Origin of the sequence: Paenibacillus sp. FSL W7-1332 (assembly GCF_037969785.1) — a bacterium.
Taxonomy (GTDB): domain Bacteria; phylum Bacillota; class Bacilli; order Paenibacillales; family Paenibacillaceae; genus Paenibacillus_AQ.
Map to the genome: position 1 here is coordinate 5,448,708 of NZ_CP150209.1, position 57,671 is coordinate 5,506,378.

Sequence of the window (57,671 nt, forward strand, 5' to 3'; positions counted from 1 at the left end):
CAAGACCATTGCCAGACTTGAGGAGGATCTTGGCGCTCCGTTATTCGAACGCCAAGGCCGCCAGATCCGCCTAAATCCGTATGGCAAAGCATTTTTGGCAAAAGCCAAAGCAGCCCTGCAGCTGCTGGAGGAGGGACGGCGTGAAGTCGAGGATCTGGCGGGGCTGGAGCATGGGCGTATTCATTTGGCTTTATCCAACATGGAGCAGCTCCGCGAGCCCTTAAGATTGTTTCTAAGCAAACATCCGAAGGTCAACTTTCATATCATCCAGTCTTCGATGGAGGATATGGTTCAGACGATTGAACATAACGAGGTTGATTTCTTTCTCACCTCCATGCCCATCCGGCACCCGGATATACGCAGCTTTCCTTTGCTCGTCGAAGAGGTGTTCTTAGCCGTTCCCCCCACCCACCGCTTAGCTGGAAAAAATAAAATTCACTTAAGCGAGGCTGCAGGTGAATCGTTTGTCGGATATAAAGAAGGTCATCCGTATCAGAAGATGAATAATGAGTTTTGCAAACAAGCCGGTTTTCTGCCGAAGGTTGTCTGCGAGGTGGAGGACCCCGGAACCATAGCCGATCTGGTACGTTCCGGATTTGGCGTGGCTTTAATCGGGGAATGCAGAAGCGGCGAGGAATTAAAGCTGATCAAGCTGAGCATTCGCGAGCCTCAGGCCCGCCGCATATTCCAAATAGCATGGCTGGAATCCAGGTACTTGTCCAAGGCCGCGATTTCTTTCCGTGATTTCCTGGTGGAATACTACGCGGAATCACGGTAAGACAACCGCAAGGGGCTGTCCCAAAAGATCTAAGATCTTGCCGGAGGCCCTCTTCTTGCTGTTAGAAGACGCTCCGTGTACCAATCGTTCCTCCCATCGCGCTGACGCTTGTCCGGAATCGATTTGTCCTCTCCGCTACTTGCCCAGGAGGATTACGTCAAAGACGGAAATGGCGGTACAGGGCTGACCTCCCTGTAACCGCCATTCTTTTATTTTTTGCTGTTTTTTCATCCATTAAGCCGTCTCATCAAGTAAGCAGACTATTTTATGGGACGGCCCCTAAAGTACCGGAAACAACGTAAACTCTTGGATGTTTACGTTATATCCGAATGCCAAAGCAACCGGATTGGCAGTCAAATCCTACACTCGAATTCCTTCATCCCCGTCTCTGGCCGTCATCTTATTCAAGCCAACTTGCTACCGCATTTTAACGTCATCGCCATATTGCGCACTGTCCGCTCCATATTGGCGGCGGCTTGACTTATTGCATCGTCCAGGCTGCATACGCCGGGCACGATCGTGAACACCATATCGATGCCATGCTCAAGCACCGCTTCATGCCCATCAGCAAGCGAGCCTGCGATGCCGATGACCGGCACTCCGTACCGCTTAGCCGTCTTGGCCACGCCCATCGGCGTTTTGCCGTAAATCGTCTGGCCGTCGATGCGGCCTTCTCCCGTAATGACGAGATCCGCATCCTTCACATGCGAAGCCAGCCCCGTCGCTTCGATAACAATATCCACGCCCCGCTTCAACTCAGCGGCCAAAAATGCGAGCATACCGGCGCCAAGCCCTCCGGCTGCGCCAGCGCCGGGAATCCGGGCCACGTCGCGGCCCAAGCATGCCTGAATCATCGCCGCATAATGGGCGAGATTGCCGTCAAGCTGCTGTACCATGGCCGGATCGGCGCCTTTTTGGGGGCCAAAAACGGCCGAGGCGCCGCGCTCTCCGGTCAGCGGATTGTCCACATCGCACGCGGCCACGAAGGCAACCTGCTTCAGCCGTGGATCGGCTCCCCCCGTATCGATGCGGGCAATGCGATGCAACTCTCCGCCGCCATGGCCAATCTCCGAGCCATCGGCGTCAAGCAGCCGCACCCCGATCGCCTGCGCCATGCCAGCGCCGCCGTCGTTCGTGGCGCTGCCGCCCAAGCCTAGAATAATCGTGCTGACACCTTCGTTCAGCGCCGACGTAATAAGCTCGCCGGTCCCGCGCGTCGTCGTCGCGAGCGGATTGCGCTGCTCCAGCGGCACAAGCGCTAGTCCCGAGGCGGCCGCCATTTCGATAATCGCGGTCTTCCCGTCACCAAGTATGCCGTAGAACGCGGTCACGGGGGTGCCAAGCGGTCCCGTCACTTCGGTGTGAACCAATCGTCCACCTGTCGCATCCACCAAAGACTGCACCGTGCCCTCCCCGCCGTCAGCCATCGGCACCTTGACGATATCCGCTTCGGGATACACGGCGCGCATTCCTTTCTCTATGGCATGACATGCCTCTAATGCGGATAAACTCTCTTTAAATGAGTCTGGAGCAATTACAACCTTCATTCTCTCCACTCCCTCTCCATCAGTCTTAACCAACTGCCTGAACAATCATTTTGCCGGAGATTACAAGAACCAGCCGAACACGCCGAACACCAATGTCGATACGACGGCCAGGACGAGACCGATTGCGGTCTCATACGGAATAAGACGCAGCCGCTCCTTCATCGCCATATTGACGCTTCCGCCCGTTGCGTGGAAGAAGCTGCCGTGCGGCATATGGTCGAAGACAGTCGCCCCGGCGTGAATCATCGCCGCAGCACCCAGGGAGGCAACGCCAAGCCCCATAATCGTCGAGCCGAACACCGAGCTGGCGACCGCGGTACCTGCTGTCGTCGAAGCGGTGGCCAAGGACATGAACGCGCCGCTTATCGGCGCAAGCAAGTAAGCCGGCAAGCCGGAGGAGGCCAGACTGTCGATGATGACATCCTTCAATTGCGAATTCGATATAATGCCGGCCAACGTCCCCGTGCCGAGCAGCATGACAGCCACGCCCGACATTTTGCCCAAGCCCGATACCGCAAATTGATTGATCTGCTTGATGCGGCCCATGCACAAGGCCCCAACGAGGCCGCCGACCGGCAGCGCGATCACCGGATCGATGACGATGTCGGCCAGCGGGCGCAGTGCCAACAGCACAATCGCCGTGATCGGAGCCATCATCGCCGCCAGGAAGCTCGGAAGCTGCTCAGCGCCGTCGTCTACGCTTTCCTGGCCCGTGATCTTCGTTCCCTTTTTGGACAGGCGCTTCGCGATCAGATAAGTGGCAAAAAGCCCAAAGAAAGCAGGTATGATTCCTGCCATCATCATCGATGTCAGTGGAACATGGAATGCGTCCGCTGCCGAGATGGCGTTCGGATTCGGCGACATAATGTTGCCGGCCTTCCCACCGCCGATCATGGCAAGCAATATCGCCATGCGGGACAAGTCGGCGCGCTGCGCAATCGCGATCGCAATCGGCGCCACCGTAATGACCGCGACGTCGATAAATACCCCGACGGCCGTCAGTACCATCGTCGCGAACGCCAGCGCAAACAACGCACGCGTCTCGCCGACCTTGCGGACCAACGTTTCGGCAATCGTCTTTGCGCCGCCCGATTCAATCAGGACGCCGGCAAGCACGCCGGCTGCCAGGATGCGCAGCACGGCCGGAATCATGCCCTTTGCGCCATCCATCATCAAATTCACCGAATCAACCAGCCCGATTCCGCCGACGATTCCCCCGGCAAGTGCCCCAATCATCATGCCATAGGCCGGAGGGACTTTACGCAATATAAGCACAATCGCCACAACCAATGCCGTCAAAGCACCAAGTACAGTTACAGATACGTCCATAGTCAAGACCCCCTAATGTGTTGTCTCAATTCGTTATACTGTTACTGTACCTGTAATCTGAAAGCGCTTCATCATGCATAAAAATGAAATAAAGCGCTTTATAGAACATGTTTTTTGTTCAAATGCACAAATCATGCATGTTCTTTCCAGACGCCCTCACTCTCCGGCTTCCTCTCTTCCAGCGCGCTTAGCCAGCGGGCCGTCATCAGCGTATATAAATCGCGAAAATGCTTCGGATCTTTGCCTGTCGCCTCATGAATGCGCTGCAGCCGGTAGCGAAGCGTATTCCGGTGAATCGACAGCCGCTCGGCGATGCGCTGCTGCTCGCCGTTCTCATCGTAATAGGCCTCCAGTGTCTGCTGCAGTTCCCCGCTCTTATCCTCCTGCGCGAATCGCCACCATAGCCGCTTCAGCTCTTCCGCCACCCACGAGGGCATAACGTTGGCTGCCACGGTCTCATTCGGCATATCTTCGCCGTAGTATACCGTCTGCTCCGGGAATATCGCCTGGCCTGCCCGCATCGTATCTTGCGCGGAACGGTAAGACGCGATTAAACCTTCGATGCCGGAATACGCCTTGCCAACAGCAATGCGGAGCGGCGCAATCCGCTTCTCTTCCAGCAGTCTACGAATGTGACGGATGCCTTCGCATATATCGGCGTTCGGCTCCCGCGGATGGAGATGGGGCTTATACAACACGATTTGGCGCGTATTGTGAATGGCGATCAGGTCGATGGCGGGCCGACCCTCCAATATTTCGACCACCTGCTTGAGCGTAGACAATGAATTCGCGTCCTGCGCACCGGTCAGCTCCATAATGCATGCAACCCGCGCCTTATCCGGATGGAAGCCAATTCGTTCCGCCTGGAGGCGCAGCATGGCATTATCCTTGCCGTCCGCATGAATGACGGACAGAAGGAAATCCTCCTTCATCCGCTTGTCCCATTGGGCTTTTTCCAGCAGATCTGCTTGCTCCAAGTACATTTCCGCCGTCATTTTCACCAGCTCCCCGTACTTGGTCACTTCGTTCGGATCGCCGGTAATGCCGATGACCCCAACAACTTCGCCCTGGAAGTGAATGGCCAGATTCGTTCCGGGCAGCACCCCTTGCAGCTTGCGCGCGCTTTCCTCGTCAATCTCGAAGCGCCCCTTCCTCTCAATCGCAATGAGCGCCCCTTCATGCTTCTGATATAAGCGCGAGCGGTCGCCAGAACCGATAATCCGCCCCCGTTCATCCATGACGTTCACATTATAATGAATCACTTGCATCGTCCGTGTTACAATTTCTTGCGCCAATTCCTTTGTCAATCTGCTCATCTTGTCTATCCCCTGTCTATGTTCGCCACGATATGAAAAAACGCCCTCCATCCGATAAGCGCGATTAATCGCATTCTTGCCGGGATCGGGGCATTCAGCTTGGATTAACGTTATATACGCCCTAAATGTGAGTGTTAACACGAGGAAGGGTATTTCCTTACGAAGTAGCGGTTATTCGGTGAGGTACTATAATTAACGGTTATTTTGTCTGAGTATACGCTTTCGCGTTTCTTTTGTAAACTCAAACACCATCAGTATGGCCTCAAGAGAACGCAGGTAATCATGATTCCGTCGCTTGCGGTGTTGAGGTGGATTTCTTTCTAAGAATGTATCGCTTAGGCGAAACTGCCGGTGAATCGTTTGTTGGCTGAGCATTTCATACTGCGAACCAACAATCCGATCCTGATGGATCGGATTGTTACTCCCTGTCTATCCTGAGTTTGAGGTTCCCCATCTATGCTATTTCACAGTACGGTTATAATCCTGGATTTTGGTCGTAATTTCTTTTGCTGCGTCATCCAGTGCCTGCTGCGGTTGACTTTTTGTTGTTCAGCACTTCTTCAATCGCACCTTCCACAATCTGCCTTGCCTCGGGAAATACGCCCATCACAGCACCTTGGGTCGCTTTAACCAGCTTCGTCTGGTGCAGCTGATCAATGGCCGTCTGGAATGATTCGGTTGATGGTAGCAGTATAAACATTGTAATATTGAGTAAACACTCAGTTTTCTGAGATTCGTCATTAATGATAAAGGAAGCCATCTGTCTATGACTACAACCAATCGAAATACCAAGAAGGAACGGATATTGAATGCTGCTCTGAAGCTGTTCTCCCATCAGGGATATCATGCGACGACAACCAAAGAAATTGCCGCCGAAAGCGGCGTTGCCGAAGGGCTGATCTTCTACCACTTCGGAGATAAGCGGAAGCTGCTGCTCTACCTTGTAAACAATTTTTCCTTTGTTACACAGCTTCAAGCGGAGGCGGGGGAACTGTCGAAACTGCCTGCGGAGGAGGCCCTGTTTCAATTCGGCTTGGCATATCTTGGGTTCCTCAGGACAAACATGGATTATCTAATGCTCATTTGGTCACCGGAACTCATAAAGGATGCCGAGGTATCGAATGAGGTTTCACAGCTGATCGGAGGTATGGGGACAGCAGGCAGCAGCATACTCAAACAGGCGGCGGGATCTAAGCATCAACCAGAACATACGATTCAGACCGCGATGATGATGATGACCTCCTCCATCCTGGTCTATTGCATGCTCCATACCCGCTTCGGACAGGAAACGCTCCCGCTTGGGGACGAATCGTATATTCGTGAGCTCGTCCGGCTGCTGATGCATGGTATGACTGAAGAATCCTAAGCCGCCGGTGTTCATCACAGGAAGGATTGAGTAGAAAAGCTGATCGCAGAACAGAAACAGCATCTCTGCATCAGCTTCTTTTATCCTTTGAATTTGAGTGTACACTCAGTTTATATAGATATCGAAAACATTGTTACATTGAAGGGAGAAATGAAGATCATGCTGTCATTCATGTCAGATTGGAGTATCGTCATGATATTGTGGCTGCTGCCGGTTGTATTTTTCATTCACGATGGAGAAGAGATTGCCACGATGGAATGGTGGCTCAGGAAGAACAAGAATAACCCTGTGCTATCCAAAATCACGCCTGTCTCCACACCGTGGGATAAAAATATCACCCTGCAATTCACCTTTGCCGTTCTGCTGATTGGCTTTATTCTCACCGGCGTAACGCTCCTTACGTCTCTTAACTTCGAAATCGGCAGTCCATTCAATGCGCTGTTCGCGGGATTTGTCACGGTGTTCCTGCTGGATGGCGTGAAACATGCGGGCGCGTCGATCGCCCTGTGGGCATACACCCCGGGTGTCATTTCAGCCGCCCTCCTTGAAATTCCTTACGGGATTTATGCGCTCTATCGCCTCCTCCATGCAAACATCGTAGATATGACTTCCCTCACTCTCGGAACCATCATCGCCCTGCCGATCACCCTGCTGCTGGTATGGACGGGTCTGACGCTTGGAAAACGTATTGCACCACCTCGCATAAATAATATGTAGGCTCCGACAAGCGATATGTAGAAGAAAAGCGACTACTCAACGTTGGCGCATCATATTGAATCTCAAAAAAGAATGCTTCCGGATCATCCGGAAGCATTCTTCTCAACTCTTTCGCAAATCCTACAAACTCCAATTGCGTCTAGGCTTATAACCCGCCTTCTCCAGAAATTCCCGCTCCGTCTCCGGTCCAAGACCCTGAATCCCCACCTTAGCGCTCATCGAAGTAATCAGCATGCGGCTGGCCATCTCCAGCGTTTGTAAGGCCATTCGCGCTTCGCGAATGGACGTGTCATAAATAACCACACCGTGGTTCTCGAGGAGCAGCACATTGGCGAGTTTTGCCTTTTCCCGGACGCCCTGGCCCAGCGCGTCACTGCCCGGGTGATAGTAAGGCACACGTTCGATTCGCTCAAGATAATACATCGTCTCGACGAACATATTGGACGGAAGCTCCAGGTCGGAGCAGGCAATCAGCGTAGTATAGAACGGAGAAGCATGGAGCACCGCACCGATCTCCGGACGGCTCTCGTAAATCGCCCGATGCATGGGTGTTTCTTTGGACGGTTTGCGCCCTTCTGCCCCATACACGTTCCCGGACAGATCACATTCGATCAAGTCTGCTTCCTCCAGTTCGCCAAGGAAAGTCCCGCTGGCCGTCACCACATAACGGTCCCCTTCCGTTCTGGCGGAGATATTCCCCGCATTGCCCCACGCGAGGTCGTATTGCATCATATATTTACCGGTGTGCTGCAGTTCTTTTCTAATCGTTTCTACACTAGCCATGACATCTACCTCCTGTAATATAGTCTGGATACTTCTCCATAAATCGCTTGCTAGATGAACATCAACTAACGAACTTCCTATTTACCGCCTAACAGATTCGGCAGGAACATCGACAAATGCGGAATATACGTGATCAGCATCAGGTCAATGATCAACACAATATAGAACGGCACCATGCCTTTTGCGATCTGATCCAGCCGGATCTTTGCGATCTGGGCCGATATGAACAGATTGATCCCGAGCGGCGGCGTGCACATCCCGATCGCCAGGTTGACGATCATAATAATCCCGAAATGCGTCGGATCGATCCCGAATTCGGCCGCTACCGGCGCCAGCAGCGGTGCCAGAATAATGATCGATGCATTGGATTCCATAAACATGCCCACGATCAGCAGGAACACGTTGACCAGTAACAGGAACACGATCGGGTTATCGGATATGTTCACGAAGAAACCTGCAACCGCCTGGGGAATTCCTTCACGCGTCATGATCCAGCTAAACAACCCCGCGCTTGCAATGATGAACATAATCACGGATGTCGTAATCGTGGATTGCGTTAGAATATTTATCAGCTTGGAGAATTTAATCTCCTTATACACAAATACACCAACAATGAATGCATACGCAACGGCAACGCCCGCGGCTTCGGTCGGCGTAAAGATTCCGCCGTAAATTCCGCCAAGAATGATGATCGGCATAAGGACGGCCCAGAAGGATTCCTTGAAGGCCTGCCATACTTCTGCCGGCGTCTTTCTCTTCTCGCGCGCATAACCTTTTCGTTTCGCAATAATATAAACGGCAATCATCAGCGATAAACCAATCATGATTCCCGGAATGAGACCCGCCATAAACAGATCGCCGATGGAAGTTTCGGCAGCTACTCCGTATAGAATCAACGGAATGCTTGGCGGAATGATAACCCCCAACTCACCGGACGTCGCTTGAAGAGCCCCCGTAAAGTTCTTATGATAACCCCGGGAGATCATGGCCGGAATCAGGATGCTGCCCAGCGCCGCGGTTGCCGCCGCGGAGGAACCGGATATGGCGGCAAAGAACATCGAGGTTACAATTGTAACGAGTCCAAGTCCGCCCGGCAAATGGCCTGTAAGTGCATTCGCCAGATTCACCAATCGTCTGGAAATCCCGCCAAACTCCATCAAGGTACCCGCGAACACGAAGAAGGGAATCGCCATCAGCGGGAATGAATCCGTAGACGTGAACGAACGCTGGACCAGTACAAGCAGCGGCGTACCGCCTTCCCACCAGATTGCTACAGCCGACGCCATCCCCATCGAAACGGCAATCGGAACACTGATGGCGAAGAACAGGATCAGACATCCAAACAGTACGATAGGCATTATAATCCTTCCTCCTTCGCTTGCGGTACGGTATCGGACACGATCGTTTCCAGAATGACCGCTACCGCATTCATGATGAGCAGCACCGCTCCAATCGGAATGGCTGCATAAGGAATCGACATGCTAAGCCCCATCGCTGCCGACGATTGCACGGAGACCCGGCCCAGAATGTCGATGCCCTGGACCAGCAATAGAATGAAAAACACGATGCATATCGCCATGACCGTGATTCGAATCACCTTTCGGTTGACTTCACTCACCAGCTCCGGCAGCAGCTCGATCGCTACCAGCCGATGATGACGCAGCGCCAGCGAGGAACCCAGAAATACAAGATAAACCATCAAGTATCTGGCAAGCTCCTCGGACCAGTGAAGCGGATACCCGACAATCCGGTAAATAATCTGCATGATAATCAGGATGGACATGACACCCAGGATCATGGCCACTGCGATGCCCACGAGTTTGTTGAGCGTATCGATTGCTTTTAATGTCTGCCGCATGGCTTATCCCCCCTCTTGAAGAAAAAATGGTTATGGCGTATTGATGATTTTGTCATACAGCTCTCTTCCGTACATGTTGGCAAAGCGTTCATGCACCGATTTAGCTGCCGCCTCGAACGGCCCCTTATCCACTTCCACGAACTCCGTACCGAATTCTTTAAGCTCATTGATAATCTGCTCTTCTTGTTCAAAGACCAGCTGATTCTCGTATTCCGTCGCTTCTTTGGCCGCTTCTTCAATAGCTTGACGCTGAAACTCATTCAAGCGTTGATACGTCACTTCACTCATCGCGAGCATCACGTAACCGTATACATGATCGGTCATCATCATATACTTCTGGACTTCTTGAATCTTGGAGCTGGCTGTAAAAGCAACCGGATTCTCCTGTGCGTCAATAACCCCGGTTTGCAGCGATGAATAGACTTCGCCAAAGGCCATTGGCGTCGGCGTCGCCCCCATTGCTTCCCAAGCCGCAATGGAAGCCGGAATCTCCGGCACGCGGATTTTCAAGCCGCGCAGATCGTTTGGCGTTTCAATCTTTTTGTTGGCAGTCAACTCGCGTGGGGTTCTCATCCAGAACTCCAGACCGCGGACCTCGGCATTATCCAGCAAGCTCTGCTTCAGTTCGTTACCGACATCCCCATAGAGCACGTTCTCCAAATGCTGCTTGTCCCGGAACAAATACGGCAGCTCCAAAATGGCATAAGGGCTGTAGAAATTCGATAATACGCCCGCCGGCAGGGCAAAATCCACCGATCCGATCTGCATCCCTTCGATCAGGTCTCGATCATTCCCGAGCATCGAGCTGGCATACACCTCTACCTCGATCTCACCGCCCGTTTTCTCCTTCACCAATTCCGCAAATTTAAGCGCGCCCAGATGCCACGGATCGGATTCGCCCGTTATGTGACCGAGCCTCAGCTTGATCGGGCCCTCATCCGTATTCGGCTTCGTTATAAATAAAGCGCTTACAATGAGTAGTGCAGCCACCATGACAACTGCGAGTCTTTTCCACATTTGTCGTTCCCCCAATCTGATATGAAGTTCCTGCAGCCTCCGCCACTAGAAGCAGAAGCTGCGGGGAAATGTTGATAATTAAAAGGTGACGATGACCTTCAAGGAAGCGTCTTCCTTCTTGTCTACCAGGCGGAATCCTTCCGCGGCATCTTCATAAGACAGTCGATGGGATATGACGGCTTTGACGTCCACCGCTCCGCTTGCTAACAAATCGATGGCGGAAATGGTATCCTCACGCGTGTACGTCATGCAGCCGACAATTTCCTTCTCGGTCTGCTGCAGATTCACGATATCGAAGGTTTGCGTGCCATGGAACATGGCTATCGTTACGCAGCGGCCGCCTTTGCGAAGCAAGGCAAGGGCATCATCCACGATCCCGGGGACCCCGGCTGCAATCAGTACCTTATCGAATTCGCCGGCAATTTCCACCTTCGCTTCCTCGGTCCAGCCTCCCTTGCCGCGAATGTTCAAAGTGTGGGTAGCCCCCATCTCTTTGGCGGATTCAAGCGCATAATCCATGACGTCGGTCACCATGAGCGTTGTAGCACCGGCAGCCTTCGCAGCCGTCATGGCGAGCAGCCCGATCGGTCCGGCACCGAGAATAGCGACCTTGTCTCCTACTTCGATCCCGGCCTTGCGTACCGCATGGACCCCTACCGCGAAGGGCTCAACCAGCACACCCAGCTCATGATCCAGCTGATCCGGCAGTTTGAATACGCATGCTTCCGGCGCAGCAAAGTACTCGGCCATCGAGCCATACCAGCCCTTCAAGCCCGGCGCTCCCCGCTCGGCGCAATAATTCGTTCTGCCCGTCAAGCAGTAATCGCATTTGCCGCAGCCGACCTGAGGCTCCACGGTTACCCGATCACCAATCTGAAAGGATATGACGTCCTTACCCACCTTCACGATTTCGCCGGACACTTCGTGGCCGATAATGACGGGCGGCTTCCGAAACAAGTGCAGTCCCTTGTAGGTATGAATATCCGATCCGCAAATGCCGGCGGCTTTGACCCGGATCAGAACCTCCCCTGCCCCGATCTCCGGTACGTCCACGTCTTTAACGACAACTTTGTACGCATCCTCCACATATACAGCCTTCATTGTCTCTCCCCCTTGTAGTCATTCAAGATGGCGGTCTGCTCCCGTATCTCTCTGTTATATAAAAAGCGCTTGCTTCGATTCCTGCAAATGCTTGCGCATCACCTCGGCGCTGCTCTCCTTGCCGGTCTTGAGCGCCTCATAGATCTTCCAGTGATCCTCCAGGAACTTCTCCATCCGGTGCGGATCCTTCCGCAAATGCCGGCGGGTGATTCGCTGCAGATGATCATGGTAGTTCAGCAGCACCCGGTGTATTTCCTGGTTGCCCGTACATTCGCAAATGATCAAGTGGAAATCATGGTCGGCTTGAGCGAAATTTTTGACATCAAGCCGGCTGACGATGTCGGCAGTTTCGGCAAGATTGCCCTCCAGCTCCTTCTCCTGCTCAGGCGTGAGTCTGGATTCGATCTGCTGGCAGTTGAACGTCTCCAGCGCAATCCGCAGATCGTATATGTCTACAATCCGGTTTACGGATAGATCATTGATGATGATGCCCTGCTTCGAGGAAACGGTGACAAAGCCCTCTGTCTCCAGCCGCGTCAACGCCGCTTTGATCGGCGTCTTGCTCATTCCCAGCAGCTCAATCAATTCTCGCTCGGACAAGAATCGACCCGGCTCGAATTTCTCGTTCAGAATGCTTTCCTTAATCTCGTTATAGGCCACATCTTTTAACAGAAGAGAAGAAGCTGCCCCTTTGCTTTTATCCATCGTCATTCGTGTATTCTCCTATCTTGGCTATTGATCCGGTTCAGGAAAACCGGCATCCCGCACTTTGATAAAATAATCCGGCGATCCCAGCTGTCCGCCCTTAAGAGCCAATTCCAGACCGTCCATGCTTGCGTCGTCCGAATATACCTTGCACAGCGGAGCCCCCGGGGATACGTCCCATATCATCTCCAACCCGTAAGCACCCATCTCGCTGGTGACAAAACCGGAGGTGTCTCCCCCAGCAATGACAATTCGGCGCAGCCCGGCTTGATCCATGACATGCTTGGTTAATTTCCCGAGGCTTCTGCCGATGTACTCGCCCGCTTCCGCTCCGGATAGTCCCATGGTCTTCAACCGCGTTCGTGTCTCACCGATCGCTTCATCCTCTGGGCCCAGCGCCGTATAAAGCACCACGCTTTGTCCTTCTTGGAGCTTATCCACCGCTTGCTGGACAAGCCCCAGCCGGGCAGCATCATCTGTACCCCCGATCATGGCCGGCGTAATACGCATGCCGTGATACCCTTCGGCTATCGCACGCTCAATCTGAAGCTGACTGACCGGTGAAGCACTCCCGGACACTACCAGAATGGCATCGGTTGGCCGAATGGTCGCATCAGATTTGTTATTCTCCGACGAAGGAGAAGCAAGTCCGAGCTCATCCCAATGGGCAGCCAAAGCGTATTCGACGCCGGACGACCCGACAACAAATGTCCCCGCCCCTTCGGGTTTGTCCTGAATCAGCTGGCCGCACCGCTTAAGCCTGTCCTCATCCAAGGCATCAAACAGCAGAATTCCCGGCTTCTCCCCCAGTTTATCACGATATCGGCGAAGAACCGTATCCTTGTCTCCATCCAGTTCTACAATATCCATTAAAGTTATGGAATCCGCCGTCTGCTGTGCAAGATGAAGACGCAAATCCGCCTCATGCATCGGCGTGGAAGGGTGCTGCGACATGACGGGATGCCGATCCAGACGGTACACCGTATCATGCATTTTCGCAAAATGCTGGCCGAACAGCGTATAACGTCCAAGGCGGGGCGCGCCGACCAGCAGCGGAACCGTCACCTGATCTGGAAAATAGTCTCTTGCCACCCCAATCGCGTGGCCGACACTGCCAACCTCAGGCGAAGAGTCGAAGGTGGAGCATGTCTTATAGTGGACGAGCGGCGCGCCGCTCATGGACAGCTTCTCAAATACCGGCCGGAGCTCGGCCTCCATATCCTCCGGAGATTTGGCTCGGCTTGTACCTGCCACCCCGATGCAACGGATGCCTTCAAACTTCTTCAGCCGATCAAGCGAAGGAGCTTCCAGAAACAACACCGTGCGGTAACCGCTTCGGGCCAGCGCCTCCATCGCATCCGTTGAACCTGTAAAGTCATCGCCATAAAAAGCAAGCAGCAGATCATTGTGGTTCATGCTTGTCCCTCCTGAATCTATGATAGATCTATCATAGATCTATTTGAGACCTATTGTATTTGCAGCGCTTTCAAATGTCAACCACCTTTTCGTTTTGACGTGAGAAATATCATTGCGAAAACCGTCTTTGACTGACCTCGCATTCCTCAACATATTAGCCAAGCAATGGCTCATAACCATTATGGATAGCCGTTTAACCGGATAAGTTACGCAAAAAAACTTGAGAGGGAGATATCGATTCATGGGAGATCAGAACCGGAACAAAGGAAATGACAACCGCGTACCCCAACCGATACGCAGCGACGGAGCAGGCGGGCCGGACTATGGCCCGCGGGATGTGATGAGGGATATCGAGAATCCCGACATGCTTGTGCCCCCGGCCACGGATGCGGGCTTGATGCCCAATCTGAAAATGTCGTTCTCCGACACGCATATGCAGCTAAATCATGGCGGCTGGTCGCGGGAAATTACGGTACGGGACCTCCCGATTGCAACCACGCTGGCTGGCGTGAATATGAGCCTTACGCCCGGCGGCGTCCGGGAGCTTCATTGGCATCAGCAGGCGGAGTGGGCCTATATGATCTGGGGCAGCGCCAGAATTACGGCCATGGATGCAAGCGGCCGAAATTTCATCGCGGATGTGGGGCCTGGCGATCTGTGGTATTTTCCGGCCGGTCTCCCCCACTCGATCCAGGGACTCGAGGAAGGCTGTGAATTCCTGCTGGTGTTCGATGACGGCCACTTCTCAGACCTGAATACCCTATCGATCTCCGACTGGTTTGCCCACACGCCAAAGGATGTGCTGTCCGCCAACTTCGGCGTTCCGGAGAACGCGTTTAGCCGTATCCCGAAGGAACAGGTTTATATTTTTCAGGATCAGGTGCCAGGTTCGCTCGAGAGCCAAGAGGTCCAGTCTCCTTACGGGAAGGTGCCGCTGAGTTTCAAGCATCGGCTGCTGGCGCAAGAGCCGATCATAACTCCCGGCGGAAGCGTAAGAATCGTGGATTCCAGCAATTTTCCGATCTCCAAAACCGTAGCGGCCGCGCTTGTCGAGATCAAACCGGGCGCCATGCGGGAGCTTCACTGGCATCCGAATCAGGATGAGTGGCAGTATTACTTGACCGGACAAGGACGAATGACCGTATTCGCCGGCAATGGAGCGGCACGGACCTTCGATTACAGAGCCGGCGATGTCGGTTATGTCCCATTTGCCTTCGGCCACTACATACAGAACACGGGTACGGAAACTCTGTGGTTTCTGGAGATGTTCAGAAGCGACCGGTTCGAGGATATCTCCTTGAATCAGTGGATGGCCTTGACCCCTCGGGATCTGGTCCAGGATAACCTGAAAGTCGGAAACGAAGTCACCGATGCTTTGCGCAAAGAAAAGTGGCCCGTCGTGAAATACCCGGGATATTCGTATTACCCGAGATAAGTTCCCGCCTCCCCGCTTGGTCGAGGACATTGATCTGTAGAATTAACGTCATACAGACCTGCCCAGAGAATTTTATTCCAAGGCGGTCTGAATGTGCCGTCATGCGGATATTGACTTTTCTTTCCTTCTGCCATATAGTTCATTAATGAAACTATTTTACACGTGAACTATTTGAGAGGAGAACTATCATTGAACGACAAGGCAAAGCAGTGGATCGACCGGTATGTCGATGTCTATCTGCTTGTATCGAGGCGGATCAACGCCCAGATTCGAGAGCAGCTCGGCGAGGATCTGACCAGTGACCAGTTTCAAGTGGTACGCTTGATCAACGGCACGGATCACTGTACTTCATCCTATCTGGCGGAAGCTCTCGCGGTTGGCAAAAGCTCGGTTACGGCTATCGTCAACCGTCTCGTGGATGCCGGCATTATCGACAGAACCCGGGACGAAGCAGATCGCAGGCTGGTGTATCTGACTTTGACGGAATACGGACATACGATTTTTGAATCTGCCCAGGAACAGATGAGGGAGATCGTCTCCCCTTACCTGCAGCATTTTGAAGAAAAAGATATCGAAATGTTTATCTCGATGTTCGAGAAGCTGGGACAATTGATGCAAGAATCAGGGGGGAGAAAGAATTGAAAGCCATACTGAAAGCAAGATGGGCCATTATCGTTCTGTGGCTGGCTGCCGCAGTTGTGCTGTTTTTGTTCGCGCCGTCCATGTCGGATCTGGTGCGGGAGAAAGGGCAATTATCCGTACCGGACGGTTATACCTCTTCGCGTGCGGCGGAATTTCTCAAGGAGGCCTCCGGCGGCGAGGAAGGGGAAACCCTGCATCAGGTTGCGCTCGTCTTCAATAAACCCGATGGGTTAAGCGAATCGGATAAGGAGAGCATCCGGGAGGGTGTTCAAGCTTTAAACGATAATAAAGAAAGCCTCCATATCGATTCCATAAATGAACCGTTCACACAGACGGAGCTGGAAGATACGCTCATCGCCAAAGACGGCAAGACCATCATGGTCGCGCTTCAGGTCAGCGGCGGCCAGGAAGCCGTCAAAGAGCTGCCACAGAAGGTTAATCAGGTGCTGGAAGGCGTTCAAGCCGATCATTACCTGACAAGCGAAGGCCTCATTAATGAAGACACCATCGTCAGCTCCGAGGAAGGCCTGAAGAAAACGGAATACATTACAGTTGTCTTTATTCTCCTCATTCTGTTCGTTGTATTCCGTTCCTTCGTGGCACCGTTCGTCCCGTTGTTGACCGTAGGGCTCAGTTATATCGTGTCGCAGTCGGTCGTTTCTTTTCTTGTGGACCAGTTCAACTTCCCGATATCGACCTTCACTCAGATCTTTATGGTAGCCGTCATGTTCGGGATCGGGACCGACTACTGTATCCTGCTGATCAGCCGGTTTAAGGAAGAACTCACCACGTCGGAGGATACCAAGACGGCGATCATCGAGACTTACCGAAAAGCAGGCGGCACCGTGATCTATTCCGGGCTTGCCGTATTTGTCGGCTTTGCAGCCATCGGGTTATCCAAATTCATTCTGTACAAATCCGCGGTTGCGGTTGCAATCGGCATCGCCGTTATGCTCCTGGCATTGGTTACCGTCGTTCCATTCTTCATGGCGGTGCTGGGCAAGAAGCTTTTCTGGCCGTCACGCGGCAAGCTGGAGCATAGCGAAAACAAGCTTTGGGGGGCGGCAGGTTCCTTCTCGCTTAAGCGCCCTTGGGCTGCATTGCTTGTCGTAGCCGTTATCGTTGCCCCTTTCCTGGCTACATACAGCGGCAAGCTGTCGTTTAACAGCCTGGAGGAAATCGGGCCAAGTTACGCTTCGGTCAAGGGCTTTAACATTATTTCGGACAGCTTCGGCCCCGGACAATCGCTGCCATCCACCATCGTGATCAAGAACGATGACCGCATGGATACGGCGGAATACATGGGACTCGCGGAAAAAATCAGCCGGGAAGTGGAAAAGGTTGATGGCGTGTCCAGCGTACGCGGGCTCTCCCGGCCAACCGGCGAGCAAATCAACGATTTCCTCATTCCGACTCAAGTGAAAACGTTAAATGAAGGATTGGGAGAGTCCAAAGACGGACTGACCCAGATTCAGAATGGACTATCCGAAGCAGGCAAGCAGCTCAGCGAGAATACGCCGAAGCTGAATGAAGCCGCAGCGGGAGCCAAGGAGCTGACCAAGGGAACCGCCGACCTCAAGGACGGCATCACGGAGCTTGGCCAAGGCCTCAGCGCCATCCAAAAAGGAATCCAGAGCGGCAGCGCAGGCGCAGGCGAACTCAAAGCAGGGCTTGCCCAGGCTGCGAAAAGCGCGAAAGAGTTAGCTGCAGCTCATGCCCAGCTACTCCAAGGTTATAAACAGCTTGATACCGGATTAGCAGCTCTTGAAGGCGGCGTTGCCGGACTTAAAGAACAGCTGGGCAGCGTTGCGGCTGCACTGAGCGGACTTGAAGGCTCCTTCACGGGACTGGAGAGCAACCACCCGGAACTCATTCAGGATGCCGACTATCAAACCATCAAAGGTACCGTTACACAAACAGCCGCAGGCACAGCCGAGCTGGCAGCAGGGTTAGGACAAATCTCCGAGCAGCTTAAAGGCGCGTCAGCCGGCTTATCGGAAGCCAACGCCGGCTACGCCAAGGCAGCCGCCGGTCAAACGGCGCTTGCCAACGGTCTTCAGCAGCTTGTGTCCGGTATCGCCGAGCTTCAATCCGGCCTTTCACAGGCAGCTAACGGGCAAGGACAGATCGTGAGCCAAATCCCTTCCATTACAGGCGGTCTGGACCAGCTGCAAGGCGGACAGAAGCAGCTTGCCGACGGCTTTGGCGATCTAACCGGCCAGATCGGAGAACTAACGGAAGGCCTGAACGCCAGCGCGGACGGATTGAAGCAAATTTCGGACGGACTGCATTCCGCACAGGATTATCTGCAGCAGATCCAGGACGTTCAGGATGAAGAGCTCAGCGGGTTCTTCATTCCGCAGGAAGCCCTTGAGAATGAAGAGTTCCAGACGGTATTCGATACCTATCTCAGCGATGATCGCAAAGTAATGACGCTGGATGTGGTTCTGGCAACCAATCCGTACAGCGAAGAGGCGCTGGGCAGCGTCGAACAGATTCAATCCGCTGTAGATCGCGCAGTAAAAGATACGAAATTGGAGAATGCCGAGGTTGCCATCAGCGGCATTACCAGCACGAACAACGATTTGCAGAACATATCGAATGAAGACTACACGCGAACCGTGATTCTCATGCTGAGCGGAATCTTCATTATCCTGGTCGTGCTGCTGCGCTCCATCGTGATGCCGATCTATCTGATTGTTTCACTGGTCATCACATACTTTACCGCTGTCGGCGTTACGGAGATGATATTCGTTCACGGCTTCGGGTATTCCGGCATTACCTGGGCCACGCCGTTCTTCAGCTTTGTCATGCTGATTGCGCTTGGGGTGGATTACAGCATCTTCCTAATGGCGCGTTTCAACGAGAACAAGTCCTGGAATGTTCAGGATGCCATTCTGCATGCCATGCGCAACATGGGTACTGTGATCCTGTCCGCAGTAGTCATTCTTGGCGGTACCTTTGCGGCGATGTATCCGTCCGGCGTACTGTCCATGATGCAGATCGCAACGGTTGTCCTGGTTGGACTTGTGCTATACGCACTCCTGTTCCTTCCATTCTTCGTACCGGTGATGGTCCGTATCTTCGGCCGGGCTAACTGGTGGCCGTTCACCCCGAAGGAGCAGGATGCAAAGAGCCCTTCCGGACATGACGTAGGAATGTAGCCATTACAAGGGTGACCCCAATCTAACAATGATCACCATAACCGTCTTTTTCCTGATTCATGACAGGTAAAAAGGCGGTTATTTTCTATGCCATTTCAATAAAAGTGAACGGAAACCTTAACCGTGAGTACTTGGGACTACTACCAAAGAACCGAACGAATGCTTTTTGTTGGAGAATAGCTATACGATCGTCACATTTTCTCGTATATTAAGAAGAAGAATTCTCGGATTTCAAACCATACCAAAACTAAAAGGGAACGTGAACAGTGCCAACACGATCTGCAAACCATACCTATCGCATTCAAACTAAAAAGATTCTACAGTATATATTGGCCGTTGCTGTTTTTCTGTCCGTGCTCCTCAGCCTTCGGTGGTATTGGATCGAGGCCTTCGTTCCTCCCCACCATCCGAAAGCTTCCCAAGGGGTGCTCGACTTACGCAGCTGGGACCTCACTCATTCCAAATCCATTACATTGGATGGAGAATGGGAGTTCTACCCTGACATGCTTGCCACAAAACAAGAACTGGAGCAAACCAATCCGCAGCATCGCTATGTGCAGGTACCGGGAAATTGGCGGGGGAGCCAAACGGAGGAATCCGGATCTGCCTATGGTACCGGAACCTATCGGCTTCGTATTCTGGTCGATCCATCCTTAACCGCTCCCCTTTCGTTCTGGATCCAGCAGATCCAGGCTTCGGCGAGTGTCGAGATAAACGGCCTTAAGATGGGAGAGATGGGCAACACCGGAGAGGACGGCAAAGACAACTATTCACCGGCTCGAAGTCCCTTCGTTGTCGATTACGCTCCCGCCAAACACACGCAAGACATCGATTTGATTATACGCGTGGCCAACCATGAGCATCCACGCCAAGGCGGAATTGTAAATTCCATCAAGCTGGGATCCAGCCAAGCCATCCATGGTGAACGCGGACTTTCCATCGATCTTCAGCTCATTACATTCGTTGTGCTCATCCTTCACAGTCTGTATTCCTGCATCCTGTTCTTATTCAATCCGCGGGAATGGACGCTTCTTGATTTTTTTCTGCTGCTTCTCACCGCATCTGTGACGATTGGAGTGTCAGATGACGATTTACTGCTGAAATGGCTGTCCATCAATTACGATTGGGATCTTAAAATCTCCATATTGTCTTATTCCTGGCTATCTTTTTTCATATTGAAGATGACCAGAAGTTTCACCATAAAGACCCGCAGCCGATGGTTTACCGCATATTGCGTTTCCCTGCTTCTATATTCCGGATTTATTGCAATCGCGCCTGCTTCGCTTGTTTTCTGGACGGTGGAGTATAAAGTTTTTACCGTTTTTTATATATTGCCGATCATCATCACGATCTATATGTTCGGGCGAATGGTGGCTGCAAGCCGGGATGACGCAATCTTTCTGCTCTTGGCAGCCAGCGGCGTTTTCTCCAGTGTTATTTGGGGAGCACTCATCAAATATCAGGAACTTCCAAAAGTGTATTACCCCGTTGATGTCATCGCGGCCATCATCGGTTTCTCTGCCTATTGGTTTAAGCGTTATTTCCGCAACGTCGATAAAATCAGCAAGCTTAACCGCGAATTGCAGAAAGCGGACAAAATGAAAGACCGGTTTCTGGCCCAGACCTCACACGAGCTGCGAACGCCGCTGCACGGGATCATGAATATCGCCCAGAGCGTCTCAGACAGGGAACAGCATAATATGGACAATCGAAGCGCGGAGGATATGAAGCTCCTTGTTAAGGTTGGACGCCAGATGTCTCATTTGCTGAATGATCTACTGGACGCCGTAAGGCTGAGGGAAAAGCGAATCGTACTGCATGCCGAGCCGCTATCCCTTCCCTCTATCGTAAATGGCGTTATCGATATCCTGAAGTATTTGCTCGAAGGAAAAGCCGTGCAGTTAAAAATGGATATAGACACATCCGAAGCCCTCCCTCTCGTTATGGCTGATGAAAAGAGGCTGGTGCAAATCCTTATGAATTTACTGCATAATGCCATCAAACATACCGAGGAAGGAATCATTGCCGTAACGGCCAACGCCAAGAACGGGCAAATGTTCATCAAGGTAACGGATACGGGAACGGGAATGGATCAGGAAACCCAGCAGCGGGTATTTCTGCCATACGAACAAGGGGATCCCGGATACGGCGACACCAACGGCATAGGTTTGGGTCTTAGTATCAGCAGAGAATTGGTGGAGCTTCATGGCGGCTGGATGACGGTTCACTCCGAAATCGGAAAGGGTTCGACGTTTACATTCACGCTGCCTTTGGCGGATTCGACTGACGTAGAGATGGCCCCGAACCTATCGGCCGTTCGGCTCGAGGCCTATGAAGAAATAGCGGCAAGCCGGAACGACCTGAATGACCAGCCGCTTCTAACCGCAGAAGTCCCGTTTGTGGAAGAGCAGATGAACATTTTAGCCGTTGACGATAATTTTGTGAATTTGAGAGTGCTTGCAAATATATTGATGACTGAACCTTACCACCTGCAATTAGCAGCATCGGCCGGGGAAGCGCTGGAATTGCTCGGAACGAAAGCATGGGATTTAGTAATTGCAGACGTGATGATGCCGCAGATTTCTGGTTACGAGCTGACACGGAAGATAAGAGAACGTTATTCCCCTTCCGAACTCCCTGTGCTTCTGTTGACGGCGCGAAGCGAGCCCTCCGACATGTATGCGGGGTTTCGGGCGGGTGCCAACGATTATGTCACGAAACCAGTGGATCCGATGGAGCTTAAATACCGTATCCAGTCATTGATTACGTTAAAGCAGTCCGTGAACGAGCGTCTGCGTATGGAAGCTGCCTATCTGCAAGCTCAAATCCACCCGCATTTTTTGTTCAACACCTTGAATTCAATCCACGCATTGAGTGAAATTGATGTGGAAAGAATGCGAAAACTTAACGAGGCCTTTAGTTCATACCTGCAAATCAGTTTTCAATATCAAAACTCCGGCAAATTTGTCTCGCTATCGGAAGAACTCGAACTTGTACGCGCATATTTGTACGTTGAGAAGGAACGACATGGCAACAGGCTCCATGTCATATGGAACGTGGATCAGGACATTCACCTCCTGCTCCCTCCATTAACGATTCAGCCTCTGGTTGAGAATGCCGTACAGCACGGTATTATGCCAATCGCTAAGGGCGGAACCGTACACATTCGTATTGAACGTCAGGAGCTTTCCACGCTGATTCAGGTCAAGGATAACGGCATGGGAATGAGCACAGAAAAGGTACAGGGGTTGCTGGATGCTCCGCGAGAGGACAAGAGAGGAATTGGCCTGTACAATACGAATCGCAGATTGATTCAGACGTATGGGAGCGGTCTTTCCATTCAAAGCGAGGTCCGTGAAGGGACAAGCGTATCTTTTGTCATTCCCGATTCGGAGCATTAGCGTTTCTTAACCGGTAATAGGAGGGTATCCCGCCAGATCTAAGATCTTGGGACACCCTCTTTTTTTTCAAATACAGACGGATCCGATTGCTGCGTGTTCTTATTCCTTCTGCCATTAACCGATACAGATCGCCGTAAATGGAACGATGCTCCATCCTAGCAGCTCACGATACAACTCCGATATAAAAGCCGTCATACCCCTTACTTCCCACCGTTTGAATTGCCGTGCCGGAAATCGCGGAGTGGGCGGACAGCATATCCATAAATTTGCGGATACCGTGCACCCGAGGGTCTGTGCTGTGATGATCGATCACTTCTCCATTCCGGATCACATTATCGCTAATAATGATCGTGCCCGGCCGTGAGAACTGTAACGCCCACTTCAAATAATTCGGATTGTTGGGTTTATCGGCATCAATGAAGATCAGATCGAACGGCTCCACCTTCTCCTTGGCCAGCTGCTCCAGCTGCAGCACAGCATCGCCTACCCGGATTTCCACCCTATCCTCCAGTCCGGCCAACGCAATATTGGATGTGGCAATCTCGGCATGATGCGGATCGAGCTCCAGTGAAATCAGCCGCCCCCCATCCCCAAGCGCTCTAGCCATCCAGATCGTACTGTAACCTCCCAGCGTACCAATCTCCAAAATTCGTTTCGCACCCTTGATCTGAACGATGAGGTTCAGCAGCTTCCCTTGAGCCTTGGATACATCAATCTCCGGCAATCCGGCCTCCCGATTTGCAGCTAAGACCCTCTCCAAAACCTCATCATAAGGAATCAAATGTTCTGTGATGTAATCGTCTACTTTATCCCAAGTCGCAGCTGTATCATCCTTCTTGTTCATGCCCGCTTCCTCCCTTATTCTCCATATGGATCTTACAAAATCATTGTATGTGATTTATTGTTATAGATATAATATATATTTAAAGGACTTATATAACTTAAATATATGAATGAATGGGAGTGCGGCACTCATGAATTTACACGCATTACGGCTCTTTCACGTTATCGCCACAACGGGCAGTGTTACCCGTGCTGCTGAATTGTTGAATATAAGCCAACCCGCCATAACAGCCCAGATTAAAAAATTCGAGAAGGAACTCTCCCTTACTCTGTTCAAGCCGCAGGGCCGGGGCATCGGATTGACGGCGGCCGGAGCCGAGCTCGTTCCGCTTGCCAAAAGACTCTTCTCCGTCGAGCAGCAGATTGAACAATTCTGCCTGGATTACCGCAGCGGTTCGAGGGGACAGATCCGCATGGCGGCTACCTATCTTCCTTCCCATTTTCTGCTGCCGGCCTGGCTTGCGAAATACAAGCAGCGGTACGAAGAAGTTGAAATGAGCATAACCACCACGAATTCAAGCGATGCACTTAAGCAACTGTTACATATGAATGTCGACCTTGCGATCTACGGCGGTCTGCCAGAGGAATCTCCGAATACGATACAGATCGAGGAGCTGTTCCGGGATGAGTTATGGTTTGTCGTATCCCCCGATCACCGCTATGCCAATCAGCGTATCTCCCTGGAAGAGATGATGAGAGAGCCATTTGTTATGCGGGAGGAAGGCAGTTCAACGCGAGAACGTTTATTTGCCTTATGCCGTACCCATAGCGCGCCTTCCCCGCGGATCACGCTGCAATTCAACGGTCTGCACGAAGCGATTATGGCCGTCATTGCCGGATACGGTGCAAACTTTGTGTCCTCACTCGTTGTACGAGAGTATGTCGAGCGCGGCGAACTGAGCCGGGTCTATGTCGATGGAATCGAGCTTCAAAATATTATAGCGGTCTGCACCCGCAAGCATGAGCCGTTATCTGCTGCCGCCATGAATTTCGTGGATATGATCCGGAATCAGTCATAAGTAACCGTTACATTTCATTCCCATTATTAATGTGACGGATAACCAAAAAAATTCCAATCATGACGTTAACAATCTGTTTAGTACCGACCTCATGGCAGCCTCACTGCCGTCATGTTCCACGACTTGCGCAAACGCGGCACGCAGTGCCTCCGCCAGAATGATGCCCAATTCTTCGCCAGCCTCTTCTCCTGATGCTGCGGCCAGTTGACCGAGATAACGGGCAACGGGATTGTCTCCTTTACGGGGATCGGGCTCAGACAGCAATCGCCCCGTTTTAAGGCGAATCATGCTGTCGTAAGCGGTCAATAGAGCCGATTTCAGGCGCTGATCGGGAGGGGCTGCATCGGCAACAGCTTCCATGCGATCCAATATTCGAAGTGTTACATCATCCCGAAGCAAGCCGTAAAATTTCTTTTTGGATTTGTAATGATGATAAAGAGCTCCCACGGTCACTCCGGCATCGGCAGCAATGTCGTCAACTTCCGCTTTGTGGTATCCCATCTCGGCAAAACGCTTCAATCCTGCCTGTATGAGTTTGTGCTGCGTGGTACCCGGTATTGGTATATGACTCATGTAACTCCCTCCGAAACGTTCATGCAAAGATATCTAAATTCTAACATAGCAGCACTTTAAGAGATATAATCTTGATAGCTGTGAACAGCCATTTCTAAAAAAACAGCTTGATTATACAACATAACTCGGTTATGTTAACTATAACCCAATTATCTTACATCACGAAACTATACTTTATTTCGAGGTGAGAACATGGAAGGTAACGTTATTTTTTATTTTGTTCCGGTCAAAGATATCAAGACAGGCAAGAGCCTCTATCGCGACACGCTCGGTTTGGAAGAATCATGGCGCGAAGGAGATTACACGGTCGCCTTCAAGCTTCCCGGTACCGACGTTGAATTGATGGTTGAACAAGTCTCGGAAGGAGGCCCGGATGCAGCCGGACCTGTTTTTCTCGTGCCATCTGTTCGGGAAATATACGAGAACAATCCCGGCAACCTGCAATTTATCGGCGAACCGGGTGAAACACCGGACGGCCTCTGGTTGAGTGCCAAGGATGATTCCGGCAACGGAATCTACTTCACGGATGAAAGCCTCCATGAATCCTGATCCCATTTGCGCCCATGGCCCCCTGCCCTCTAGGGAGCGACGGCGGCAAACGCCAATATCCATCGGCTTCAAATGCTGCAGTAACAACAAGAACAAACAAATAGGGACGTCCCGCCAGATCCTGGATCTTTCGGGACCGTCCCTTTTTTCGTCTACTCCTCTGAAGCTTGATTAGTAAATTTACCGAACGTGTTAACCTTTAATGGAGCCGATCATGACGCCTTTCTCGAAATATTTTTGCATAAACGGATAAATGAGCAGAATCGGAAGCGTCGATACAATAATGACCCCGTACTTGATCTGGTCGGCATAACGCTGCGCATACCCCCCTGCATCCCCTCCTGTTCCGGCACCGCTAGAGAACACCTGGTTTGACAGCAGAATATCCCGCAGAACGATTTGCAGCGGCTGAAGCTTCGTGTCCCGGATATAGATCAGCGCGGTGAAGAAGTCATTCCAGTGCCCCACCAAATAATAGAGTCCGATGACGGATACCAACGCTTTGGACAGCGGCAAGGCCACTTTAAAGAAAAAGGTAAAATGGGAGCAGCCGTCCATGACAGCCGCCTCATGCAGCTCCTGCGGCAGCGAGTTCTCAAAAAAGGTCCGAGCAATGATCAAATAAAACACATTCACGGAGAAGGGGAGAATAAACACCCAGATGGTGTTCGTCAGACTAAGCCCCTTCATCAACAAATAGGTGGGAATCAGCCCGCCGTTGAAAAACATCGTGATCACGAAAACAAACATAATGAGCCGTCTGGCGCGGAATTCCTTTCTGGATAGCACATAAGCTGCCGGAAGCGTGAACAGCATGTTAACCAAGGTGCCGAACACCGTATAAAACAGCGTATTCCGATATCCGGTCCAAATCCGCATATCTTTAAAAATCTCCTGGTAACCGAAAAAACTGATATTTTTGGGGATAAACAGGACCTTCCCCGTCGATACGAGCGTTGAGTCGCTGAACGATGCAATGATGATAAAGTACAGCGGATAGGCGATCAGCAAAAAAATCATACTGCACAGAAAACCCAATGTGATCTTAAACGCTAACTCCTTGCCGTTTAAACGCGTTCTCGTATGTTCATGTTCCACAACCGTTTCTCCTTCCCCGATCATTAGAATAGGCTCGTTTCCGACATTCTCTTCGAGATCGTGTTCATCGCATACAAGAATACGAAATTGATGAGCGTGTTAAACAAACCGATGGCCGAAGCCAAGCTGAATTGATTGGAGATGATGCCGATTTTATAGACGTAGGTGGCAATGACCTCCGAGACGGGAAGGTTCAGCGAATTCTGCATCAGAAATATTTTCTCGAAGCCGGTCCCAAGGATATTCCCCATGCTGAGGATAAACAGGATGATGATGGTCGGGATGAGGGCGGGAATATCTACATACCGGATCGTCTGCCATCGGCTGGCCCCATCGATTTTGGCGGCATCATACAGCTGGGGATCCACGGTGGACAAGGCTGCAAGATAGATAATGCTGTTCCAGCCGCAGTGCTGCCATATGTCGGAAAGCACATACACCGGGATAAAAGTCGAGGTGGATGCCAACAGATTGATATGTCCCAGCCCCACCGCCTTCATGAAGTGACCGACAACTCCGGTTTCGGAGGACAGCAGCACGTTCAGCATCCCGACCAGCACGATAATGGATATGAAATGGGGCAGGTATACGGTAGTCTGCATCAGCTGCTTCATTCTTTTTCTGCGGATCTGGTTAAGGATGAGGGCCAATATAATTGGAGCCGGAAAGCCAAGCACGATCGTGGCCAGACTGATCAGAAACGTGTTTCGCATTAGATCCGTGAACAGGTAACTGTCGATGAATTGCTGAAAGTAAGCAAGCCCTCGCCACTCGCCGCCGGTCAAGCCTTTGCTGAAATCGTAATCCCGAAAAGCAAGCTGGATGCCGTACATCGGGATATAGTTAAACAACAGGATGACGATAATAGCCGGAAAAATCATAATCCACAGCTGGTAGTCTCGTCTGAAGGTGTTCTGTCTTTTACGGGATTCCATATCCTCCCTCCTAGTTTTGATTCATGTACTCGTCGTAATATTTTTGCATAATCTCTAGATTCTGCTTCAGGCCTGCCTTCTCGCTTTCCTTGATGTACGTGTCCCATTCGGCTTCCACGCCGCCCTTGGTCACCCATTTGGCAAAGCTGGATTCCGCCAGATTCATCACGTTCGTGTTGTTCAGGCTCATGGCGTTGTTGTCCATGGTGGAATACTTGATGAACATGCCGGGGAACACGTCTTTATCGGGATCCACGTCCAAGGCCGCCTCCAGCGGCTCCGATTGTCCCAGCACCTCCTGCATATCCGTGCCAAGCGTCAACTCTAAGGTATCGGGGATATAAAATGCGCCGTTGTCCGCCATCGTCGAGGTCCATTTCCATGTGCCCGGATCCATCTTGGCATCGGCCGGAGGCAGAACGGCATATGTACCGTCTCCGTTATCTTTAATATTCGGTCCGAGGGATCCGAACAGCACCTGCATGCCCACCTCGGGCGCATAGAGCTCGTTGATGAATTTCATGGCCGCTTCCTTGTTCTTGGTCTTGGCGGACATCACGATATGGTTGGGTCCATAGTTCAGAGAGTAATGATCGTAGCTCCAGGACAGCTTCCCTGCATAATCTGCCGACACCTTCATCGGCGGCATGGAAGCATACTGCGGTGCCAGCTGCTCGCCGAACCGGTCGGACGCCACCCATCCCCAGGTAAAGCCGACCTTGGCCGTATCCCCTTCCCCGCGGGCGATGGATTGAAATTTCGTATAATCATGCGTGAACACTTCCGGGTTAATCAGACCCGCCTTGTACAATTTATTCAGAAACGCGACCATCGTTTTGTACCGTTCATCCGTCAGGAAGTTCTTCACTTGACCGTCTTCCACGAAATAGCCCTGTCCGCTGCCGTCCGTCAGCGTAATGCCCATGCTGCCCAGGAGCACCGCCGGATTAAAATATCCGCCGATGCCTCCCGGCCAATCCATCGGAATCTCGTCATTCGGGTCGCCGTTGCCGTTGGCATCCTTCTCTTTGAAGGCCACCAGGACTTCATACAGCTCATCCCATGTGGTCGGCATGCTCAGGCCAAGTTCATCCAACCACTGCTGGTTAATGAACTGCCTGCTGGCGGTAGCGGGCCAGAACCGCTGATATTTCGGGAGACCGTAGATTTTGCCGTCCGACTGCGTGGCAATCACTTTCGTATCCGGTTTTTCATTAAACATGTTCTGTACGTTGGGTGCCTGATCCAGCATGCCGGACAGATCCTGGAATAAGCCCTGGAATTGCGCAAAGTCCGCATCCGTAATGACGTTCGGCCCGATGAACAGATCCGGAATATCGCCGCTGGCCAGCATCGTCCCTTTCTTCTGTCCCCAATCCGCGGTAATCTCCTGCCATTCGATGTCCACGCCCGCCGTCTCCTCAACCTTTTGCAGCCATTCCATTTCAGCCAGCGGCTTCGTGAGCGGATGCTTGGTAATGATGGCGGTGAGCTTTACTTTTTTGCCTGTTTGATCCCCGGGTGTTTCGGCTGACTCGTTCGTGTCACCTCCGGACCCGCTGCATCCTGTTAACAACATGGCTGTGATGGCGACGAGCGAGATGAAAACGTTTACCCTTTTCTTCATTCCATTACCTCCTGGTTTCGTTTGTTGGTCTGGTCCATGAGGGTATGCGGCCATATATTGGCCTTGCCTTGGGACACATTTCACTCTAAACGGAGGGGAAGAGCCCCGTAAACGGACAATTTTTTAAGCATCTTCATTTTTTGAAAGCGCTTATAATAAAATGAATGAAAGCGCAACCAATCCGGATCGCTACAGGGAATTCAAATATTGTATACGTTCAAAAAATGAAGCTGCTCAGCTTCACGAAAGCGCCCGCACAAGAAGCTTATAACCAAAAGGTTCGTCAAAAGACCGCTGTAAGCTGCCTTATCCAGCATCAGCGGTCTTCGTTTATGCTTTATGTGTATTTCGATATTGTCCGGGTGTCGTACCCACCATCTTTTTGAAGGAACGGATAAAACTCGAGGTGTTGGTGTATCCGACCTGTTGGGAAATGGATTCAAGGGTCTCCTCGCTATCCCGTAAAAGCTGAATGGATTTCTGGATGCGAAGCTGATCGATATACTCTTTGAAATTTTGCCCCATCGTTTTCTTGAAGTGATGACTGAAGTTGGAGACCGACATATCAAAATAATCGGCCATCATCTGCAGCGAGCAGTTTGGATCCATTCCTTTCTCCGCTATGAGGGACAGAATCTCCTCCTGCGTTGCCGTACGGGACACGGGGAGCGTTTCGCTGATCATCTCGCATAGCTTGGCATAACTCTCCCTGATAATCCCGATCATCTGCTCCAGCGTATAACGGTGGTTAAATGCCGCCTCGGTGAGCCGAAGCAGGCTCTGGTCGTCATGACGGAACCGTTGGAGGCCGTTGAAGATGACGGTAACCGTATTGAGATACACGCTCCGTATCATATGCGGCGGCAGGCTGTCACTGCTTAAGTAACCGATCATTCGCTCCGCCAAAGAGGCCAGCATGGCCGCATCGTTCTTAAGGATCGCAAGTTCGAGGGATTGCAGGATTTCGGCAAAATAGGAGACGGCTCCGGTTTGGGGGATCTCGAGGTTATCAAAGGTCAGCACGGTCCCGATCTTCCGGATGCGCAGAAACTCCGCTGTGCGGAGCGCCTGCAGGTAGGAGAGATGGAGGTCCACCGGCGATTGGGCAGCGCTAGACTTGCCGATGCCAATCGCCGTCTGTTGGCCCGTACGCTCCAATATTTCATCCTGAAGCCGCTCTACGCAAGATTTGATAGGGAAATCGGCTGTATGGGAGCACACCAGAATCAATTCCTGCTGATAGATGCTCTTGAAGAAGTAGCCTTGGGCATCATCAGGCAGCAGTCCCTCGTAATCCCGGCAGCAAGCCAATATCTTGTCCAGCCCTGCTCCATCCGCTTCGCAGCACAACACGGCAACCGTGTAGTTATCATGATGAAACCGGATGCCGACCCTGCGGGCTTCCTGTTCAAAGTTCTCCCAGTCAGGAATATGCCCACTCACCAGCTCAAACAGCAGGTTGTCCCGCATAATCGGCAACGATCCCCTCACATGCTCGTCCAGCTTGCTGTTAGCCTGCGAAAGCTCCTCCAACGTATACTTAATCGTATCAATCTCGTTCATCGGTTTTCGCTCCAGTGGTTCAAACACATGTACGGCGAGATCAACCAGACGGCGAATCGGCTGGTAGTTCTTCCGGATGGATACATAGATGATGAACACTTCAAGCAGCAGAATCAGCCCGACCAGGATAGCCGTATTCAGCTGAATCGTCCGAATGCCCTGCAGGGACTTAGATACCGGCAGCAAACTCACATATTTCCAGCCATTCTTATCCGATACCGAGGACGATACCAGATAGTCCGATCCGCTGATGGTATGAATACCCGAAGAGGAAACTGACTCTTCCCCTAAACGATGCACAAGCTTCTTGAAATCATCGGAAGATTGGTAAGACGTATCATTGGAGGATACCAATCGCCTTCCCTGGCCGTCTAGCACAAAAAAATCGCCGCTGTAGGTTTCCGAAACGGATTTCATCATCCGGACAATCGTATCCTCCCTAACCATGATCATAACGGCCCCGGGGGAATTCGAGCCCCCTACCGGCAGCGGCTGCACGAAGGTCAGCATTCTGACCCGGTTATTGCCGGGCACGACCACATTCTCCACAGGCCTCACGACAGGAGAATGAAGATCATTCAGAGTCTGGATCATATCTTCGTGGGCCCAGTTTTCATAATAGTAACCAACACCCGGAATGGATAGGTCGTCCAGGCTGTATGCGCTTCCAGTTTTGGAAAACAAATAACCGATGTTCTTCACATACAGCAAGGTGTTGTAAATAAACGCATCGGTTGCATTGTATTTTTTCATCTCATTGGCAATAAGCACCCGCTGGTAGTCGCTTTCCTCCGCCTTATACATCTTGAATTCCCGGTTCTGCACCAGCTCAAACGGTAAATTGTACACATATCTTGTAAACGTATCCATCGATGTCATGAACTGCTCCGTAATATGCGCATTCCAGTCCATTTCCTTCTCTTTCACCACTTCTGCCGAATAAGGATAGTAATAGCACAGGATGACGATCACGGGAAACATCAGCACAAGCAAATAGGAAATCAACAATTTTGTCAGCAGGTTAACCTTATGGATTCGCAAGCGGTGACCACCTCCCTATCCTTCGAACCAAATCTGAAAATGTTATCTATAAGAATACGTAATTTTCAAAAAAAAGAAAACTCATTTCCTGTTATACACTTTCGGAAATGAGTTTTTGATATGTGTACTATAGTTGTTGCAGCAGTCATGAGGGTTGTTCCACTCCCCATTTTTCGGCCCACTTCTCCATCTCCTTCAAAGAATCCAGGAAGTCCAATCCCTTGTCGGTCAATGAATATTCCACGGAAACCGGAACGGTAGGAAATACCTCGCGTCTTACGATCCCGCTGCCTTCCAAATGCCGCAGCACATCCGTTAAGGACTGCGTCTTGATGATGGCTGCATCCCGGTGAAGCTGATTAAACCGTTTCGGTCCTTGGGCTAATTGCGCAATGACTAGAAACGCCCATTTGGCTCCGAGAATTTGCAGCACTGAACAGATATGATTGAACGCCGGCGTTTCCTGCAGCTCTTCTCTAACAGGTTCCACGATCTCACCCCATCGCTAACTAATCGTAAGTTAGTCAAAATGATTGGATAATATCCAAATACTTTGCCTTCTTACATAATATATGCGCCTTACTTATAATACAAACACAAAGAGATTTCAAGTTATACCAACCCGCTTGCGGCATGTGCTAGCCATGATTGCAGAGGGTATTGATCATCTAACGAAGGGATGAATTGGATATGAATCGATTTACGATATATTTATTGGCGCTTGGGGTTTTTCTTACTGCCACCTCGGAACTGGTCGTCTCGGGTATTCTGTATGCGATCGCAGACGATCTTCATATTTCTTTGGCCTTTGCGGGCCAGCTGATTACCGCGTATTCGCTTGCTTTTGCGATCGGGACACCGTTTCTGGTCTCGCTCACCGCTCGGTTCAACCGTAAAAAAGTGCTGCTCGGCTCTCTTCTGCTGTTCATTGCCGGCAGTCTCGTTTCCTATTTCAGCACCGAAGTCTGGATGCTCATGGGCTCCCGCGTCATCCTGGGGGTAAGCTCAGGGGTGTATCTCGTGGCCGCAATGGGTACAGCAGCCAAGCTGGTACCTCCGGATAAGTTAGGCCGTGCCATCGGTACCATCGTGCTGGGTTTTAGCAGCGCCATGGTGCTGGGCGTTCCGATCGGTATATGGATCACGAATCTACTGAACTGGCAATCGATCTTTCTGCTGCTGGCTCTGCTCAGTCTGCTGGTCGCCTTTGTCCTGACCAGACTCCTGCCGGATGTTGAAGGGGACGCTCCTGTTCCCTTTTACCAACAATTCAAAGTGCTGGGGAGTGTCTTAATCGTGAGCGCGCTGCTGCTTACGTTCTTCCGGGAATCCGGCAACTCGGTACTGTTTACGTATGTTACGCCATTTATCCAGGATATTTTCCATATCGCTCCATCTGGAATCAGTATCATAATGCTTGGCTTTGGACTTTTTGGAGCGATCGGCTCGAGGCTCGGCGGGTATGGGGTCGACCGGTTTGGCCCAGCGAAAGTGATTACGCTCAGCACGCTCATTCATATCGCGGTATTCGCGCTTCTTCCGCTGCTCGCCGGTCAATCGTTCATAGGACTCGTGCTGATGGGAATCATGGTGCTGTCCATGTTTGCGGCGGGTCCGGCCGTTCAGAGTTATTTTATCCAGCAAGCACCGGGCTCTTCCAATCTGATCCTCAGCTTAAACACCTCCATTGTCCATCTCGGGTTAGCCGCAGGCGCGGGCGCAGGAGGCTTCATGGTCAATACGACATCCACGCTTCAATATCATCCATGGCTCGGTGGATTCGTGCTCGCGCTTGGCCTGGCCGCAGGACTGGTCAGCTTCTCTGCCGGACGGAAGTCGCCGGTTACCATCCCGAAATCGGCCTGACCTCGCCTGCTCCATCATATGAAATTTGCCCAAGCCACCCTGCCAAGGGTGGCTTCCATGCTACTGGTTCCAAAAATGGGCTCACGCATGCTTGCCTATGGGAATACCGTATTTTATGGGTCAAACGCCTATTACATTATGAAGGGCAGGAATCACAGTGGCAGTCTCTTATATAGATTTCACCTCTCCATCTGTTCGTTATACTTATGATCTGAGAAACAATCAAACATTCAAGAAAGACAATCAGAATTTCATCTATTCTCTCTCCGTAAAAGAATTGAACACGCTCGGAAACGCCTCCCTGCTGGATATTCACCTCAGCACAGGCAATGTGGTGGAGCCGCATATCCACCAGAATGCATCCGAGCTGGTGTATGTCATTACCGGCGCAGCCATCGTCTCCATGGTCAATCCGTTCACGAAGGAGCTGCTGAACTTCAAGGTAACGCCCGGTCAAGTAGCCCTCGTCCCCCAGGGCTGGTGGCATTATGAAATGGCGACGGTTGACAACACGCACCTGATCGCGGTCTTTGACGCACCGGTGCCTGAATTCATTGCAGGCTCCGATCTCTTGCGATTGACGCCAGCCAGCGTGTTCGCGCACACGTACTGCCTGGATGAAGACAAAGTCAAAGACACCCTGGCCCCGATTACCGATACGGTTGTCATCGGTCCGCCAAAAAACTGCCCGCAGCAGGGGCAAGTGCAAGGGCAGATGAAGCATCAACAGCCTGCGTCACATCATAATCAGCACTATTACCATCAAGAAACCTCTGGTAATCGGGACTATGAGCTTCTTCAACAGCAGCAACAGCAATTCCAGCAACAGCAGCTGCAATTTCAGCAGCAACAACAGCAACAGCTGTTCCAGCAGCAATTTCAAGCCCCGGATCAACCCCAGCATGGAGCATATGCTGCTGAACCGCCGCTGACACCACCTCAATTACAAGAGCAATTCCGTTCGCAACAGCAAATACAAGAACAGCAGCGTCAGCAGTTCATTCAACAGCAGCGTCAGCTGCCATTTTTGCAGCGCCAGTTAATCGGAAACGGTTGGGATCAATTCTGATTAACCCTCTGGTGGTTATAAACTTCGAGTGGAATACACAGCATCACTATTAGGCCAGTGATGCTGCGTATTTCTTTTTATATGGAAATATAATATTTAGGAAGACCGGATCCTTCCGTTATTCTCAGCTTTCGTCTGGGTATGGCATGATCGTGGAAGCGGCCATACAAGAAGAACTGGCAGAGGGGAAACTCCAAGCACGGCTATTCCGTCCTGCTGCCCGAACGTCAGATTTATGTCGTTCGTCACTGCAATAAGCTGATTAGTCCGGCGCTGCGGATGTTCTGGAGAAACTTTTTGGACCATTTTGCATGACAGCGGCGGATGGGATTCCAAACAAGTTTCCGATTTGATCCGGCTAATATTTCGTATTCTCCGAAAAACGGTTAGAATAGTAAGATACGGCATCTTTTCGAATGCCAATGTAAATCGAAGGAGGAACCATATTCATGAGCGTTGATTATAAAGCGTATTTCGCTGAACACCGTGAAACCCATCTAAATGAGTTGAAGGAATGGTTGTCCATTCCGAGCATTTCGGCTCTGTCCGAGCACAAAGGCGATGTGGCAAAGGCTGCCGAGTGGCTCGCAGGCAAGCTGACCGAAGCAGGCCTTGAGCATGTGGAAGTTCATCAAACGGCTGGACATCCTATTATTACGGCAGACTATCTGCATGCCGAAGGCAAACCGACCGTGCTCGTCTACGGTCACTATGACGTACAGCCCGTAGACCCGCTTCATCTGTGGGAAACGCCGCCATTCGAGCCGGCTGTCCGCAACGGCAAATTGTACGCACGCGGAGCAACGGACGACAAAGGCCAGCTCTTCCTGCATGTCAAAGCCGTCGAAGCTATTTTGAAGCAGGAGAAGGAGCTTCCGGTCAACATCAAGTTCTGCATCGAAGGCGAAGAAGAGGTGTCCAGTCCGAACCTCCCGCTCTATCTTGACAACAATAAGGACAAGCTGGCCGCGGACGCGATCGTGATCTCGGATACGTCCCTGCTCGCACCTGGCAAACCGGCCATCTCCACGGGCCTTCGCGGATTGTGCTCCCTGGAGTTGTCTCTGGAAACAGCCAATACCGACCTTCATTCCGGTACATATGGCGGCGGCGTACCGAACGCCCTGCATTCGATGGTGTCCTTACTCTCTTCGCTTCATGACGAGCAGGGCCGTGTCGCCGTAAAAGGCTTCTATGACGGGGTGCTGGAGCTGTCCCCGGAAATGCGCGAGGAATTTGCCAAGCAGGAATTCGACGAGGATAAGCTGAAGCAGGATCTCGGCCTCGATTCCCTGTATGGTGAGGAAGGCTTCTCCTTCGTTGAACGCGTGGGAGCGCGTCCGACCCTTGAGCTGAACGGCGTATACGGCGGATTCCAGGGTGAAGGCAGCAAGACGGTCATTCCGAAGGAAGCCCATGCCAAAATTACGTGCCGTCTGGTAGCAGACCAAGATCCCCAAGCGGTCCTTGACGCGATCGAAGCCCACTTGCATGCCCACACTCCAGTCGGTTCGAAGATTACGTTTAAACCGAAGGAAAAAGCATTCGCCTTCAATATCGATCCGTCCCATCCGATGCTGCAAAAAGCCGCGGACGCATTCGAGCATGTCTACGGCACGCGTGCCCTCTTTACGAAGGATGGCGGGTCCATCCCGATCGTGGAGAAGCTGTCCAGCACGCTGAACGCTCCTGCCGTCATGATGGGCTTTGGCTTGCCGGACGAGAATCTGCATGCCCCGAACGAGCATTTTAATTTGGAAAATTTCGATAAAGGCTTGCTGACGATCGTTGAGTATTTGAAGCTCGTGTAAACTTTTGACGCCAACAGTCCGAAGAGTAAAATAACAATCTTAAAAAAGAACGCGTATGGCGGGATAACCGAATCCCTGCCAATACGCGTTCTTTTGCTTTATGAAAAGCCCTTATGTCATCTGTATACCGATCATTGACCTGCGGCTTCGTTTTATCGAAGAAATCGACCATGGGACGTCTTACAATACTGTTGGGATGCCGGAGCAAGCGGCTGCTAACCACAAATAGGCGGATTTCATCACCAACAGACGGCGGCTATCCCAAAACATGCGGATCCAAATACCAATTTACTGCTTCTATCACCAACACGAGCTGCTATCCCAAACAAGTGATCCATCACACAACTTGCAGCTACCATCACCAAACAAGCTAATCCATCCCTAACAGTCGGCGACTATCACCAACAGCGGCTACGATCACGAAAACATGCAGATCCAATTACCAATTTACTGCTTCTATCACCAACACGAACTGCTATCCCAAACAAGTGAATTCCATCACACAACTTGCAGCTGCCATCACCAAACAAGCTAAGCCATCCCTAACAGTCAGCTGCTATCTCCAAACAAGCAGGTTTCATCAGCTGCGTACGGCTGCTCTCCCCAAAACATGATGATCCATCACTAACAGTCGGCTGCCATCACCAAACAAGCGGCTTCCAACGGACTACAGATCCGTTATTCGCCATATTTCAGGCGATTCTCTTATCCTAACGGACACCAAGTCCGTTATTTAACCTTTTTGCTGCGGAAAAACGGACTTTTTATGCAAATAACGGAACTCATGTCCGCAAGTATCAAAGTTTAGCTCTTATCAGAGCAAATAACGTATCCTGTGTCCGGTAAATCCCATTTGACTCATTTGGCACGTTTGCTACATTTATCCCCTTTGCCAAGTTTGTCATCAGTTTGTGCAGCCTGTTCACTTTACACGTTTGTCATCAGTTTGCGCAGCCGATTCACTTTTACACTTTTGTCATCGAGGTTCGCGCAGCCGGTTCACTTATACGCGTGCCCCTAGCGACCATCAGAAGTAATTAGCACTGGTCTTTCTTCCACAAACTATGTTTTTGCGCGTATCAGCGCATAGGCATGAATAGCGGTGGGGATGTTAATACAATTGGATATCGGGTATTAAAAAAGAGAACTTCTGTACAACGCATAAGGAGGGAACGTATGAGAGCAGTCACATTTCAAGGCGCAAAAGACATTCAGGTCAAACATGTAGAGGATCCATCCATTCGGACCCAGGATGATATTATTGTCCGCATCACCTCTACAGCCATTTGCGGTTCCGATCTTCATATATACCTAGGAGCTATGCCCGCGGCTAAAGATTTCGTGATCGGCCATGAGCCCATGGGGATCGTAGAAGAGGTCGGTGCCAACGTAACCCGCGTGAAAAAAGGCGACCGCGTCGTTCTTCCGTTCAATGTTTCTTGCGGTCACTGCTACTATTGCAATCATGATATGGAGAGTCAATGCGACAATTCCAATCGCAACCCGGATGTCCATGCCGGAGGGTTCTTGGGTTACACCGAACGCTACGGCAACTACCCTGGCGGACAAGCTGAATATTTGCGCGTGCCGTACGGGAACTTTATGCCGTTTGTCATCCCCGAGTCATGCGAATTGGAGGATGAGGCGCTTCTCTTCTTGTCCGACGTTCTGCCTACGGCCTATTGGAGCGTGGAGAATGCCGGCGTGAAGCCGGGCGATACCGTCACGGTGCTCGGCTGTGGACCGGTCGGTCTGATGACCCAGAAATTCGCCTGGATGAAGGGGGCTAAACGGGTAATCGCCGTGGACCGCCTTCCTTACCGGCTGCAAAAAGCAAAGCGAATGAACAACGTTGAGATCTACAATTTTGAAGACTATGATGATATGGGCTCGTACATCCACGAGATCACCAAGGGCGGCACGGATATTGTGATCGACTGCGTTGGCATGGACGGGAAGAAGTCAACCATGGAAGCCATCGGTCAAAAGCTGAAGCTCCAGGGCGGAACGTTAAGCGCAATTGATATTGCCATCGATGCCGTTCGCAAATTCGGCACCGTTCAGCTGACCGGCGTATACGGCTCATTGTACAACATGTTCCCGCTGGGCCATATTTTTGAACGGAACATTACCCTTACCATGGGACAAGCCCCCGTCATCCATTATATGCCGGAGCTGTTCAAGAAGATCACCGCCGGGGAATTTGATCCAACCGAGATTGTATCCCATCGGCTTCCACTGGAACAAGCAAGCGATGCCTATCGGATATTTAGCGATCATGAAGAAGACTGCACCAAGGTGGTTCTGAAGCCGTAGCGTCAATTCACAGCGACAAGAATAAACCAAGCATCTCCTCTCACAACCTTTGGATTGGATAGGAAGTGCTTGGTTTTTTGTGTCCCGTTTCATGAAAATTAGTGATTTTGTGTCCCGTTTCATGAAAATTAGTGATTTTGTGTCCCGGTTCATGAAACTTAGTGAGTGAGCTAAAATCTTCCGGATGAGTGTTGGAGGTTTCGACATAACCTCAAGTCTCAAGGGATGCGTGTCTTCAACGGCAAACACATACGCCGGGTCGCACGCCTATTCACTCGCTTTTCTAGGATTCACCCGAATGATCGTCCCGCATGGATCGGATATCCAGTAGCCCTGCGAGTTCTCGTAAACCTCCACCTCATCCCTGCGATCCACCTGGTGCTCTCTCAAATACGAAGCGGCCGTCTCGGGATGATCCGTAGTGACCTCTAACCAGACATCCTGCTGAGCATAGTGAGTCATGCAATCCAGCCATAGATTGTTCGGACCGTGCTGAAAGAGGTGTGAACCATCCTTGAAGCCCAAATAAGGCAGCTGCAACACCTCTTTGTAAAAATGCACGGTTTCCTCATACTTGTACTTCGGAATTTTAAGGGCAATATTGTTTCCGCCGACAAACCGAATATCCGTTGATGACATGAGTACAAACCTCCATCTGTTTTTTTATATCGTATCATGCTGTTGCATCAATAAATTCTTCTAGATTGCTATCCTGTCAATGATAGGCTAAGATGACCCCGGCATCGGTTTATACCAATTGGGTATATGCGTCTGGAATCCCTCATACCAGTTCAGTACCTCCTGAGCCTGATTCAGCATAACCTCCACTTCTTGCTCACCGAATGGAATTGCCCCGTCCCGCGAGCAGGAAACCCCCGATTCGGCCGCCGAGATTCAGGACCGCTACCGCCGGATTCGGCATGCCCTTCTGGATGCGGTTCAGTCCCAGTGGAGCGAGGAGGATCTTCGCGCTACCCGCGAATTCGACGGAGAGCCATGGACAAATGCGGCATTCCTGCATTTTACCCTGGTTCATCAAGCGCATCACCGCGGACAGATGACGGTGCTGATGAGACAAGCCGGCCTGCGGATTCCCGAACTCTACGGCCCGACCTACGATTCCTGGATCGACAAGGGCATGGACCCGCTCGTGTAGAAAAGATACAATCTACTTAAACGTAAAACAATCGGGATCATCCCACCCTGGAAGGAGCGAATCTAGATGTCCAAAGCGGATAATATGCTGTCGATCTTGTGGATGCTCCGCTCGGGCAAGAAGATGACCGCACAGCAAATTGCCGATGAGCTGGAAATCCATGTCCGAACGGTGTACCGCTGCATCGATTCGTTATGCGTCAGCGGCGCGCCCATCATTGCCGATTCCGGGCCGAACGGCGGCTTTCGGATCCTCGGGCAGTTCGCGGAATCCCCGCTGATGTTTGACGCCGAAGAGCAGAAAGCATTAGTGCACGCTTCGATCTTTGCCAAAGAAACCGGCTATCCGTATACGGACGCACTGGAGCGGGCGATCGACAAGCTGAAGCTTTATACAAATGAGGAGCAGCTTCATCAGATCGAACGGCACAGCAGCGGCATCTCGGTTTTGCAGCCCCCTGTCCATACCGGGCTTCAGCCGTTGCTGCAGACGCTGGAGAATGCCGCGGCGCAAGGACAAACCTTGAAGATGTCGTATTCGAAGGGCAGGGAAGGCGAGCGCGTCGTCCGAAACTTCGACCCCTACGGCATCATCCATTGGAAGGGTCAGTGGTATGCTGCCGGCTTCTGCCATCTGCGCCAAGAGATTCGCAATTTCCGCGTGGATCGGATCATCGGGCTGGAGCTGACAGAACATGTATTTGAACGGCCCGCTGACTTTTCGGCCAAGGATGTACTGCTTGGCAGTCTTCTGCCCGATTCAGGCAGCCGTGAACCACTGATCCATGTCGTCGTCCAAGGCCATGAGCATGTACTGAATGAATTAAGCCAGCATTGGTTATTTGGACATACTCTCGTGAAACGTCGTGATGGAGAAGCTCATTTCCAACTGGATACGTCTTCGCTGATGTCCTATGTTCCCTATTTTCTACTCCCTTACGGCAAAGCTTTAACCATTCTGGAGCCCGCATCTCTCGTGCTCAAACTGTCAGAGATCACGACAAGCATGGCGCTCCATTACGAACGCATGTTAAGCGACATGACCAAAAAGGAAGGGTGAACCCGATGGAGAAGTTCGCGATGTACGGAAAGCTGATTGCCCATCCCGGTAAACGGGATGAACTTGCGGAGATCCTGCTCGAAGCGGCAGCGATGCTTCGCGATAACGTAGACTGTGAGCTCTATATCGTCAACATTTCGGACAGCGATCCGAATGCCGTATGGGTCACCGAATTGTGGCGCAGCCAAGACGCGCATGCCGCTTCGTTGCAGGGAGCCGATACGTCCGAGCTGCTGCAGCGCGGGCGTCCGCTGATCGCCGGTGCGGAGCCGCTCAAGCTTAAGCCGCTTGGAGGAAAAGGTTTTTAGGCAAACCTGACCAGAAGAATAGAGGCTATCCCCGAATCGAATTTCAGGGACAGCCTCTTTTTTGCTATATATTGTTCCGATATTCCGAGGGGCTGTAACCAACCTCTTTACGAAACGTTTTCGAGAAATAGTTCGCTGATTCAAAGCCGGTTGCGTCCGCAATTTCTTTGATGCTTAGAGAGGTGGTTCTTAGCATGAGTTTGGCCTGCTCCATCCGCTTGAGGCTTAGATATTTTTGCGGCGTGATCCCAAAATGCCGTTTGAAGTACTTAATAAAATAATTCGGATGCAAATGCAGCGTTCCCGCCATCTGCTCCAGCGTAATCTCCTCATGCAGGTGATTCTTAATGTACTGCTGCACTTTGTGGAGCCTGCCCATATCTTCCATTTTGTCCGTATGAATCTGCGGCTGCTGGTGCTCGAACACGCGGGACAGGATGTCCAGCATCACCGACTTTTCCTTTAACCGCGCAGCTATCGTACCGGTACGATGCGCTTCCACCAACTGCTGGAATAATGACGGAATCTCCGCATTACCCGATAAATCATAACAATAAGGAACGTTCAACCAGGAAAACACGTCGGAATCGCCTACGGTCGCCGAGAAGTGCGACCAGTATTTAAGATAGGGACGGCCGCTGATGACGGAGTAGGATTGCCTGGTGCGTGCCGGCATCAGAACCAATTGACCCGGAACGGGATACAGCTCCTCATCGCCGATCTTCACCCATCCTTCCCCATCCAGGATAAAATAGAGCTTGTTGTAAGACACGGTGTAGTCGAATTCCTTCCACTCCGGCCAGCACTGCGTTCTTTCGGCCTCCCAGATCTGAACCTGCATGTTCAGGAGCATCTGCTGAATGGCTTCATGTTCATTTCGTTCATTCTTCATCTTCGATTATCCTCTAAAGTTATTATAATACCCGTCAGAGTTAAGTAATTATCTATTCATACTAACACATTCTTGTTAAAATCAAACTCGACAATTCCAAGAATCGGAGGTTTGAATCCATGACAACGACTACCACTCCAACCAATCAAGTCATCCACGATCGAAACCAGCGCGTGCAATGGTTCCAGAACGACCGTTTCGGCATGTTCATCCACTGGGGGCTCTACTCCATTCCGGCTAGAGGCGAATGGCTCCGAAGCACGGAACAGATGAGCATCGAAGACTACCAGACCTATTTCGATGAATTTGATCCCGTTGACTATAATCCTCGGGAGTGGGCCAGAGCGGCCAAGAAAGCTGGCATGAAATATGCGGTGCTGACGGCCAAGCACCACGACGGATTCTGTTTGTTCGACAGCAAGCTGACCGAATATAAATCAACGAATACCAAAGCCGGGCGGGACCTCGTGCAGGAGTTTCTGGAAGCATTCCGTGAAGAAGGCCTTAAAGTCGGACTCTACTTTTCGCTGATTGACTGGTACCATGAGGACTATCCGGCCTATGGAGACCGCATTCACCCGATGCGGGCGAACGAAGCCTTTAAGCGCGATCCGAAAAACTTCGACCGATACCTGGATTACATGCATGGGCAGGTGCGGGAGTTGCTGACAGGCTACGGCAAACTCGATATCATGTGGTTTGACTTCTCTTATGATAACATGCGCGGCGAGGTGTGGCGCGCTACCGAGCTGATGAAGATGATCCGCGAACTCCAGCCGCATATTCTTATCGATAACCGGCTTGAAGGCAGCGGCGAGAGCGGGGGCAGCATCTACACTACCGATCCTTCCGTTTACAGCGGAGATTTCGCTTCGCCTGAACAGATCATTCCGCCGAACGGCGTCGTGGATCAGACAGGTGCCCCGATCCCATGGGAAGCCTGCATCACGTTGAATAACAACTGGGGCTATGCAGCCGCTGACCGCAATTACAAATCGGCAACCACGATCATCCGCAAGCTGGTGGAATGCGTCAGCAAGAACGGCAACATGCTGCTGAACGTCGGACCAGACGCGAGAGGCGTCATTCCTAAGGAGAGCCTCGACGTGCTGGAGGAAATCGGTGACTGGATGAGCAAGAACGGCGACAGTATCTATGGCTGCGCGGCCGCCGATTATCCGAAACCGGATTGGGGGCGGTATACCCAAAAAGGCAATAAGCTGTATGCCCACGTTTTTGAGGAGTCCATCGGACCGATCAATCTCATAGGTATGGCCGACAAGGTGAAGAAGGCCCGTCTGCTGGCTGACGGATACGAATTGTTCCTCAGCCGCCCATGGAGCGCAGCGGAATTCACCGAGGACGCATTTGTGAATTTCGCGCGACCTGAACACTTCACGTATCCGCTTCCCGACAAGCGCAATACCGTCATTGAACTCGAGCTTCATGACGAATCGGATCGTTCATAGCGCCAAGCCGGCCTATACCCTGGCTTACATTCCTGAATAGAGCCTGACACGATGTTTTGTTACATCGTGCCAGGTTCTTTTTTTATACCCAGAAGCTCCATCATCCCTGTAATCTCACGCAGCGTCTATACTTAAAAAAACATATTGCAAGTCAACTGTTTATACAATATACTAATTATCAATTAAACTGTTTATTATATATACAATTTATAATTTAAGGAGATGAACCTAACATGAGTAACTATGCTGTTGAGATTCGTCAATTGCGTAAAAGCTTTGGACATCAAACCGTCCTGGACGGGATCAACCTGAACGTGCCGGCAGGAAGCGTATTTGCCCTTCTCGGTCCCAATGGCGCCGGCAAAACCACCTTAATCAACATTCTATCGACCTTGGTGACACCCGATGCAGGCAGTGTGCGGATCAACGGATATGATCTCGAAGAGGGCAAGCAGGATGTCCAGAAGTCCATTAGTCTGACCGGCCAGTTTGCTGCCGTCGACGAAGTATTGACCGCGGAAGAGAATCTGCGGATGATATGCAGGCTGTCGGGTTTATCCGCAGCGGAAGCACGCCTGCGAACCGCCGAACTGCTCGAACAATTCGATCTCGCAGCTGCTGCAGCCAAGCGCGTGAAGACGTATTCGGGCGGAATGAAAAGACGGCTTGATCTTGCGATCAGCCTTGCCGTGCCGCGTCCCGTTCTGTTTCTGGATGAACCGACCACGGGACTGGATACACGCAGCCGCCGTACCCTGTGGGATATCATCCTGCAATTGAAGAGTCAGGGCATCACCATACTGCTGACCACGCAGTATTTGGAAGAAGCCGATCAGCTTGCGGACCGGATTGCGGTCCTGGATAGTGGACGAATCGTTGCTGAGGGGAGCCCGGCTGAGCTGAAGACCCAGGTCGGAGGTGAAATGCTGGAGCTCCGCAACGTACACGACGAGGTGATTCACAGGATTCCGACAAACGGCAGCATTAGGGATGTCGCGCAGACGCTTCAAGAGTTGACTTGCCTGCTTCCTAGCGAGACGCGTGTAAGTCTTCACAGACCAAATATGGATGATGTATTCCTGTCGCTAACCGACAAGAAATTGGAGGAAATCGTATAATGAGAGCAACAGCTTCGAACTCAAAAACAGCGTCTTTAGCGGTCACCCAAACCATCTTTATCGGTCGCAGCTTACGTCACAGCATCCGAAACGCGGAAGCGATGATAACGGCGATGGTGCTGCCGATCATGTTGATGCTGCTGTTCACCTATGTGTTTGGCGGCGCCCTCGATCCCAGCGGACAGTATGTTAACTACGTGGTTCCAGGGATCATCCTGCTATGCGCCGGCTTCGGATCGTCCAGCACGGCCGTCGATATCTCCCAGGATATGACCAATGGCATCATTGACCGCTTCCGCACCATGCCCATTCAAAGCATCAGTGTCATTACAGGACATGTGGTAGCCAGCCTTGCCCGAAACATGCTGGCGACATTCGTCGTTATCGCTGTAGCTCTGCTCGTCGGATTCAGACCTTCGGCCGGACTTCTGGACTGGATTCTCGCCATCGGCTTGATCGCGCTGTTCATCTTTGCCTTCACTTGGCTCTATGCCGCCATCGGCCTCGTTGCAGGCAGTCCGGCAGCGGCCGGCAGCTATGGATTCGCCCTACTATTCCTCCCCTACCTCTCCAGTGCCTTCGTTCCTACCGAGACGATGCCGACTTGGCTGCAAGGCATCGCAAGTTACCAGCCGATCACCCCGGTCATCGAGTCCATTCGCGGGTTGCTGACGGGTGGATCTGTCCAGGATCACATCGGCTGGGCAATAGGATGGTGTCTGTTCATCCTTGTCGCCTCTATGGTATGGGGCATGTGGACCTTTAAGCGAAAAGCTGGTCGACGTTAAATATGCTTTAAGCGCGGTAACCATTCAAGCATGCCCCGGACCACACACCGCATAGAGGGAGCAGTACTCACAATATAGTATTGCGTTTTTAAGAGCCACATACGGGACTTCGTCCTCCTTCCAGCGGCGGTCATGTCCGTCCGGAAACGATATTTACCAAACTAGATCATGGTCCCCCGGATCAGGCTTTATGAATTAGCAAAAAACCGATCCTCATACGAGGATCGGTTTTTTTACTCAGCTGCGGCACACTTTTTCTGCATGCTCTTACAGCATACTCATACAGCGTACTCTTATTGTGTATACTCTTACAGCATACTCTTACTGTGTACTTTCTTAATGCACTTTCTTTCTGTCTGTACTCTCTTACTCCACAATCTTACAACCACGACCTGTAACTTTGACGAATATCATGACTTGTCCGACTGTCCAGGCTGTGTCTTGGCCCGAAGATAATGATCAATGCCGTCCAAGATGCGTTCCAACCCGAAATCAATGTCGTTGCCAATCGGGTTCTCTTCCTGATTCTCTTCCGTGTAGACTCCCGACATCACAACCGGATGCAGGAATGGAAACCGATCCGGCGTTACAAGTTGTTTCAGCGCGGCCGTATAATCGAGTCCGCTAAATTGTTCCGGGGTGGATCCTGCCTGCAGGGCGCGGTCCATGTCCCGCTGCATCATGCCGCTTGATCTTGAATAATTGCTTAACAGGAGAATCAAAGACATCCGCTCATAATCATTCAACGGCATGTCCTTCATGAAGCGCAGGCCCCAGTCGATAAATCGCAGATTGTTTGGCGTAAGGGGGATACCCGCAATCGGTATGTCGCCGAACCAGGGATGGTCACGGAATACCTGCATCGTCGATTTGACGTAGATTCGCATATTCTCGCGCCAATCTGCGGAATCTTCCGGTGGAATGGGAATATCGCACACGGCGTCCTGCATCAGAAGCAGCAGGTCATCCTTGCTGGTAATATACCGGTACAGGGACATGGCAGTAAAACCCAAAGCGGATGCGATCCGATTCATGGAGACCGCCTGAAGCCCTTCTTTATCAGCGATGTCGATGGCCGTCTGCACAATCTGCGTCAGGCTCATCTCCCGTTTCGGTCCCCGCTGCGGCGGCTTTACCAATCCCCAGCTCAGAGCCGCCCCTCCGGGAAGCCTGGATCCAATATCCGGATCTATATTCTCATCTTTTGACATGATTTGTGTATCCTTTCTGCATCCTGGCTTCTGATATCGATAATTGTTTATATTATAAACAGTATATCATATGCGTTGATTCTTATGTACAGAGTAGAATATGAGCATACTTGCTAGGATACCAAACTTGACGCACCGTGCACTCATACATGTGACAATATGTTGACCAGCTTGCCGAATGGATCGCGGACAAAAAAGCGCCGTACTCCCCAAGGCTCATCAACGGGTCCATATTCAATGGAAAAGCCTGCTCGCCTCATCTCTTCCAGCACAGCCTCTATCTCATCCACTTCGATTGACAGATCCGGGACGGGCGTGCCGCCGCCTCCCTCGGAAGCAAAGCTGATCTGTATGCTCATCCTCTCCTGCGAGCCATAAGTGGCAATCCAGCCATGATCCATTAACATATCCAGACCCAGCACATCTTGATAAAACGTCTTGGCTGCGGCGACATCCTTCGTTACGACATTCGCGACAATGCGTTTAACTCCCAACTTGTCTCCTCCATTCATTCATTCATTCATTCATTCATTCATTCATGCTAAAGAAAGTCATTGCATCCATGCTGTACGCGCCCTTATGTAAAATACATAACTAAAGTATAACAAATCCTTCCAACAAAAAAAGCTGTTGAGGTTTACTCAACAGCTGATTTCCTTAGCCCTTTGATGCAGTGGTCCCTCCATGCAGAAGCCCAAGGCCTGCGCTCAAACTTATGCTTACTCGATACTATGAACCAAGCGCTCCCAAAGAGGGTTGCTATCGTCATGGATGTATCCTTAAGTTAAGCGGAACTTGCGGTCGGCCTGATGATGATTTCATTCACATCGACTTCAGGCGGCTGCTCGATAGCATATACAATCGCTTGCGCAATCGAAGTCGCCGGAATGGATATTCTTCGATATTCCTTCATGACCTGTCTGGCCGTATCATCGGAGATACTGTCGGCCAGCTCCGACTCCGTTACCCCCGGCGATATTTGCGTGACCCGTATACCGCTTCCGACCTCCTGCCGCAGGCCCTCCGAGATTGCCCGAACCGCATGCTTGGTCGCACAATAAACGGCTGCGGTTGGCGATACTTCGTATGCCCCGATGGAAGCAATATTAATAAATTGACCAAAGCCCTGCTTCTGCATCACCGGCAGCCCTGCCGCAATGCCATGGAGGACGCCGCGGATGTTCACATCGATCATCCGGTTCCATTCGTCCACCTTCAAGGCCTCCAAGGGTGACAGAGGCATGACGCCAGCATTGTTGAGCATGACATCCAGCCTACCGAATCGGCTCACCGCCAAGTCAATGAAAGATTCCATTTGATCGAGATGAGCCACATTCAGCGATTGGTAAACAGCTGATCCGCCTTCCCGATTCAATGCGGAAGCAAGCTTCTCCAGCCTGTCCGTCCTTCTCGCCCCAAGAACCACATGAGCACCGTGATGTGCCAGCAGCCGGGCTGCCGCTTCACCGATCCCGCTGCTTGCGCCTGTAATGGCCACGACTTTTCCTTTAACGTTAGACATACAATTCTCCTCCTGATACCTGTTCTGTACTTCTAAGCCAAACCGTTCTCTTCTATCTCGCACGTTTAGTTTTCCCGAACCAATACCATCCCTGCATGATAGAGAACGCCGTCCCGAAAATCGCCGTCAGCCGTGAATCCGGTATCATCCACATATTCGATGTGATCGCCTTGAATGAAATAGCGTCCTTGATAAGCGCTTTTCCGCCGGCCCCGTGCTTCATCATAACGACCGTTTGGCAGCAATTCGTGGCGAATGTATCCGTCCTTGGTCACCCACATGCCTATATAGGGATGCTGAACCTCATTCCCATTAAGAGCTGGATCCATTCCAATTCCTCCTCATTACTCTTATCTGATCCTCTTGAGTTTCATGCATAACCGTCCTGCCTTCAACCATCGAGGATACTCTAATTATGCCTTCATGGAGTATTTATCCGGTAGCCGAATCCACCACGATTCTTGCCTATTCCTGCAAACCTGATTAAGATTAAATCAAATACCATCGGAGGAGGCTCGCCGAACCGGGATGTTAGATCATGGAGGAAGCAATCTGCAGAATGAACTTGCAGGATACATCGAAAAATATACGGGTACGGACGGTACCCATACTACGCCTATACCCAATCTATCTTTAATACGGGCAACCGACGGGACGGAATTGATCCACACCATTCACGAGCCCGCACTTTGCATCGTAGCTCAAGGCAGAAAACTAATCATGCTGGCACAAGAAAGCTATTTTTATGACTCGAACAGTTATCTTGTCGTCTCGCTGCAATTGCCCATATCCGGCCAAGTGATTCAGGCATCACCGGAGCGGCCCTACCTGTGCCTTAGACTGGATTTGGACCGACATCTGATCTTCGACCTCATTCCATCCTGCCAAGAGGCTCTTCCTAAGAAAACCGACTCCACAAAAGCCCTCTTTGTCAGCTCGATGAATCAGGCACTCCTGGATGCTGTCGTCCGCCTCGTGCGCCTTCTGGATACGCCGGAGGATATTTCCGTCCTTGCTCCCCTGGTCACGAAGGAAATTGTTTATCGAATCCTTCAAGAGGAACAAGGCCAATCCCTGAAACAATTTGCCGTCAGCGGCAGTCATGCGCAGCGAATCGCGGCAGCGGCCCAGTTGATTGAGCGGGATTATAATCAGCCCCTTCACATCGCTGATCTGTCCGCTGCCGTCAATATGAGTCCTTCTTCGCTTCATCATCACTTTAAGGAAATCACCGCCATGAGCCCGCTGCAATATCAAAAACAAATCCGATTGCAAGAGGCGCGCCGACTTATGCTCTCGGAAACATCCGCAGCTGCGGATGCCGCCTTTCAGGTCGGCTATGAAAGTCCCACTCAGTTCAACAGGGAATATGCCCGCATGTTCGGTTTGCCTCCGATCCGGGATATCAAGCGTCTGCGCGAGTCATTGGACCTCGGCCCTAGGCAGGGCCATGCTTAATTTGACCAGACAGCTCAAGGGAACGATTTCGCCAAACACAAAAAAAACGGCATGGCTGCCGTTTTTCTATTTTGAGCATCCCATGCCCTTCATTCTGTTTTTTCCCTATCCCTTCGTTCCGCCTTGCAGCCCGAAGCCCTTGGACATGAACTGCTGGGAGAGAATATACATGATGATCGCCGGAATGGCGTACAGCACCGAGAAAGCGGCCAGGCTGCCGTAATCGACCATGCCATACTGCCCGAAGAACTGATAGAGCTTCAAGGAAGCCGGGAACTTCTCCGGCGACTGCAGCAGGATATATGGAACGAAGAAATTGCCCCAGCTGCCCGAGAAGGTAAATATCGCGACCGTACAAATACCCGGAACCATCAGCGGCGCCACCACCTTGCGCATTCCCGTAAACACCGAAGCGCCGTCCACCCAGGCGGCTTCCTCCAGATCGCTCGGCACGGAATCCATGAAATTCTTCATCATCCATATCCCGTACGGCATGGACGATGCTACATAAAACAAGATGACGCCAAAAATATTGTCATACAGCTTGAGCCCCAGGAACAGCTGGTACACAGGCACCATTACGGCCGTAATCGGGAGCGATGTCATAAACAGAATGGTCAGCATAAAGGGCTTTTTATATTTCATCTGATATCGGGATAGCGGATAAGCTGCGAGCAGCGCCAGAAGAACAACCAATACGGCTTGGCCAAGCGACATCACAAGACCAATCAGATATGCGCGCTGGTTCTCGCTGCTGGTCATCACCTCTACGTAGTTTGCACCGGTAACCCTGCTGGGCATCTTCAGCGATTGCATCGCATTCGGATCGACGGAAGCCACGAGCACCCAGAGCAGCGGCAGCACAAAGCAAATACCGATCCCCGTTAGGATCGCGTACGGCAGAATTCGATAGATTAATTTACGTTGTTTGGCATTCATATGATCTCACCTCTGGTTACTCTTTCATCGACCTGATATACAGCAGGCTTAACACAATCCCGATCAGCAGCAGCAGCAGCGAAATGGCGGTTCCATAGCCTAATTGATAGTTCACAAATGCCTGATTGTACATGAAGATCGGCAGGGTCGTCGTCGAATTGCCCGGACCGCCCCCGGTCATCGCATAGATGAGTCCGAACACCCCAAGCGTCTGCAGCGTAACCAGCATCATGTTGGTTGTAATGGTGCTTTTAATGTAGGGAATAATGATGTGCGTGAAGATTTTCCACTTGGAGGCTCCATCCACCACCGCCGCTTCCTCAATTTCGTTAGGCACATCATCCAGCGCTGCTTGAAATACCAGCATCGAGAAGGCGGTGCCGTGCCAGATGTTCGCAAGAATGATGGTCAGCATCGGGACGGTAAACAGCCAGGTCACTTCCGAAAATCCAAAAAAAGTGATGATCGCATTCAGCGTGCCTTCATCCCCGAAGAAACTGTACAAGCAAAGAGCACATACAATCTCGGGCGTCACCCATCCTGCAAGCACAATCGTTCCAATCACTCGCCGAAACGTTTTGTTTCTCTGCTTCATCAGCAGCGCGATCAAAAATCCCAGCACCTGCTGCCCGATCACAGCCGAGCCGATGAGGAAAACCAGCGTGTTCCATATACTGATCCGAACCGTGGGGTCCTGGAACATCCGGGTATAGTTGTCAAGGCCGATAAACTTAAGCTCCCTCGCCGCTTCGCCGGTTAACGCCAGGTTGGTGAAGGAATAGAAGAACGTTAACAGAATGGGATATATAAAAAACACGAGCATAATCGCGATTGAAGGAAGCAAAAAAAAGAGCCAGGTATACGTTTTTCTTCGTTTCGGGTAAACGTCTACGGACAGACTGCTCATGGTTCGTTCTCCTTTTCGTGCAGATGATCTGAAACACCGCTTGCCCAAGCCTCCGCGATACATGGAGCGCTTGAGCAAGCCGGTTCTGTACGTATAGCCGATTATTTCTCCAAGATATGATCCGCTCCGACAATGCGGGTGACGTCCTGCGCATATTTATTCATGGCATCTGCAGGCGATGTTCCCGTTGCTACGGATTCCACCATGGTCTGAATCTGCGTCGACACTTCCGGATACTTCTCCTGGGCCGGTCTAAACTCTGCGTTCTGCAGGTATTCGGTCGCGATTTCGTTAAACGGCATTTTCGTATATTCCGGATCCTTGGCAACATCGGCACGGACCGTGATATTCCCTGAGGACATGACAAGCTTCTGCGTATTTTCCTTGTTTAGCGCATACTTGATAAATTCCCAAGCCTCGTCTTTGTTCTTGGAGTTGCTTGGAATCGACAGCGCCCACCCTCCGGCTAGCGTAATCGATCCAGGGTCCTGCCCTTGGCTGGTCGGCATCGGCGCGAAGCCGAGAACATCTTTGTATTCAGGCCATGGCGCCGCGCCTGATTCCATATAGTTACCTGTGATCCAGGATCCATCCAGGGAAATCGCCAGCTTGCCTTGCGGCAGGTATTCGCGGGAAGCCGTGTTGCCTGCCTGACCATTCAATACTTTGGAGAGCGGGGGGCCAAGCTTCTCTTTATTGACCGTCTCCACAAAAGTCAGCGCGTCCAGAATGCCCTGGCTTTTCGTAATCCATTTGCCGCTGGCATCGTCATACAGCCTTTCTCCAGTTCCGTAGAGCAGCATTTCATAGGTTTGCATGGAGGTAGCTTCGCCTGTAGCCTTGCCCATGTTCATCCAGATCGGCACAACGTCAGGCGCCTTCTCCTTGATCGTACGCGCAGCGCTTAAGACCTCCTCCCAGTTCTTAGGCTGCCAATCCTCCGGAAGACCTGCCTGTTTGAAAATGTCCTTGTTGTACCAGAGGCCCCTGGAATCCGTATTGTACGGTACGCCATAAACCTTGCCATCGCTGGCAGTAACCCCCTTCTTCATCGCTTCGATGAAGGAACCGTTGCCCCAGTCTTCCCATCCCGCCAATTTATCGTCAAGCGGTTCGAGATAACCTGCGCTTGCATCAGAATTCAGGATAAAGGTATCCTCTGTCACGATATCCGGCGCCGTATCTTTTGACTTGAGCGCCAAGGCCACCTTGGCAAAATAATCGCCTTCCGAGGCCTGAATCGGTGTCGGCTTAATCTCTACGCTTTTGTCAGGGTAGCTGGCCGAAACTTCCTTGAGCCATTTATAGAACGCTCCGTTCTCGCCGATCCCGTCATCCCGAAACGTTACAGTAATGATTTTCTTGGCCGTCTCTCCATCCTTTCCTTGCTCCGGATCGCCGGTATCGGCCGGCGCTCCCTTCCCCCCGGTACAACCGAATAACAAAGAAACGCTTAATAAAGCCGTCGTTACTAGCCAAAAACCCCTCTTGCCTGACTTCATACTACTCCCTCCTTTTGGCTGCAGCACATTTGATATATTATCCAAATTCTGTATACGCTTACGAGAGCGTATATATAACTCTATTTTGAAAATAGTGGGGATATTCTGAACTTTTTTTCTCATAACGCGCGGCGTAATGAACTAATTACCAAAAATAGAAAATATTAATAGATCATTCAGAGTCTATTGATTGATTATAATGTTCTGCATATTTAAGTCTTTACTTTTGCTGGAAATCCAATTATATTTGTATGTACAAACAATTATATGAATATACTGGAACCATACCAGTAATAACCTATGACATTGGAGGTTTACTATCCATGAGTGACCGCTTAATTTTTTTGTTGGCTTTATTCTCGGTAACCGGATCGGGACTCATAGCCGGGCTGTTCTTCGCTTTCTCGTCTTTTATAATGACAGCGCTAGCCCGAATTCCCAATGAACAGGGGATGCATGCCATGCAGTCCATCAATGCAACCATTCTCAATCCTTTGTTCGGCACATTGTTTACAGGCACTGCGTTAACCAGTATCGTGCTTGCGGTCGTATCCATCATGCGCTGGGGGGAACCCGGCTCGTTGTATTTGCTTGCCGCCAGCCTGCTCTATTTAGCGGGATTCATCGTAACGATGGCGTTCAACGTCCCGCTAAACGACGCACTGGCCGCTGTTGACCCAGGAAGCAGTGCCGGAGGCGAGGTATGGAACAACTACCTGAGACGCTGGCTGCCCTGGAATCATGTGCGAACCATCACTTCTTTAGGGGCGATGATCCTGTTTGTTTTTGCCTTACGGCATCTCCCTTAAGACGGGATCACGGGAATGGGGCGGCTATAATCCATCGCTCTTAAATGCCCGCATATCCCTGCGCTGCTCTCTTCATTGGTGAACCACATCTTATCTAAACTTTCTAACAGAAAACCCATACCAACTCTACCAATTCTTCATTAGATATACTATCAATCTAGTAAAGGCGGTGGAGATATGGGGATTCTCACGATAGATAAGTGGAATCACACTTGCCAACTTGACACTTCAGCCAAGCCGCGTCGTAACATCGGATGGATTTCAAGCAATTGGAGCGGATACAGCCTCAAAGGAAAAAAAGGTGCTTACAAACAGATCTCCGCCAAATGGAATGTGCCGTTTGTTCGTCCAAGCCGTGCGGCGACCTATTCCTCAGCATGGATTGGAATTGACGGCTTCGGCAATAGCAATCTGATACAGACCGGAACAGGTCATGAATTCATAGACGGCAAGGCTTACTATTATGCATGGTGGGAGATCCTCCCGGCCTCGGTTACGATCATTCCGCTGCCGATTCTGCCGGGTGACCGGATGCATGCCAGCATCAGCAAGCGCAGCGGTTCGAACTGGTTGATCTGCCTTCGAAACGTAACCCGAAATTGGGCATTTCGGACATTACAACGATACAATGGTCCGCAGACCTCGGCGGAATGGATCGTTGAAGCGCCACAGGTCAATGGGGCTCTTGCAACAATGGCACGATTATCTCCTGTCGTCTTCTCCTGCTGCCGGGTCAATGGGAAAAGTCCAAAGCTGACTGCCGATAACGGGGGCATCATGCTCCAGAATTTAAAGGTTACCTCCATTCCTTCTAATCCGAACCATGCAGGGGACGGTTTCATTGTCAAAAGCGTTCGTCAATAAGGGGCTTGACCTTCACGCAGCGCAAAGGATTATCCTCAACATTATACGAAGCAGCTATTGCTTCGATAAGAGGAGGATATCAGTATGCAATTGATCGCCATCGATACACTAAACCATCAACAACAAGCTCTGGAATCTGAGCCTGAGCTGCGGATCACCGCATTTGAGCAGCTCGTGAATAAGCCGCTTCAGCCGTTTATGGACACGATACGCAAGCGTATGCCTCAAGGACAGGACGATTACGATATGACGCAGCTGCTGGGATTATTTCGCCCGGCCGATCATCCGGAGGAGGCGCTCCAAGCTTTGTCTCGCTTAGAACAAGCGAGTTCCTGGAGCCGATGCAAGGAAGCCGTGATGAAGGCACATGCCGCATTAAAGCCGCAAGCTCACGGCATTGAGCTGGGAGATTTGCTCTTCACTCTCGCGCTGGGTGACCGTGAACGCTTCACTCCCCATCCCGGATACACAGGCTCAGGGGGAACACCGGGACAAATCATGGTGGTTGTGTGGCCGAACGATTATAACCTGCCAAGGCTGGCCGCCATTACGGCACATGAATTCCATCATAACGTGAGGCTCTCTTATGAGCCATGGAGTGCCGAGACAACGGTCGCTCAATACCTAGTGCTGGAAGGACTCGCTGAAGCTTTTGCCGCCGAAATGTACGGCGAGGATCACTTGGGACCCTGGGTTCATGCCCTGAACGAAGATCAGCACAGCGAGCTTCTGCCACGTTATAGGGAAGCTCTGCAGGTAACCGGATTCAATGAGATACGAGGTTACATGTTCGGGGATTTGGAAGGGGATCTTTACGGCTTTACGAAAATGGGCATTCCACCCTATGCGGGGTATTCCATCGGCTACCGGATCGTAACCGATTATTTAAGACAGAGCGGTAAATCCGCGGTCGAGGCGACTTATATTCCCTGGAGGGAAATCATTGCGAATTCCCTTATTTTTAGGGAATAACAACCCAAAGCCCATAACCAATAACAGCCGCTGCACGCCGGAAAACTCCGGCAAGCAGCGGCTGTTTTTTTATCATGATTCGTAAACCGGTTTTCCCTTGAACAGGACGGCCCGGCGGCGTGACCGCCTGGCAACGGCTTCGGCGGAACAGCTGGCTTCTACGATCACCGCGTCCGCCGCATCCCCGACGTTGGGCCAGGCATAACGGCCGTCCTGGTCTAACGGCGTCACCCCTCCCGTAATAAACCCGAGAGCCTGTCCGAGCGAACGCTCATCGTACATATGGAAGCGTTCGGCCAGCGTGCCCGCTTTGTCCAGATTATCCCCTTTGCCGAACGGGGACCAATGGTCCATAATGCTGTCTTGCCCAAGCGAGATGTCTACGCCGCGGCGGTGCAGCTGCGGAATCGGAATGGTTCGGCCAAGCGGTACGGAAGAAGTGAGCGAAATGCCCAGATCCGCCAACCGAATCGCCACCTCATCCACTTCGCTTGGTGAGACGTCCGCGAAAGCCAGCGCATGGCTGAGCGTAACCCTCCCGTTCCAACCCGCCTCTTCCGTAAGGTCAGCTACCCGCTTAAAGGTATTCAGCCCTACATGCGACGACTCATGCAGGTGCAGGTCAATGCCGGCGTTGGCTTCAACGGCGAGCTCCATCACGGTGTTCAGTGATTTTTCCATATTTTCATCCACCGTTGTGGGATCCAAACCACCAACAAGCGCTGCTCCGTTCCGGAGCGCATCCCTGACCAGAGAGACGGACTGGCTGCGAAGCAAGCCGTGCTGAGGAAATGCTACAATCTCGACAAAAGCTTTTTCCCTGTATCCTTCAACCGCCTGCAAGGTGGCCTCTAAATTTCTCAAGCCGACAACAGGATCCACATTGCAATGGGAGCGGATATGGGTAGACCCGTAGCGCAGCAGCAGATCCAGCAGTCCCTCCGCTCTTTCCTTGGCAGTAGGCAGCAGCTCCGGAAGCAGCCTCTCCTCCTCCTCGATTCGGCTGAAGATTCCGTGAGCCGGACGGCTCGGTGCCTTCCATGGGCCCCCATAATAGGTTTTGTCCAGGTGGATATGCATATCTCTAAATGATGGGAGCATTAGATCCCCCTGCATATCCCGTGTCGGCAGTAACGTATCCGGCAAAGCATCCGCAGGGCGGATCTCTGAGAAAGCCCCATTTTCTATTTTCACATGAAAGAGTCCCGTTTCGGTTCCGATCATAACATCATCCTCGTAGCGGTAACCTGTTTCCAGACGGACATTCAGCAGCCAATATGCAGTGCTCTGTTCGTTCATAGCGTTCATCCCCTTCTCGCTTATACCTGCCTCTATTTGCCTTGCCCTTCGTTTACAGCGTCCAATAAGATGCGCTCGATCTCTAGATATCCCCGTTCCCTGGCATGCTGCAGAGGAGTTACGCCATTCCCGTCGGGAATCCGGGCATCCGCCCCATGATCCAGCAGCAGCTTCACGATGCGCTGATATTTCTCACTGCCGTCACCGAGAATGACCGCCTCCAGCAGTGCGGTCCAGTTCAAATTATTTATATGGTTCACATCGACGTCGGTCCGGGTCAGCAGCTCCTGAACAATCTCCACATGTCCGCGGTCAGAGGCCGGAATGAGAGCCGTCCCGCCATAACGGTTCGTCAACGTCACATCGGCATCGGCTTCGATCGCGAGCCGCAAAATTTCCATCATTCCTTCTGCACCGGCATACAAAAATACGTTATTCCGTTGGTGATCCCGAATATTGATATCGGCGCCTGCCTGAATCAAAGCCTCTACCGTTCCGACATGATTGTGATAG

At 51.4% G+C, this 57,671-nt stretch carries 52 protein-coding genes and 1 pseudogene (2 of these 53 cut by a window edge); 24 read left to right on the forward strand and 29 right to left on the reverse strand.

Translation table 11 applies throughout. The features are described from left to right. Positions 1-778, forward strand: the 3' portion of a protein-coding gene (locus MKX98_RS24625; RefSeq protein WP_339218961.1) for a LysR family transcriptional regulator. 98 nt of this gene lie to the left of the window's left edge; only the last 778 of its 876 coding nucleotides appear in the window; its start codon lies beyond the left edge, outside the window; its stop codon occupies positions 776-778. Positions 779-1,182: 404 nt separating this feature from the next. Here the strand turns inward: MKX98_RS24625 and MKX98_RS24630 are convergent, their stop codons facing one another. The 4 genes and pseudogenes from MKX98_RS24630 to MKX98_RS24645 all read right to left on the reverse strand — a co-directional run. Continuing rightward, a complete protein-coding gene (locus MKX98_RS24630) occupies positions 1,183-2,325 on the reverse strand; it encodes a glycerate kinase (protein WP_194544909.1) in 1,143 nt (380 codons plus the stop codon). Positions 2,326-2,385: 60 nt separating this feature from the next. Beyond that, positions 2,386-3,654 carry an SLC13 family permease gene (locus MKX98_RS24635; RefSeq protein WP_194543964.1) on the reverse strand — a complete coding sequence of 423 codons (1,269 nt, stop codon included), beginning with the start codon at positions 3,652-3,654 and terminating at the stop codon, positions 2,386-2,388. A 131-nt stretch (positions 3,655-3,785) separates the two neighbouring features. Beyond that, complete coding sequence (locus tag MKX98_RS24640; protein WP_339218962.1) at positions 3,786-4,970, reverse strand: sugar diacid recognition domain-containing protein; 1,185 nt, start codon at positions 4,968-4,970, stop codon at positions 3,786-3,788. A gap of 459 nt (positions 4,971-5,429) precedes the next feature. Next, positions 5,430-5,640 (reverse strand): annotated as a pseudogene (locus tag MKX98_RS24645) (ABC transporter substrate-binding protein); the annotation flags it as partial. A gap of 96 nt (positions 5,641-5,736) precedes the next feature. On the opposite strand from MKX98_RS24645, the gene MKX98_RS24650 reads away from it, so the two are divergent. Together MKX98_RS24650 and MKX98_RS24655 are read left to right on the forward strand one after the other, a co-directional pair. Then, complete coding sequence (locus MKX98_RS24650; protein WP_194543966.1) at positions 5,737-6,336, forward strand: TetR/AcrR family transcriptional regulator; 600 nt, start codon at positions 5,737-5,739, stop codon at positions 6,334-6,336. A gap of 171 nt (positions 6,337-6,507) precedes the next feature. Next, positions 6,508-7,053: an HXXEE domain-containing protein gene (locus tag MKX98_RS24655; RefSeq protein ID WP_339218963.1), complete on the forward strand. Its 546-nt coding sequence runs from the start codon at positions 6,508-6,510 to the stop codon at positions 7,051-7,053. Positions 7,054-7,173: 120 nt separating this feature from the next. On the opposite strand, the gene MKX98_RS24660 is transcribed toward MKX98_RS24655, so the two are convergent. The 7 genes from MKX98_RS24660 to MKX98_RS24690 all read right to left on the reverse strand — a co-directional run bounded on the left by MKX98_RS24660 (position 7,174) and on the right by MKX98_RS24690 (position 13,933). Continuing rightward, positions 7,174-7,836, reverse strand: coding sequence for a class II aldolase/adducin family protein (locus MKX98_RS24660; RefSeq protein WP_339218964.1), 663 nt, complete (start codon positions 7,834-7,836; stop codon positions 7,174-7,176). A 77-nt stretch (positions 7,837-7,913) separates the two neighbouring features. Continuing rightward, positions 7,914-9,194 (reverse strand): TRAP transporter large permease, encoded by a 1,281-nt coding sequence (locus MKX98_RS24665; protein WP_339218965.1) that lies wholly within the window; start codon positions 9,192-9,194, stop codon positions 7,914-7,916. Next, positions 9,194-9,694, reverse strand: a complete 501-nt coding sequence (locus MKX98_RS24670) for a TRAP transporter small permease (RefSeq protein ID WP_339218966.1) — start codon at positions 9,692-9,694, stop codon at positions 9,194-9,196. The genes MKX98_RS24665 and MKX98_RS24670 overlap by 1 nt, the downstream gene beginning before the upstream one ends. A gap of 30 nt (positions 9,695-9,724) precedes the next feature. Beyond that, on the reverse strand, positions 9,725-10,711 hold the full coding sequence (locus MKX98_RS24675; protein WP_194543971.1) for a TRAP transporter substrate-binding protein: 987 nt from the start codon (positions 10,709-10,711) through the stop codon (positions 9,725-9,727). A gap of 78 nt (positions 10,712-10,789) precedes the next feature. Then, the gene (locus MKX98_RS24680; protein ID WP_194543972.1) at positions 10,790-11,812 is read right to left on the reverse strand and encodes an alcohol dehydrogenase catalytic domain-containing protein; all 1,023 of its coding nucleotides are present in this window, start codon (positions 11,810-11,812) and stop codon (positions 10,790-10,792) included. 54 nt (positions 11,813-11,866) lie between these two features. Continuing rightward, the gene (locus MKX98_RS24685) at positions 11,867-12,523 is read right to left on the reverse strand and encodes a GntR family transcriptional regulator (RefSeq protein ID WP_071223211.1); all 657 of its coding nucleotides are present in this window, start codon (positions 12,521-12,523) and stop codon (positions 11,867-11,869) included. A 21-nt stretch (positions 12,524-12,544) separates the two neighbouring features. Continuing rightward, a complete protein-coding gene (locus MKX98_RS24690; protein WP_339218967.1) occupies positions 12,545-13,933 on the reverse strand; it encodes a four-carbon acid sugar kinase family protein in 1,389 nt (462 codons plus the stop codon). Between the two features lie 241 nt (positions 13,934-14,174). On the opposite strand from MKX98_RS24690, the gene MKX98_RS24695 reads away from it, so the two are divergent. From MKX98_RS24695 to MKX98_RS24710, 4 genes are all read left to right on the forward strand, one after another. Next, positions 14,175-15,368: an oxalate decarboxylase family bicupin gene (locus MKX98_RS24695; protein WP_220684283.1), complete on the forward strand. Its 1,194-nt coding sequence runs from the start codon at positions 14,175-14,177 to the stop codon at positions 15,366-15,368. A gap of 189 nt (positions 15,369-15,557) precedes the next feature. Beyond that, complete coding sequence (locus tag MKX98_RS24700) at positions 15,558-16,010, forward strand: MarR family transcriptional regulator (RefSeq protein ID WP_339218969.1); 453 nt, start codon at positions 15,558-15,560, stop codon at positions 16,008-16,010. Then, positions 16,007-19,174, forward strand: a complete 3,168-nt coding sequence (locus MKX98_RS24705; RefSeq protein WP_339218971.1) for an MMPL family transporter — start codon at positions 16,007-16,009, stop codon at positions 19,172-19,174. Before MKX98_RS24700 ends, MKX98_RS24705 begins: the two co-directional genes overlap by 4 nt. Positions 19,175-19,440: 266 nt before the next feature. Next, on the forward strand, positions 19,441-22,575 hold the full coding sequence (locus MKX98_RS24710) for an ATP-binding protein (RefSeq protein WP_339218973.1): 3,135 nt from the start codon (positions 19,441-19,443) through the stop codon (positions 22,573-22,575). Positions 22,576-22,738: 163 nt separating this feature from the next. On the opposite strand, the gene MKX98_RS24715 is transcribed toward MKX98_RS24710, so the two are convergent. Continuing rightward, complete coding sequence (locus MKX98_RS24715; RefSeq protein WP_339218974.1) at positions 22,739-23,419, reverse strand: O-methyltransferase; 681 nt, start codon at positions 23,417-23,419, stop codon at positions 22,739-22,741. Positions 23,420-23,549: 130 nt separating this feature from the next. Here MKX98_RS24715 and MKX98_RS24720 point away from each other — a divergent pair, with 130 nt between their 5' ends. Further along, the gene (locus MKX98_RS24720; protein WP_220684278.1) at positions 23,550-24,437 is read left to right on the forward strand and encodes a LysR family transcriptional regulator; all 888 of its coding nucleotides are present in this window, start codon (positions 23,550-23,552) and stop codon (positions 24,435-24,437) included. 57 nt (positions 24,438-24,494) lie between these two features. On the opposite strand, the gene MKX98_RS24725 is transcribed toward MKX98_RS24720, so the two are convergent. Further along, entirely contained in the window at positions 24,495-25,010 is a 516-nt protein-coding gene (locus MKX98_RS24725; RefSeq protein WP_194543980.1) for a TetR/AcrR family transcriptional regulator, read from the reverse strand. A 192-nt stretch (positions 25,011-25,202) separates the two neighbouring features. On the opposite strand from MKX98_RS24725, the gene MKX98_RS24730 reads away from it, so the two are divergent. Then, a complete protein-coding gene (locus tag MKX98_RS24730; RefSeq protein ID WP_194543981.1) occupies positions 25,203-25,559 on the forward strand; it encodes a hypothetical protein in 357 nt (118 codons plus the stop codon). A 192-nt stretch (positions 25,560-25,751) separates the two neighbouring features. Here MKX98_RS24730 and MKX98_RS24735 read toward each other — a convergent pair whose 3' ends face one another. The 5 genes from MKX98_RS24735 to MKX98_RS24755 all read right to left on the reverse strand — a co-directional run bounded on the left by MKX98_RS24735 (position 25,752) and on the right by MKX98_RS24755 (position 32,313). Continuing rightward, positions 25,752-26,681 (reverse strand): carbohydrate ABC transporter permease, encoded by a 930-nt coding sequence (locus MKX98_RS24735; RefSeq protein WP_194543982.1) that lies wholly within the window; start codon positions 26,679-26,681, stop codon positions 25,752-25,754. Further along, the gene (locus tag MKX98_RS24740) at positions 26,681-27,592 is read right to left on the reverse strand and encodes an ABC transporter permease subunit (RefSeq protein WP_076324132.1); all 912 of its coding nucleotides are present in this window, start codon (positions 27,590-27,592) and stop codon (positions 26,681-26,683) included. Before MKX98_RS24740 ends, MKX98_RS24735 begins: the two co-directional genes overlap by 1 nt. A 10-nt stretch (positions 27,593-27,602) precedes the next feature. After that, on the reverse strand, positions 27,603-29,219 hold the full coding sequence (locus MKX98_RS24745; protein WP_339218979.1) for an ABC transporter substrate-binding protein: 1,617 nt from the start codon (positions 29,217-29,219) through the stop codon (positions 27,603-27,605). Positions 29,220-29,549: 330 nt separating this feature from the next. After that, positions 29,550-31,823: a helix-turn-helix domain-containing protein gene (locus MKX98_RS24750; protein ID WP_339218981.1), complete on the reverse strand. Its 2,274-nt coding sequence runs from the start codon at positions 31,821-31,823 to the stop codon at positions 29,550-29,552. Between the two features lie 145 nt (positions 31,824-31,968). After that, positions 31,969-32,313, reverse strand: coding sequence for a helix-turn-helix domain-containing protein (locus MKX98_RS24755; RefSeq protein WP_220684275.1), 345 nt, complete (start codon positions 32,311-32,313; stop codon positions 31,969-31,971). Between the two features lie 200 nt (positions 32,314-32,513). Between MKX98_RS24755 and MKX98_RS24760 the strand changes: the two genes are divergently transcribed. The 5 genes from MKX98_RS24760 to MKX98_RS24780 all read left to right on the forward strand — a co-directional run bounded on the left by MKX98_RS24760 (position 32,514) and on the right by MKX98_RS24780 (position 38,885). Then, the gene (locus MKX98_RS24760) at positions 32,514-33,689 is read left to right on the forward strand and encodes an MFS transporter (RefSeq protein ID WP_194543986.1); all 1,176 of its coding nucleotides are present in this window, start codon (positions 32,514-32,516) and stop codon (positions 33,687-33,689) included. 157 nt (positions 33,690-33,846) lie between these two features. Next, positions 33,847-34,758, forward strand: a complete 912-nt coding sequence (locus MKX98_RS24765) for a cupin domain-containing protein (protein ID WP_339218984.1) — start codon at positions 33,847-33,849, stop codon at positions 34,756-34,758. A 449-nt stretch (positions 34,759-35,207) separates the two neighbouring features. Then, positions 35,208-36,569 (forward strand): dipeptidase, encoded by a 1,362-nt coding sequence (locus tag MKX98_RS24770; protein ID WP_220684273.1) that lies wholly within the window; start codon positions 35,208-35,210, stop codon positions 36,567-36,569. A 100-nt stretch (positions 36,570-36,669) separates the two neighbouring features. Beyond that, positions 36,670-36,798 carry a hypothetical protein gene (locus MKX98_RS24775; RefSeq protein WP_339218986.1) on the forward strand — a complete coding sequence of 43 codons (129 nt, stop codon included), beginning with the start codon at positions 36,670-36,672 and terminating at the stop codon, positions 36,796-36,798. A 947-nt stretch (positions 36,799-37,745) separates the two neighbouring features. Beyond that, positions 37,746-38,885 (forward strand): zinc-dependent alcohol dehydrogenase, encoded by a 1,140-nt coding sequence (locus tag MKX98_RS24780; RefSeq protein WP_339218988.1) that lies wholly within the window; start codon positions 37,746-37,748, stop codon positions 38,883-38,885. 267 nt (positions 38,886-39,152) lie between these two features. Here MKX98_RS24780 and MKX98_RS24785 read toward each other — a convergent pair whose 3' ends face one another. Next, complete coding sequence (locus tag MKX98_RS24785; protein ID WP_194543995.1) at positions 39,153-39,524, reverse strand: hypothetical protein; 372 nt, start codon at positions 39,522-39,524, stop codon at positions 39,153-39,155. A 274-nt stretch (positions 39,525-39,798) separates the two neighbouring features. Between MKX98_RS24785 and MKX98_RS24790 the strand changes: the two genes are divergently transcribed. The 3 genes from MKX98_RS24790 (at position 39,799) to MKX98_RS24800 (ending at position 41,408) form a co-directional block, all read left to right on the forward strand. Further along, complete coding sequence (locus tag MKX98_RS24790; protein ID WP_339224574.1) at positions 39,799-40,041, forward strand: DinB family protein; 243 nt, start codon at positions 39,799-39,801, stop codon at positions 40,039-40,041. Between the two features lie 66 nt (positions 40,042-40,107). After that, positions 40,108-41,100, forward strand: a complete 993-nt coding sequence (locus MKX98_RS24795; RefSeq protein WP_339218990.1) for a YafY family protein — start codon at positions 40,108-40,110, stop codon at positions 41,098-41,100. Positions 41,101-41,105: 5 nt separating this feature from the next. Continuing rightward, positions 41,106-41,408 carry an antibiotic biosynthesis monooxygenase gene (locus tag MKX98_RS24800; protein WP_113060606.1) on the forward strand — a complete coding sequence of 101 codons (303 nt, stop codon included), beginning with the start codon at positions 41,106-41,108 and terminating at the stop codon, positions 41,406-41,408. Between the two features lie 64 nt (positions 41,409-41,472). Here the strand turns inward: MKX98_RS24800 and MKX98_RS24805 are convergent, their stop codons facing one another. Continuing rightward, positions 41,473-42,300 (reverse strand): AraC family transcriptional regulator, encoded by an 828-nt coding sequence (locus MKX98_RS24805; RefSeq protein WP_194543999.1) that lies wholly within the window; start codon positions 42,298-42,300, stop codon positions 41,473-41,475. Positions 42,301-42,419: 119 nt separating this feature from the next. Between MKX98_RS24805 and MKX98_RS24810 the strand changes: the two genes are divergently transcribed. The 3 genes from MKX98_RS24810 (at position 42,420) to MKX98_RS24820 (ending at position 45,675) form a co-directional block, all read left to right on the forward strand. Then, on the forward strand, positions 42,420-43,769 hold the full coding sequence (locus tag MKX98_RS24810; RefSeq protein ID WP_339218994.1) for an alpha-L-fucosidase: 1,350 nt from the start codon (positions 42,420-42,422) through the stop codon (positions 43,767-43,769). Positions 43,770-44,002: 233 nt separating this feature from the next. Next, the gene (locus MKX98_RS24815) at positions 44,003-44,887 is read left to right on the forward strand and encodes an ATP-binding cassette domain-containing protein (protein WP_339218995.1); all 885 of its coding nucleotides are present in this window, start codon (positions 44,003-44,005) and stop codon (positions 44,885-44,887) included. Continuing rightward, positions 44,887-45,675, forward strand: a complete 789-nt coding sequence (locus MKX98_RS24820) for an ABC transporter permease (RefSeq protein WP_220684268.1) — start codon at positions 44,887-44,889, stop codon at positions 45,673-45,675. The genes MKX98_RS24815 and MKX98_RS24820 overlap by 1 nt, the downstream gene beginning before the upstream one ends. Positions 45,676-46,085: 410 nt before the next feature. Here the strand turns inward: MKX98_RS24820 and MKX98_RS24825 are convergent, their stop codons facing one another. The 4 genes from MKX98_RS24825 to MKX98_RS24840 all read right to left on the reverse strand — a co-directional run bounded on the left by MKX98_RS24825 (position 46,086) and on the right by MKX98_RS24840 (position 48,737). Beyond that, positions 46,086-46,886, reverse strand: coding sequence for a TetR/AcrR family transcriptional regulator (locus MKX98_RS24825; RefSeq protein WP_220684267.1), 801 nt, complete (start codon positions 46,884-46,886; stop codon positions 46,086-46,088). 143 nt (positions 46,887-47,029) lie between these two features. Continuing rightward, entirely contained in the window at positions 47,030-47,380 is a 351-nt protein-coding gene (locus MKX98_RS24830) for a VOC family protein (protein WP_194544004.1), read from the reverse strand. Between the two features lie 290 nt (positions 47,381-47,670). Next, positions 47,671-48,408, reverse strand: coding sequence for an SDR family oxidoreductase (locus MKX98_RS24835; protein ID WP_339218998.1), 738 nt, complete (start codon positions 48,406-48,408; stop codon positions 47,671-47,673). Between the two features lie 65 nt (positions 48,409-48,473). Beyond that, positions 48,474-48,737, reverse strand: a complete 264-nt coding sequence (locus MKX98_RS24840; RefSeq protein WP_220684264.1) for an Atu4866 domain-containing protein — start codon at positions 48,735-48,737, stop codon at positions 48,474-48,476. Between the two features lie 199 nt (positions 48,738-48,936). Here MKX98_RS24840 and MKX98_RS24845 point away from each other — a divergent pair, with 199 nt between their 5' ends. Next, positions 48,937-49,866: an AraC family transcriptional regulator gene (locus tag MKX98_RS24845; RefSeq protein WP_339219001.1), complete on the forward strand. Its 930-nt coding sequence runs from the start codon at positions 48,937-48,939 to the stop codon at positions 49,864-49,866. Between the two features lie 105 nt (positions 49,867-49,971). Here the strand turns inward: MKX98_RS24845 and MKX98_RS24850 are convergent, their stop codons facing one another. From MKX98_RS24850 to MKX98_RS24860, 3 genes are all read right to left on the reverse strand, one after another. Continuing rightward, positions 49,972-50,805 carry a carbohydrate ABC transporter permease gene (locus tag MKX98_RS24850; RefSeq protein WP_113060616.1) on the reverse strand — a complete coding sequence of 278 codons (834 nt, stop codon included), beginning with the start codon at positions 50,803-50,805 and terminating at the stop codon, positions 49,972-49,974. A 16-nt stretch (positions 50,806-50,821) separates the two neighbouring features. Beyond that, entirely contained in the window at positions 50,822-51,712 is an 891-nt protein-coding gene (locus MKX98_RS24855) for a sugar ABC transporter permease (protein WP_194544008.1), read from the reverse strand. A 101-nt stretch (positions 51,713-51,813) separates the two neighbouring features. Next, positions 51,814-53,214: an ABC transporter substrate-binding protein gene (locus tag MKX98_RS24860; RefSeq protein ID WP_220684262.1), complete on the reverse strand. Its 1,401-nt coding sequence runs from the start codon at positions 53,212-53,214 to the stop codon at positions 51,814-51,816. A gap of 323 nt (positions 53,215-53,537) precedes the next feature. Here MKX98_RS24860 and MKX98_RS24865 point away from each other — a divergent pair, with 323 nt between their 5' ends. The 3 genes from MKX98_RS24865 to MKX98_RS24875 all read left to right on the forward strand — a co-directional run bounded on the left by MKX98_RS24865 (position 53,538) and on the right by MKX98_RS24875 (position 55,859). Beyond that, on the forward strand, positions 53,538-54,023 hold the full coding sequence (locus tag MKX98_RS24865) for an anthrone oxygenase family protein (protein WP_339219004.1): 486 nt from the start codon (positions 53,538-53,540) through the stop codon (positions 54,021-54,023). Between the two features lie 177 nt (positions 54,024-54,200). Then, positions 54,201-54,887 carry a G1 family glutamic endopeptidase gene (locus MKX98_RS24870; RefSeq protein ID WP_194544010.1) on the forward strand — a complete coding sequence of 229 codons (687 nt, stop codon included), beginning with the start codon at positions 54,201-54,203 and terminating at the stop codon, positions 54,885-54,887. 84 nt (positions 54,888-54,971) lie between these two features. Next, on the forward strand, positions 54,972-55,859 hold the full coding sequence (locus tag MKX98_RS24875) for a DUF2268 domain-containing putative Zn-dependent protease (protein WP_339219006.1): 888 nt from the start codon (positions 54,972-54,974) through the stop codon (positions 55,857-55,859). Between the two features lie 72 nt (positions 55,860-55,931). Here MKX98_RS24875 and MKX98_RS24880 read toward each other — a convergent pair whose 3' ends face one another. Together MKX98_RS24880 and MKX98_RS24885 are read right to left on the reverse strand one after the other, a co-directional pair. After that, positions 55,932-57,158 (reverse strand): amidohydrolase, encoded by a 1,227-nt coding sequence (locus MKX98_RS24880; protein ID WP_194544012.1) that lies wholly within the window; start codon positions 57,156-57,158, stop codon positions 55,932-55,934. A 32-nt stretch (positions 57,159-57,190) separates the two neighbouring features. After that, a protein-coding gene (locus MKX98_RS24885; RefSeq protein ID WP_194544910.1) for an ankyrin repeat domain-containing protein crosses the window boundary here: on the reverse strand, positions 57,191-57,671 show its 3' portion. The gene runs 125 nt beyond the window's last position; 481 of the gene's 606 nt are visible here — the last part of the coding sequence; the start codon falls outside the window, past its right edge; the stop codon is at positions 57,191-57,193.

Excerpts from the sequence above, each read along its gene's own strand:
- MKX98_RS24630 (WP_194544909.1), bottom strand. The coding sequence starts at position 2,325 with ATGAAGGTTGTAATTGCTCCAGACTCATTTAAAGAGAGTTTATCCGCA.
- MKX98_RS24635 (WP_194543964.1), bottom strand. The coding sequence starts at position 3,654 with ATGGACGTATCTGTAACTGTACTTGGTGCTTTGACGGCATTGGTTGTG.
- MKX98_RS24640 (WP_339218962.1), bottom strand. The coding sequence starts at position 4,970 with ATGAGCAGATTGACAAAGGAATTGGCGCAAGAAATTGTAACACGGACG.
- MKX98_RS24650 (WP_194543966.1), top strand. The coding sequence starts at position 5,737 with ATGACTACAACCAATCGAAATACCAAGAAGGAACGGATATTGAATGCT.
- MKX98_RS24655 (WP_339218963.1), top strand. The coding sequence starts at position 6,508 with ATGTCAGATTGGAGTATCGTCATGATATTGTGGCTGCTGCCGGTTGTA.
- MKX98_RS24660 (WP_339218964.1), bottom strand. The coding sequence starts at position 7,836 with ATGGCTAGTGTAGAAACGATTAGAAAAGAACTGCAGCACACCGGTAAA.
- MKX98_RS24665 (WP_339218965.1), bottom strand. The coding sequence starts at position 9,194 with ATGCCTATCGTACTGTTTGGATGTCTGATCCTGTTCTTCGCCATCAGT.
- MKX98_RS24670 (WP_339218966.1), bottom strand. The coding sequence starts at position 9,694 with ATGCGGCAGACATTAAAAGCAATCGATACGCTCAACAAACTCGTGGGC.
- MKX98_RS24675 (WP_194543971.1), bottom strand. The coding sequence starts at position 10,711 with ATGTGGAAAAGACTCGCAGTTGTCATGGTGGCTGCACTACTCATTGTA.
- MKX98_RS24680 (WP_194543972.1), bottom strand. The coding sequence starts at position 11,812 with ATGAAGGCTGTATATGTGGAGGATGCGTACAAAGTTGTCGTTAAAGAC.
- MKX98_RS24685 (WP_071223211.1), bottom strand. The coding sequence starts at position 12,523 with ATGACGATGGATAAAAGCAAAGGGGCAGCTTCTTCTCTTCTGTTAAAA.
- MKX98_RS24690 (WP_339218967.1), bottom strand. The coding sequence starts at position 13,933 with ATGAACCACAATGATCTGCTGCTTGCTTTTTATGGCGATGACTTTACA.
- MKX98_RS24695 (WP_220684283.1), top strand. The coding sequence starts at position 14,175 with ATGGGAGATCAGAACCGGAACAAAGGAAATGACAACCGCGTACCCCAA.
- MKX98_RS24715 (WP_339218974.1), bottom strand. The coding sequence starts at position 23,419 with ATGAACAAGAAGGATGATACAGCTGCGACTTGGGATAAAGTAGACGAT.
- MKX98_RS24720 (WP_220684278.1), top strand. The coding sequence starts at position 23,550 with ATGAATTTACACGCATTACGGCTCTTTCACGTTATCGCCACAACGGGC.
- MKX98_RS24725 (WP_194543980.1), bottom strand. The coding sequence starts at position 25,010 with ATGAGTCATATACCAATACCGGGTACCACGCAGCACAAACTCATACAG.
- MKX98_RS24730 (WP_194543981.1), top strand. The coding sequence starts at position 25,203 with ATGGAAGGTAACGTTATTTTTTATTTTGTTCCGGTCAAAGATATCAAG.
- MKX98_RS24735 (WP_194543982.1), bottom strand. The coding sequence starts at position 26,681 with ATGATCGGGGAAGGAGAAACGGTTGTGGAACATGAACATACGAGAACG.
- MKX98_RS24740 (WP_076324132.1), bottom strand. The coding sequence starts at position 27,592 with ATGGAATCCCGTAAAAGACAGAACACCTTCAGACGAGACTACCAGCTG.
- MKX98_RS24745 (WP_339218979.1), bottom strand. The coding sequence starts at position 29,219 with ATGAAGAAAAGGGTAAACGTTTTCATCTCGCTCGTCGCCATCACAGCC.
- MKX98_RS24760 (WP_194543986.1), top strand. The coding sequence starts at position 32,514 with ATGAATCGATTTACGATATATTTATTGGCGCTTGGGGTTTTTCTTACT.
- MKX98_RS24770 (WP_220684273.1), top strand. The coding sequence starts at position 35,208 with ATGAGCGTTGATTATAAAGCGTATTTCGCTGAACACCGTGAAACCCAT.
- MKX98_RS24775 (WP_339218986.1), top strand. The coding sequence starts at position 36,670 with ATGAAAAGCCCTTATGTCATCTGTATACCGATCATTGACCTGCGGCTT.
- MKX98_RS24780 (WP_339218988.1), top strand. The coding sequence starts at position 37,746 with ATGAGAGCAGTCACATTTCAAGGCGCAAAAGACATTCAGGTCAAACAT.
- MKX98_RS24785 (WP_194543995.1), bottom strand. The coding sequence starts at position 39,524 with ATGTCATCAACGGATATTCGGTTTGTCGGCGGAAACAATATTGCCCTT.
- MKX98_RS24795 (WP_339218990.1), top strand. The coding sequence starts at position 40,108 with ATGTCCAAAGCGGATAATATGCTGTCGATCTTGTGGATGCTCCGCTCG.
- MKX98_RS24800 (WP_113060606.1), top strand. The coding sequence starts at position 41,106 with ATGGAGAAGTTCGCGATGTACGGAAAGCTGATTGCCCATCCCGGTAAA.
- MKX98_RS24805 (WP_194543999.1), bottom strand. The coding sequence starts at position 42,300 with ATGAAGAATGAACGAAATGAACATGAAGCCATTCAGCAGATGCTCCTG.
- MKX98_RS24810 (WP_339218994.1), top strand. The coding sequence starts at position 42,420 with ATGACAACGACTACCACTCCAACCAATCAAGTCATCCACGATCGAAAC.
- MKX98_RS24815 (WP_339218995.1), top strand. The coding sequence starts at position 44,003 with ATGAGTAACTATGCTGTTGAGATTCGTCAATTGCGTAAAAGCTTTGGA.
- MKX98_RS24820 (WP_220684268.1), top strand. The coding sequence starts at position 44,887 with ATGAGAGCAACAGCTTCGAACTCAAAAACAGCGTCTTTAGCGGTCACC.
- MKX98_RS24825 (WP_220684267.1), bottom strand. The coding sequence starts at position 46,886 with ATGTCAAAAGATGAGAATATAGATCCGGATATTGGATCCAGGCTTCCC.
- MKX98_RS24835 (WP_339218998.1), bottom strand. The coding sequence starts at position 48,408 with ATGTCTAACGTTAAAGGAAAAGTCGTGGCCATTACAGGCGCAAGCAGC.
- MKX98_RS24840 (WP_220684264.1), bottom strand. The coding sequence starts at position 48,737 with ATGGATCCAGCTCTTAATGGGAATGAGGTTCAGCATCCCTATATAGGC.
- MKX98_RS24845 (WP_339219001.1), top strand. The coding sequence starts at position 48,937 with ATGTTAGATCATGGAGGAAGCAATCTGCAGAATGAACTTGCAGGATAC.
- MKX98_RS24850 (WP_113060616.1), bottom strand. The coding sequence starts at position 50,805 with ATGAATGCCAAACAACGTAAATTAATCTATCGAATTCTGCCGTACGCG.
- MKX98_RS24855 (WP_194544008.1), bottom strand. The coding sequence starts at position 51,712 with ATGAGCAGTCTGTCCGTAGACGTTTACCCGAAACGAAGAAAAACGTAT.
- MKX98_RS24860 (WP_220684262.1), bottom strand. The coding sequence starts at position 53,214 with ATGAAGTCAGGCAAGAGGGGTTTTTGGCTAGTAACGACGGCTTTATTA.
- MKX98_RS24865 (WP_339219004.1), top strand. The coding sequence starts at position 53,538 with ATGAGTGACCGCTTAATTTTTTTGTTGGCTTTATTCTCGGTAACCGGA.
- MKX98_RS24870 (WP_194544010.1), top strand. The coding sequence starts at position 54,201 with ATGGGGATTCTCACGATAGATAAGTGGAATCACACTTGCCAACTTGAC.
- MKX98_RS24875 (WP_339219006.1), top strand. The coding sequence starts at position 54,972 with ATGCAATTGATCGCCATCGATACACTAAACCATCAACAACAAGCTCTG.
- MKX98_RS24880 (WP_194544012.1), bottom strand. The coding sequence starts at position 57,158 with ATGAACGAACAGAGCACTGCATATTGGCTGCTGAATGTCCGTCTGGAA.